Origin of the sequence: Prevotella sp. P5-108 (genome assembly GCF_002251385.1) — a bacterium.
GTDB lineage: Bacteria > Bacteroidota > Bacteroidia > Bacteroidales > Bacteroidaceae > Prevotella.
In genome coordinates this window covers 1-46,563 of the sequence record NZ_NPJJ01000044.1, presented here as the reverse complement: position 1 = coordinate 46,563, position 46,563 = coordinate 1, and the positions used below count along the sequence as shown (strand labels likewise).

Below are 46,563 nucleotides of genomic sequence, written 5' to 3'. Positions count from 1 at the left end.
CCTAACCCTCCCTGGGCGGCTCCAGATGGTAAAAAGAGCCCCCCCCACCCCCCCCCAAGGGGGGGCGCCCCACCAAACCGCCTCAAACACAGCAAGAATGGGCTCCCGCCCCTTGGGGAGGGCCGGGGAGGGGCTTCTACAAGCAGTTGTTTTTGTACCGGCGCCAGCCGGACTTTTTTTACCGCCAACGGCGGCTTTTTTTACCGTGGTCATTGCTGGCGTCATGCACCGCATGACGGTGGTGATGGCGGTGACGACACGGAGGAAAACTTGTTTTCCGACGGTCGGCACCACCGGCACCACCAAGGCGAAGCCGCCAGCAGTGCCCACGGCTTTTTGTGTTTATTTCAGCCCCATGTGGAGGCAAGCAGATAAAAAACCACGGTGGAAAGGCCACAAGCCTTGGCAACTCCTACAGAGTTGCCAAGGCAGAAAAGCCTCTCATCCCCCTACTTCTTCGCAAAGAACTTCTGGAAGAAGAGGAGCTGATAGTCTATGCTGTTGTGCCAATACTGCGCATTGTGGGCACCGGGACGCAGGATGAAATCGTGGTCGATGCCACGGCCGAGCAGACGCTCGTGGAGCGACTTGTTGCACTCGAGGAAGAAGTCGCCCTCGCCACAGTCGATGATGATGTCGAGGTCATGGTTCTGGATGCGGCCAATCTGATTGACCACCACATGGGCATCCCAGCGCTTGCGGTTGTGAGCCATCTCGCCGAGCGACCGCTTGATTTCCCAGTTCTGCGGGAAGCCACGGAAGTCTACACCACCACTCATGCTGCCACAGGCGCCATAGACATCCTTGTGGCGGAACGCCAGATAGAGCGCGCCATGACCACCCATGCTCAGCCCCGTCACTGCGCGACCCTTGCGGTCGGCGATGGTGCGATAGTGGCTGTCGATATACTCGACCAGTTCCTTGGAGGTGAAGGTTTCGTACTGCAGGTTCTTGTTGATGGGGCTGTCTATATACCACGAGTTGAGCGCGTCGGGGGTGACGAATATCATACCCTTCTCGTCGGCTATCTCGGGGAGCGTGGCCTTGACCTTCTCGAGATAATACTTGCAGTTGCCCGTGGCGCCGTGGAGCAGATAGAGCACCGGATAGCGCTGGTCGCGGTTTTTCTTGGTCTCGGTGGGTGTGATGACCACCGTCTTGACATCCTTGTTCATCACCGTGCTGTGTACCAGCACCGTATCTACCTTGCCTGCCTTGACGCTTAGCGCCAGGAGCATGCACAAACTGATAATAGCGAGTTTCTTCATTGTCGTTGATGATATTAGTATGGTGCAAAGGTAGTCCAAGTCGGAGAAAGCACCAAACAAAACGCCGACTTTTTGCCCCGGCAGAGGCAATTATGTCGCTCACGAAGAGGCCAGGGGCACACAAGAAAAGGAGCGGAGCCAGATGCTGGCGCCGCCACCACGTGCTGCCACGTGGAGACCAACGCTGCCGGCTCGTAACGGAAGACACGAGCGCACGTATCGTATGACACGAGGGCACGTAACAATAGGCACGAGCCCACGTATCGTATGATACGAGCCAGCCAATGCGGCTCCGGCGGCGACAAGGGCGGCAGCAGAGTCCCCCGGCGACGCCACGGGTGAGCCACTGGCGACGGGCCCTACCCCACCGGCAGCGGCGATGGAGGCGGCGGCAGTGGCAGAGAGCAGGGAAATCATTGGAAGAAGTGTATGAGAAAAACCGCTAAAAACGAAGAGTATGCTGTTTTTTTTTACTAACTTTGCAAAATATATAACCACGCCCCATCTAACTGCAAGAAATCATCATGAAAGTTGTAGAACTCATCAACATCCATAAAGACAAGAAGAACTTCTCGTTCGAGGTTCTGCCCCCACTCAAGGGCACGGGAACGGGCAAGCTCTTTGCCACTATCGACAAGCTGAAAGAGTTTGACCCTCTCTATATCAACATCACCACCCACCACAGCGAGTATGTGTATCGCGAGCTGGACAATGGCCAGTTTGAGCGCATGCGCATACGCCGCCGCCCCGGTACCGTGGCGATAGCCGCCGCCATCCAGCAGAAGTATGGCATCCCCGTCATCCCCCACGTGATATGCAGCGGCGCCACCATCGAGCACATCGAGTATGAGCTGCTGGACCTCCAGTTTCTGGGCATCGAAAACCTGCTGTTGCTGCGTGGCGACAAGGCCAAGGACGACCGCGTGTTTACCCCCGTGGCTGGCGGCCACGCCCACACCACCGACCTGATAGAGCAGGTAAACCGCTTCAACAGCGGCTACTTTGCCGACGGCAGCGCCATCAAGGTGCCGGGCACGCCCTTCGGCTATGGCGTGGCGTGCTACCCCGAGAAGCACGAAGAGGCACCCAATATAGAGATGGACATGGGCTATCTGAAGATGAAGCAGGACATGGGTGCCGAGTATGCCGTGACCCAGCTCTTCTACGGCAACAGCAAGTACTTCGACTACGTAGACAAGGCGCGCGCCATGGGAATCACCATCCCCATCATCCCCGGCATCAAGCCCCTCGCCAAGCTCTCGCAGCTCACCGTGGTGCCCAAGACCTTCCACTGCGACCTGCCCCAGGAGCTGGCAGCCGAAGTGAAGCGCTGCAAGACCGACGACGACGCCAAGCAGCTGGGCATAGAGTGGGCCACACACCAGTGCCAGGAGCTCTACGCCCATGGTATCAACAATATACACTTCTACACGGTGTCGGCAGTGGACAGCGTGGCTGAGGTAACGAGACGACTGATATGACATTTGACGAGGTAATAGGACAGAAGGAGACCAAGAAGCGTCTCATGCAGATGGCAGAGGAGCACAGGCTGCCCCACGCGCTCATGTTCTGCGGCCCCGACGGCTGCGGCAAGATGGCTATGGCGCTGGCGCTGGCCTCCTATCTGCTGGGCGAAAGCGCCATGCTCAAGAAGTGGGAGCACCCCGACCTGCACTTCAGCTTCCCCATCGTCAAGCCCGCCGGCGCCACCAGCGAGACCAAGGTGGTGTGCGACGACTTTGTGAGGGAATGGCGCGACATGCTCCTGGCGAGCCCCTACTTCACCATGGACCGCTGGCTGAAGCGCATCAAGGTGGCCAACCAGCAGGCGGTGATATTTGAGGCAGAGAGCGAGGCGCTGATACGCAAGCTGAGCCTCAAGTCGAGCCAAGGCGGCTACAAGGTGGTCATCATCTGGCTGCCCGAACGCATGAACGTGGTCTGCGCCAACAAGATACTCAAGCTGCTCGAGGAACCGCCCATGCAGACGGTGTTCCTGCTCGTGAGCGACGAGCCCGACAAGCTGCTCGAGACCATTCGCAGCCGCGTGCAGCGCATAGACATGAAGCGCATCGAAGACCACGACATCGAGCAGGCGCTCACCGAGAAGAGGGGCATAGCCGACGACGACGCCAAGCGCATAGCCCACTTGGCCAGTGGCAGCTGGCTCAGAGCCCTCGAGGCGCTGGACGCCGACAACGAAAACGCCGAGATGCTGGAACTCTTCAAGACGCTCATGCGACTGGCCTATATGCGCAACATCAAGGACCTGAAGACCTGGAGCGAGGATGTGGCGCAGCTGGGACGCGAAAAGCAGCGCCGCATGCTGGCATACTTCAGCCGCATGACGAGAGAGAACTTCATGTACAACTTCCACAACGCCGACCTCTGCTATATGACGGCGCAGGAAGAGGCGTTCGCCCGCAACTTCGCGCCCTTCGTCAACGAGCACAACGTGATAGGGATAGCCGAAGAGCTGGAGAAATCGATGAAAGAGATAGGCCAGAACGTCACGCCCAAAATCGTGATGTTTGACCTGGCCCTCAACATGATTATGCTGTTGAAACAGAAATAAGTCGTAAGTGACACCATATATAAACCCATAAAAAGCAAAAACGAGACAATGAGTAACAAATATAAACTCTGCTGCGACACCGATAGAGGTCTGAGTTGCTGTGGCTGCGGCCGCCAGGACAACCAGCTCAATACCTATGACTGGCTGGCAGACATCCCCGGCAACGACGAGGAGACTGACCTGGTGGAAGTACAGTTCAAGAACACCCGCAAGGGCTACTACCACAACGTGAACAACCTGGAACTGAAGAAGGGCGACACCGTGGCGGTAGAGGCAAACCCCGGCCACGACATCGGAGTGGTGACCCTCACCGGCAGACTGGTAAAGCTGCAGCTGAAGAAGGCCAACCTGAAGTCGGCAGATGACATACGCCGCATCTACCGCATCGCCAAGCCCATCGACATGGACAAGTATCGCGAGGCAAAGAGCCGCGAGCACGGCACCATGATACAGAGCCGACAGATAGCCAAAGACCTGGGGCTCCAGATGAAGATAGGCGACGTGGAATATCAAGGCGACGGCAACAAGGCCATATTCTACTACATCGCCGACGAGCGCGTAGACTTCCGCCAGCTCATCAAGGTGCTGGCAGAGACCTTCCACGTGCGCATCGAGATGAAGCAGATAGGTGCGCGTCAGGAGGCTGGACGCATCGGCGGAACGGGTCCCTGCGGAAGGGAGCTCTGCTGCGCCACATGGATGAAGAACTTCGTAAGCGTGAGCACCAACGCTGCCCGATACCAAGGCATCTCGCTCAACCCGCAGAAGCTGGCGGGTATGTGTGCCAAGCTCAAGTGCTGCATGAACTACGAGATAGACGACTATGTAGAGGCCAACCGCAAGATGCCCGCCAAGGACGCTGTGCTGCAGACCAAGGACAACGACTACTATCAGTTCAAGACCGACGTGCTGGCGGGGCTCATCACCTACTCGACCGACAAGAACCTGGCAGCCAATCTGGAGGCCATCAGCGCCGAGAGGGCTCACGCTATCATCGAGATGAACAAGCAGGGCGAAAAGCCGCTGAGTCTGCTCGAAGACGGCACCGCAAAGGTGGAAAAGAAGTCGCTCGACCTGCTCGAAGACGCCGACATCAGCCGATTTGACCGCAGCAAGCGCAAGCGCAAAGGCGGCAACAAGCCCAAGGGCAACGGCAACCAGAAACAGCAGCAGGGCGGAAAGCAACAGCAGGGTCAGGAACCCAAACAGGGGGACGCCCAGAACCAGAACCGCGACGAGCACAACAAGGGGCGCGAGGGCCAGAACCAGAACCGCGACGGCCAGAAGCAAGGTCGCGACGGCCAGAAGCGCAACCGCCAGGACAATCGCCGCCAACAGGGTCAGCGTCGTCAAGGCAACAGGGACAGACAGCAGAACGCGCCTAAGAACAATAAGGAGGAATGAGAAATCTGGGGCTTCTGACAGGCATCGTGATGATGATACTCACGGCATGCGACGGCAAGGTGTATGACACCTACCGCCACACGTCGCTGGAGGGATGGGAGCGCAACGACACCCTGTGCTACGACGTGGCAAAGATGGCTCAGGCGGGCGACTACCTCGTAGAACTGGGGCTGCGCACCGACTACGACTTCCCCTTCGTCGCCATCACGCTCATCGTAGACCAGACCATTCTGCCCGAAGGCACCACGCTGAGAGATACGCTCGACTGCCGACTGGTGAAGACCAACAGCACGCAGAAGACGGGCGGCATAAGTTGCTTTGAATACAACACCGAGGTGCGCAGACTGAGGCTCAACGCCAACGACAGCATGCACATCACCGTGCGCCACGACATGAAGCGCGACATTCTGCCGGGTGTGAGCGACGTGGGTATCTCCGTCAGACGGATGGAGTAAATCCTCTGGCGGCGGAAGCAGTTCTGTCAGGCGGATAAGCAGTTCCGTCAGGACGGTTGGGCAATTCTGCCGAATGGATAAGCAATTCCATCGGATGGACAAGCAATTCCATCGGATGGACAAGCAATCGGGGCTACACCTTATTATATATAGGGGACGGGAGTGAGTGCCGGCTGGCAGGGGCACAAGTCCCCGGCTCGGGAAGACCAAAGCGGCGGAAAGAAAGCCGACAACAGATAAGACAAAACCAACGGTAACCGGAGAGGGGGACCGTTGGTTTTTATTTTGTAAGCCTAAACACGCTGGTTGCGGGCGGCATCGATGCGGAGGAAGATAAACAGGAGGATGGTAAAGCCCCACAACGACGAACCGCCGTAACTGAAGAAGGGCAAGGGGATGCCGATGACGGGGGTAAGGCCAAGCACCATGCCCACATTGATAAACACATGGAAGAGGAAGACACTCAGCACACAGTAGCCATAGATGCGTCCGAACTTGAAGGTCTGCCGCTCGGCCAAGTGGATAAGCCGCAGGATGAGCGCGAGAAAGAGCAGCAGCACACCTGCCGACCCTACAAAGCCCTCTTCCTCGCCCACGGTGCAGAAGATGAAGTCGGTGTCTTGCTCGGGCACGTACTTGAGCTTGGTCTGGGTTCCGTTGAGGAAGCCTTTGCCCTTGAGTCCGCCTGAACCTATCGCTATCTCACTCTGATGGACATTGTAACCGGCTCCGGAGAGGTCTTCCTCGAGTCCCAAGAGCACATTGATGCGCACACGCTGGTGGGGCTTCATCACATCGTTGAGCATATAGTCGGCAGAGTAGAAGAAAAGCACCGAGCCGATACAGAACAGCGAGATGTAGAAGAAGCTGCGGATGCGGGTGGAAAGCCCCTGATAGATGAGGAAAATCGCCATGGCGACGATGGTGGCAAGCTGTATCCACACGATGTCGAAGGCTACGATGAAGCGGGCTGCGAGGGTGGCTATGAGGGTGGTGGAAGCCACGGCTATGGCCATGATGCGCACGGTCTTGGGCGACTTGCAGTAGGAGGCGACCATGCCGGTAGTGAAAATCTGCGCCAACAGCAGGACGACATACTTGCCCACCGAGGTGGGGGTGTCCATGAGCATCACGTTCTCGTACTTGATGCCGACGACAAAATAGATGACCATCGCCACACCCGAAAAGAGGATGCTGCCCTGCATGCCTTCGCGGTAGAACATCAGGAAAAACGAGAGGTAAACCAGCGCCGAGCCAGTCTCCTTCTGCCCGACGATGAAGAGCATCGGTAGCACCACCACGCCAATCGCCATCGCGAAGTGGCGCCATCGGTGGATGTCAAAGCCATAACTGCTCATGAGCTTGGACACCGCGAGCGCCGTGGCGAACTTGGCAAACTCGGCCGGCTGCAATCGCAGCGGTCCAAGGACAAGCCACGAGCGCGAGCCCTTGATTTCGTGAGGGTTGAAGATAGTCACAAACAGCAGCAAGAGCAGCACACCATAGATGACGTAGGCAAAGGTGTCGTACATGCGCGAGTCGGTCATCAGGATGACAAATCCCAACGCTAAGGAGGTACCTATCCACACGATCTGCATACCCGAGCGCGAGCCCATGCTGAATATATCGGTCGAGCCATAGGTATAGCTGGCTCCGCAGACACTTATCCATCCGAAGACGAGCAGCGCCACGTAGATGAACACCGTCCACTTGTCCAGAGAGCGAAACACGCCCTGATTGTTATCTATTGCTTGAACCATAAGCTATACGTTTCTTCTGGAATACTGCGGCCTTGGCTTCCGACGCAGGCGACAGTTTTCCCTTAATATATTGTTCCATCATCAGGTCGCCAATGGGCACACCATAGTCGGCACCCCATCCACCGTTCTCGACATACACGGCAATGGCTATACGCGGGTCGTTCATCGGCGCGAAGCCCATGAAAACGGAGTGGTCATGACCTCTGTTCTGCGCAGTACCCGTCTTACCGCAGGCTTCATAGTCGGCACGGTTCATCGAACGGCTCGTACCTCGGAGGACCGAAGCTCGCATGCCGGCAACGACATATTCGTAAGCGCGGCGACTTGCTTTGGTGTAATGGCGACGAGTGAAGGCGGTGTCGAGGGGCTCTCCAGCCACCTTGCGCACCACGTGGGGGGTATAGTAATAACCTCTGTTGGCGATAGTGGCACCGAGGTTGGCGATTTGGAGCGGTGTAAGGTTGACTTCACCCTGCCCAATGGAAATACTGATAACTGTAAGGCCGTTCCATGCACCATGGTAAGCCTTGTCATAGAACATACCGTTGGGGATGAACCCTCGCTTCTCGCCGGGCAAGTCAATACCGAGCCGATAACCAAATCCCATACTCTTCATGTAATCGCGCCACACGTCAAGGGCAGCAGCACTGTTGGCGTACTTACGCCGGTTGCCCACCATGTGGTAGAGGCCCCAGCAGAAGTAAGCATTGCAGGAGGTACCGATAGCATTAATCATGGCGATGGGCGACGCATGGGAGTGGCAGCCAACGTGGAGACCTCGGTAATAGAAGCCGCGATGGCAGGGGAAAGAGGTGGCGGGAGTGATGATACCCTCAGACATATAGGTAAGAGCCTGGGATGTCTTGAAGGTAGAGCCGGGAGGATACTGGCCCATCGTAGAACGGTTGAGCAGAGGTTTCCACGGGTTGCGGGCCAGCGCGAGATGATTCTTGCCACGCTGGCGACCCACCATGATGCGCGGGTCGTAAGTGGGGGAAGAGACCATGCACAGCACCTCGCCTGTGGAAGGCTCGATGGCCACGATAGAGCCTATCTTGCCCTCGAGCAACCGCTCGCCCAAGGCTTGGAGCTTGATATCGATACTGAGCGTAAGGTCTTTACCAGCCACAGGCCGGCGGTCGAGCTGGCCATGCTGATAGCTACCCTGGATGCGGCCGTGGGCATCGCGCAGGAGAATCTGTATACCCTTCTCGCCACGCAGCTGTTTCTCATACGATTTCTCCACACCCTGCTTGCCGATGTAGTCGCCAGCCTGATAGTAGTCATCGTCCTCAATATTGGCCTCAGAGACCTCTGCCACATCGCCCAGGACGTGGGCTGCATTGGGATACTGGTACTGACGGATGCTGCGCTTCTGCACATAGAAACCGGGGAAGCGGAACATCTTCTCCCGGAACATACTGAACTCCTGGTCAGAGAGCTGCGACAAGAACAGTTGCTGGGTAAACCGCGAATAGCCGGGGTTCTTGCTGCGGTCCTTGATGTCGTTCATACGACGGATGAAAAACTCCTTGGTGATACCCAGCGCCTGACAGAACTCGAGGGTATCGATATGGCCCTTCTCTTCGTTCATCACCACCATGATGTCATAGGCAGGCTGGTTGTAGACCAGCAGATTGCCGTTGCGGTCGTAGATGACACCACGCGAGGGATAGTCTATCTTCTTGAGGAAAGCGTTACTGTCGGCATTGCGCTTGTAGTCATCGCTCATCAGCTGCAGCGTGAATAGGCGGATGATGTAAACCACGACAATGACGACGGCCACGCCTCCGATGACGAAGCGCCGGTTCTCCAGGTTGAAGTCTTTCATTTACAGCTTCCTTGCGTTTTCGATTACCAGTATCAGCATTGTGGTGAGGATGGTGCTCGACAACGCGCAGGCCAGCCATTGGGGCCAGTTGTAGAAGCAGAACGCCTCCAGAGTAAAGAATACGAGGCAGTAGATGGTCACCACTATCAGAGTGTAATAGAAGAAGCGCGCCGTGCCCAGGTTTTCCATCGTCGGAGCCATATCCTCCTCAGCCTCACGGCTCAACAGCGGCATGAGGATGTAGGGGCGGACAAAGCCAATCAGCGTCATGCTGACGGTGGCTATTCCCGACGTGTCGGAGAATATGTCTACGATGACGCCCATGACAAAAGCAATGAGCAGCAGTGCCCATCGGGGGCAGTTACGCTTAAGGAGCATGATAAGATAGACATAGAGCAAGGGCGTGGCGACACCGAAGAGATGGATATGATTAAGTATCAATATCTGCACCAGCAGTATCACCGCGTATAAGATTATGTCTTTGACTATCCCGTATTTCATTTTAATCTTTCTGTTTGAGCAAGATGGAGTCTTTGGCTGCGTTGAGCAGCTGCATGCGCTCACTAAGCTCAGTGTTGTCGACCACACACACGTCGCGCAGCTTGCCAAAGTCGGTGGCGAGCTTTACCTTCAAGCGGAAGGAAAGTCCGTCGGCCGAGTTGAACACGTACTTGACCTGCCCCACCATGATACCGGCAGGGAATACCTCTGAGTAACCGCTGGTTACCACGTAGTCGCCCTTGCGGAAACGGGCGTGGCGAGGCACGTCGTCGACATACGCCATATCGGTATAGCCGCCATCCCAGTGGAGGTAGCCGAAGTAGCCGCGGTCCTTGATGGTACAACTGATGTTTGACTGGCGGTTGAGCACGGGGATGATGACGGCGTAGTGGGCCGATGCGAGATAGACGATGCCTACCACGCCGTGGCCGCTTACCACGCCCATATCCTTCTTCACCCCGTCGGCCTCACCCTTGTCGATGGTGATGAGATTGTCTTTCTCTGAGATGGTGTTCGAGATTACCTTGGCCGGAATGAGTCTGTAGCCCTCCAGCGACTGAGCCTTGACCTGAGCCAACAGCGTACTGTCGGCCGAAGTCTGTTCCAGCCGGTCGGAGAGCACCTTGACCTGGCTCTCCAGATATACGTTGCGGGCAGTGAGCTGCTCATTGATATCCCCCAGGGAGAAATAAGCCGTCACCTTAGAGTCCCATTCATAGAGCTTTCCCGCCACCACATTGGCCGAGGAGAACCACACGCTCCCCTGGTAAGTGTGACCGCGGAAAAGCCATACCAGTCCGATAATCTCGAATAGGACGAAGAGAAACCAATGGTTATGCTTGCCGAGAAACTCTAACAGGTTTCGCATTGGCACTATCTCATCAGGAACGAGAACTTGTCAACATTCTTCAGCGCGATGCCAGCTCCGCGTGCCACACTGTGCAACGGGTCTTCGGCGATATGGAAAGGAATGTTGATTTTCTCCTGAAGACGACGGTCGAGACCACGCAGCAGGGCGCCGCCACCGCTCAGATAGATACCGTTCTTCACGATATCGGCATAGAGCTCGGGGGGAGTGTTCTCAAGAGCCGAGAGCACGGCGTTCTCAATCTTTGCCACGGTCTTGTCGAGACAGTGGGCAATCTCCTGATAGCATACAGGCACCTCCATAGGCAGTGCGGTGATGCGGTTAGGACCATGTACCACATAGTCTTCCGGAGCCTCGTCGCCCAGGTCGGTCAATGCCGAGCCCACATGTATCTTGATGCGCTCTGCCATACGTTCCGACACCTTCACATTGTGCTGACGGCTCATGTACTCCTGAATGTCGGAAGTAAGGTCATCGCCAGCCACGCGGATAGAGTTGTTGGAGACGATGCCACCGAGAGAGATAACGGCAATCTCGGTGCTACCACCGCCGATGTCGACAATCATGTTGCCCTCGGGAGCCTCAACGTCGATACCGATACCGATGGCGGCTGCCATAGGCTCAAAGATAAGATAGACATCGCGGCCATCGGCATGCTCGGCACTGTCGCGGACAGCACGGAGTTCAACCTCGGTAGAGCCCGAAGGCACACCGATTACCATACGCAGTGAGGGCGAGAAGAGGCGGCTGCCAGAGTGTACCATCTTGATAAGACCACGCATCATCTGCTCACAGGCAGAGAAGTCGGCAATCACACCGTCGCGCAGGGGGCGCACCGTACGGATGTTGTCGTGAGTCTTCTCGTACATCATCTTGGCCTTCTGGCCCACGGCAATCATCTTGCCGTCAATGCGGTTGAGAGCGACTACCGATGGTTCGTCCACCACAATCTTATCATCACTGATAATGATGGTGTTGGCCGTTCCCAGGTCCATCGCAATCTCCTGAATGAATGAAAAAAATCCCATTTATAAAAATCGTTTATAGCTATAAATAATCGTTGTTGTTACTTGACAAACCACTCATGGATGGCGGTGTCGTAGTGGCTGCTTACGCCGAAGGCGCGGGCTGCCAGCATCTTGCGGTCTTCGATGTCGGTCTGGGCACCCTTCTTGTTGAGGATATCGAGCAGCACGCTATACTCGGCCTTGCTGGGCACGATGACCACGTCATTGAAGTTCTTGGCTCCGGCACGGATGAGCGAGATGCCGCCGATGTCTATCTTCTCGATGATGTCGGCATCCGATGCGCCGCTTGCCACGGTCTGCTCAAAGGGATAGAGGTCTACTACAACCAGGTCTATGGCGGGGATGTCATATTCCTTCATCTGTGCCTGGTCGCCCTCATTGGCGCGACGGGCCAGTATACCTCCGAACACCTTGGGATGGAGGGTCTTCACACGGCCACCGAGGATAGAGGGATAGGAGGTCACGTTCTCTACCTTCTCACACTCGTAACCCAGCGATTCGATGAACTGCTGAGTGCCGCCAGTCGACAAGAATTTCACACCTTCTTCATTGAGTTTCTTCAACAGTTCATCCAGGCCGTCTTTGTGGAACACTGAGATGAGGGCTGTCTTGATTTGTCTTGTTTCTGCCATAATTGTTTGTTGCTTTAGATACTACGTGCAAAATTACGAAAATATCCTCTATTACTTAAATAAACAAGGTGGAAATTGTAGTTTCCACCTTGAAAATTATGATAAATCAAACGCTCACTCCTAATAAGTGGCGCGAAGATAGATTTCACGTTGTTTCTCAGTCACACCATTGGCGTCGAGCAGCTGGGGCAGCCGCTGATAGTTGGCACGGAAGGCAGCCACGAGTTCTTTCATCCTGTCGGGATAGTAACTGATGGCTCGACCGGTCGACTCCATCGTGCCGAGTCCCTCGCCGAAGACGATGCCGGCCTTCTGGCGCTTCAGCCTGTAGTTGTTCTGCCCTATACGGCGCATCTGGCCCATCAGTCCGTCGGCCACATCGATGGCGTCGGGGGCATAGGTCACCTCTACTGTCTTCTCGATGTTGGGGTCGCTGTCGGCTATGGCTATGGTGGCGGTAAGCGTGTTGCCGTCATAGTCGAACGCCGCGGGCTTGCCGTTGACCACAACCAGCTCTGGCACAGCCCGTGCCACTATCTTCACACTGTACTTGCGTGCCTCGGGCATGCCCTCATAGCTGCCCTCGCGACGACCTATCTTCACGGTGAGCTTGTTGCCCTCGACCTCCTGGGTCATGCGGGTGCGGGCAAAGGCGGTGGCATAAGCCTTGTCGTTGCCGTTGTCCTCATACATCGAGAACTCGCCGTTGCCGCCGGGGTAGACGGTCACCACGATGGGCTCGTCGTTGGATTTCAGGTTCTTCACCTTGTCATACATGGGGATGACGGCGCCCGCCTTGACATACATGGGGTACTCGTCGAGGTGGAAGTTGCGCTCCACGCGCTGTCCGCCCTTGAGCAGCGTGCCCGTAGCCACCTCATACCAGTCGTTGCCGCCGGGGAGCCACACCTTGTGGCGGGACACACCGTCTGCCATAGGCTGGGTGATGGGGCTGACCAGGATTTGGTCGCCAAACATATAGCTGTTGCGCTCCTGGTAGGCTTCCTCGTTCTCGGGCCACTCATAGTAGAGCGGACGGCAGAGCGAGAGACCCTCGTCGTAGGCACGGCGTGCCATGGTGTAGATGTAGGGAGCCATGCGGTAGCGCTCGAGGATGGTGTTGCGGATGATGCTGAAGTGCTGGTGGTCAAAGGCCCACGGTTCCTTGTCGAGCGCGGAGCTCTTGGTCGAGTGGGTACGCAGGATGGGACTCAGCGCACCAAACTGGAGCCAGCGTATATAGAGTTCGGGGTCTATGCGGTTGGCGTTCATGTGGCCGCCGATGTCGTGGCTCCAGTAGCCATAGAGCACGTTGGAGGCGGTGGCGTTGAAGTAGGGCTGGAAGTCGAGCGATTTCCAGCTGATGACGGCGTCGCCCGAGAAGCCTATCTGGTAGCGGTGGTTACCCAGCCCGCCCCAGCGGTGGTAGAGCATCGGGCGCTCCTGGCGATGGCGCTCCATGTCGGTGAAGGTGGTATAGTTTATCCACCAGGTGTTGCCGAGCCGTGGGAACTCCTTGTCGTTGAGTCCCTGCTGCCAGTCTAACCACCAGAAGCTCACTCCGTCGCGCTCCATAGGGCGCAACACGGTGTTGTACCATCCCTCCATAAACCGTTTATCCGACGCTGCCCAGTCTATGTCCTTCTTCTCGTCGGGGTTCATGCCCATCCAGCGCGCCATAGCGGGATATTGTTCCTCGTAGGGTTTGATGCCGTCGGCGGGATGCAGGTTGAGGGTCACGTTGAGCTGCTTCGAGCCAGCCCACTGCAGGAAGCCCTTGGGGTCGGGGAAGAGGCGGCGGTTCCAGGTATAGCCTGTCCATGCGCCCTTGCCCTTCTCGGTGTAGTGCCAGTCCATGTCGACCACCAGCACATCGAGGGGGATGCTGTAGGTATCAAAGTTGTCTACCAGCTGGCGCAGTTCGTTGTCGGTGTAGCACCAGTAGCGCGACCACCAGTAACCGAAGGCATAGCGCGGAGGCAGCGCCATCTTGCCCGAGACCACGGTAAAGTCGCGCAGAGCCTTGCGATAGTCGTGGCCGTAGGCCATGAAGTACCAGTCCTGGGCTTTGCCTTCCTCGCGGCGGTGGCTTACCCACTGCCAGTCGCTATGGTCGAAGAGATAGTTCTGCGAGTCGTCGATGAAGGTCCATCCGCTGCGCGAGAGCAGACCGTCCTCGATGGGCATGGGCTGGTCGCCGCGCATATTGCCGTCATATCCGTCGAGGGTGCGATAGGTACCCTTGAGATTGAGGGTGTCTTTCTGCCCGGGGCGCCAGGCAAAGGGCTTGACTCCCTTGCGTTTGGGCGAGGTTATGAGCAGGTTGCCGTCGCCGAGCGGGCCCTGGCTCTTGGTATACTTGATGACCATGCAGCGGGTGGTTATCTCGACGGTCTTGCCACGGTCACGGGTGGTATAGTCTACGGCGGGGTAGTCGCGGTTGATGGCCATGAGCGACTGTCCGTCCTCAAATCGGCCGTCGGGCGAGTACTCCATACGTGCCATGCCGTCGGTGACGAGCGATATGCGTACATGGCTGTCCTGGTAAGCCACGTTCTTCTGGGCGGTGGCGGGCAAGGCGATGAGGGCGGCTATCACTGCCGCTGCCGCCTTAGCAGTTTTGCTTATGTTCATAATAGTGTTGCAGATTGTTTATTGTACTATATATAATAAGGTATAGGTTGCGGCAGCCTATGACGACTGCCGCACCCCAGAGAGGGCGTGCGCCGCGGCTCAGGAGGGGCACCCCATGTCGCAGTCGTCTTCCATATAGGGCGCGAGCACCTTGGCCATACGCGTGAGACCGTCTATCATGCGGCTGCGCGGACAGGCAATGTTGATACGCATATAGCCCTGACCGGCGCGACGGCCGTACATGGTGCCGCTGTTGAGATAGACCTTGCCCTCGTCGCGGAGTTTGGCTTCGAGTTCATCTGAAGTAAACTCGAGGGCAGAGATATCTACCCACACGAGGTAGGTGCCTTCGAGCTTGAGCACTTCTATCTTGGGCATATACTCGGCAAAGAAGCGCTTCAGCTCCAGGTAGTTGTCGTAGAGGTAGCGGTTGAGCTCGTCGAGCCACTCCTCGCTCTCGTTGTAGGCTGCCACGAGCGCGTCGGGACCGAAGGGGTTGACCTCGCACACCTCGAAGATGTTGATGACGCGGTCTACGCGACGGCGCATCTCTATGTCGCTGCAGATGACGTTGGACTGCATCAGTCCGGCGGTGTTGAACGACTTGGAGGGCGAGTTGAGGGTCACGGTGATGGCCGATGTCTCGTCAGAGAGCGACGCAAAGGGCGTATACTCATAGCCGGGCATCACGAGCTCGCAGTGTATCTCGTCGGCGATGACGCGCACATGATGGCGGCGACAGATGTCGCTCACGCGCTCAAGCTCGTCGCGGCGCCACACGCGGCCGGCGGGGTTGTGGGGGTTGCAGAAGAGCAGCACGGCGGCGCGCTCGTCGGCACAGCGACGCTCCAGGTCGTCGTAGTCGATGACATAGCTGTCGCCCTCGCGCTTGAGCTCACACTCTGAAGCCTCGCAGCCGCAGTTGCGTATCGACGAGAAGAAGCAGTTGTAGACGGGGGTGAGGATAACCACCTGCTGACCGGGCAGGGTGAGCGCCTTGATAGCACAGCTCATGGCTGCCACCACACCGGGGGTGTGGAGTATCCAGCTACGGTCGATGTGCCACTGGTGGCGGCGGTCAAACCAGTTGATGACGGCGTCGTAGTAGCTGTCGTCGGTGAAGGTGTAGCCATAGACGGGATGGGCGGCGCGGCGCTCCACAGCCTGGCGTATGGCGGGAGCCACCTCGAAGTCCATATCGGCCACCCACATGGGCAGCTCGCCCTCGCCTATGCTGTCCCACTTCACACAGCGGGTACCGAGACGCTCGGGGGCATGGTCAAAATCAAATGTTGCCATTGTATCTTTATTGTTTGGTTGTTTCTATACGGCAGTCGTGGCCACGGGCATAGTCGTCGTAGGTGATGCGGTCTATGCGGTCGGCGACGATGTGTCCGCTCACGGGGTTCTTGACCTCGGTGATGGCGCCGCTGATGCGGGCGTCGATGTGGGAGCTGTCTTCAAAGGCACGGTCGCAGGCGGCGTCGAAAGTACAGTCTTCGAGGGTCACGTGGTCCATGTAGCAGAGGGGCTGCTCGCCACTGATGTGGCAGCGCACCAGACGCACATTGCTGCTGTGCCAACCCAGATACTCGCCGTCGAGCTCGGAGTCGTAGACGGTCACATTGTCGCATTCCCAGAAACTGTCCTTGGTCGTAATGCGGGCATGGTGTATCTCCACGTTGTGGCAGTACTGGAAGACATACTTGGAGTCGCTCTTCAGGCCGTCGACGTAGATGTCTTCGGAGAACATGAAGGGATAGGTACCATCGTGGAGCTCGACATTGTAGAGCTTCAGACCGCGCACGCGCCAAAAGGTCTCGTCGGCATCGGTGAGGATGACGTTGCGCAGGGTGAGGTTGCTCATCTCGCGGAAGAACTTGGGCGCGTCGATGACCGTGTCTTCCATCACCATGTTGTCGGAGTACCAGATGGCACTGCGGCTCTCGGGCGCGAAATAGCAGTTGGTGATATGGCTGCCGTCGACGTGCCACCAGGGGTATTTGCCATAGAAGCGGGAGTCATCGCACTCGATATTGCGACAGAACTTGATGCCCGACTCGCCATCGGTGATGGTGATATGCTCGAGCCGCGTGTCGCTCAGACCAAACAGCGGACGCTCGCCGCCAAATTCTTTATCCTTAATCAGATTCATAGTGGATATTATTATTTACCTACAAAAATACTAACTTTCGTACACTTATGCCACGATTGTCGGGAGTTTCTTCATCGGTTTTAATAAATATTAGAGAAGACACCCCGGCGGCACCGCCTTCAGCGGCGGAGCCACGCCCGCCACTCTCGCGCGGACAGGCATCGGCCAGACGCTGGCACCGACCTGTCGGACAGCGACAAAGGTACGCACAATCATCGTCCTGTGCCCTACCCCGAATACGGAACTTGTTACCGCTACTCCCGAAATAGCTGCCGCGGTGCCCCTGACCACCTCTGCCGGCTCGTATCAACAGGCACGTGGGCTCGTGACTTACGAAACGAGCCTTCGTATCAATAGGCACGAGGGCTCGTAACTATTGATACGAGCCAGCAAGGGCGTTCTCTACCGCCACAGACACCTGATACACAACAGCTATCGATACGCTCCACACCACCAGCGCGCGCAGCCTCGGCACAGGAGGTCATCGCCATACTCTTCACAGCGCTCACGCCGATGCCGATTAGCCTCTGGCGGGCGCTCGGGCAGACAGCCACCGTGGCGACCGCACGCAGGGGCAAAATAAAGGCTCCAGCCTCGGGAACAAACCCGGACTGGAGCCATGTATTAATAACTATAAAACCGTATTAAAGGTTGGGGTTGATCTCAGACCACTTCTCTACTGGAGGCAGAGCACCGAGAGCAATCACCTGGTCGCGCATACCGGCGAGGTGGTTGTAAGAAGCGTCGAGAGCAGCAATCTCGTCGGCTGTACCCATAACTGGCTTGGTGTAGACACCGTCGCTGGTGATGCGGGTAGGCATAGCCATCATCACGTGGTTGTAACGGGCTGTGTCGGCATAAGTACCGGCGGGATAAGTGAACTCTTCGCCACCCATAGCAGCCTCGATCATCTTGACAGCGAGGTAAGAGGGGCTCTGGAATGAGCTGCGGCGACGGAGCTCGATAATCTTGGCACCACCCTGGGTAACTTCCTTCTGCATGGTAGCCCACTCCTCAGCGGTAAGACCCTTACCGTTGACAGTAGCCTTGCCAGCAATCACGTCGAGCAGCTTGACGCCGTCGACAGTGGTAGGAGAAGCGAAGACAGCCATCTTCTCGCCGTGGCCACCATAGGTGTAGGCGTTCTCGATGACAGCCTGGCTTACGCCGAAGTGCTTGGCCAGCGCACCCTTGAGACGAGTAGAGTCGAGGGCAGCAAGTGTAGCAACCTGGTTGGGCTTCAGACCAGAGTGAACGAGAGTTACGAGGCCGGTGATGTCGGCGGGGTTGAAGATAACCACGCAGAACTTGGCGTCGGGGCAGAACTTCTTGATGTTCTGGCCAAGCTCCTCGGCAGCCTTAGAGTTGCCTACGAGCAGGTCTTCACGTGTCATGCCCTCCTTACGGGGTGCGCCACCTGAAGAGATGATATACTTAGCGCCAGTGAAGGCTTCCTTGGGGTCAGTGGTAGATACGATGTTGGCATCGTCAAATCCGCACTGACGCATTTCCTCGGCTACGCCTTCAGCTGAGAATACGTCGTAAAGACAAATGTTGGGAGTAAGTCTGAGCATGAGTGCTGTCTGCACCATGTTGGAGCCAATCATGCCGGCTGCGCCGACGATGACGAGTTTGTCATTAGTTAAAAATTCCATAACTATAATATTAATTATAAGTGATTCGTTCTGTCTTTTATCCTGCAGCTTGACGGAGCCAATCGTCACTCCCGGCTACCCAAATGCAATCTGGAGATGCATCGGAGTAAGGGCAGCGGTCGCCTCGAGCTGCTATCATCTGCAAAATTACGAAAAAAAGAATGACAAATGTCATTTAATCGCAATTTCTTTTGTGATTAATTCTTAAAACTTTTACCTTTGTCATGTCCAATTAGCAAAATAGAGATGAAAGAGATGATAGAAAACAGAATAGAGCGGCTGCGCGAGCTGATGGAGCGAGAAAAGATAGACGCATTCATCATCCCGAGCAGCGACGCGCACAACGGAGAATATATAGCAGACCACTGGAAAAGCCGCGAGTGGATAAGCGGGTTTACGGGGTCGGCAGGCACCGCCGTGGTCACCATGAAGAGTGCCGCGCTATGGACCGACTCGCGCTACTTCCTGCAAGCCGAAGAGCAGCTCGATGGCACCGAGTACCAGCTGATGCGGCTGCGCATGGAGGGAACTCCGTCGATAACCGAGTGGCTGGGCGCCGAACTGGCTGAGAAGAGCGGTGCCACGGTGGCCATAGACGGCTCGACAAGCACATACAACACGGTGCAGGCGATGACGATGGCGCTGCGCAAGCAGGGTGGCATCACACTGCGCACCAACCTCGACCCGATGAGCCGGATATGGACAGACCGACCCGCGCTGCCACAGAAACCGATAAGGAAGCACCCGATGGAATGGGCAGGGACAACGGCTGCTGACAAGTTGACGGCGATAAGGCGCAGGCTGGCAGCGGTACACGCCGACGGCATGTTGGTATCGGCGCTCGACGACATAGCCTGGACGCTCAATCTGCGCGGGGCCGATATAGAGTGCAACCCAGTGTTCATAGCCTATCTGCTCATCGCATCGAGGGGCGCCACCCTGTTTACGGAGTGCAGCCGCGTGAGCGACGAGGTCAAGGAGTATCTCAACGACAATGGCGTGGAGCTGCGCCCATATAATAAGATAGGTGAAGGACTGGCACAATATTTCGAATACTCGATACTGATGGACGGCAACGAGACGACTGCGCTCATGCCGCGCTACGTGCCCAGCCGCACACAGGTAATCTATGCGCCATCGCCCATTCCGCTGATGAAGGCGGTGAAGAACGAGGCTGAGACAGCGGGCTTCCGCCAGGCTATGGTGAGCGACGGCGTGGCGATGGTGAGGCTGCTCAAGTGGATAAAGCCGGCAGTGGCAAAGGGCGGAGTGACCGAAATGGGCGTGGACGACAAGCTCACGGCGCTGCGCAGCGAAGACCCTGCGTATGTGGAGAAGAGCTTTGAGACCATAGCTGCCTATGAGAGTCACGGCGCCATCGTACACTATGAGCCGACAGCCGACAGCGACGTCGAACTGCGTCCCGAGGGGCTGCTGCTACTCGACTGTGGCGCCCAATACGACTGCGGTACCACCGACATTACCCGCACCATACCGCTGGGACCCGTGAGCGAGGAGCAGAGACTGGTGTACACGCTGGTACTCAAGGCTCACATACGACTGGAGATGGCTCAGTTTCCGGCAGGTGCCAACGGCACGCAGATAGACGCCATAGCGCGCAGCGTGCTGTGGAGCCGCGGCTACAACTACCTGCATGGTACGGGCCACGGCGTGGGTGCGCATCTCTGTGTGCATGAAGGCCCGCAGCAGATACGTATGGAGTATGTGCCCACGGCGCTCAAGGCGGGCATGACCATCACCGACGAACCGGGCGTCTATCTCGCCGGCCGCTTTGGAGTGCGCATCGAGAACGTGCTGCTCATCGTCGGTGGCGACAGCACCGAGTGTGGCAATTTCCTACGTATGGAATCGCTCACGCTCTGCCCCATCGACACCACGGTGATAGACCGCTGGCTGCTCGACGACAATGAGGTGGAATGGCTCAACGACTACCACCGCCGCGTGTATGAAGAGCTGGCACCGCATCTGGCCGACGACGAGCGCCAGTGGCTCGCAGAGGCTACGGCAGCGATAGACTAATCGCGCAGAAATAGAAACAGAAAGCCCGAAGACCGTAGATGACGGACTTCGGGCTATATCATTTGTCGTAACCGACAGCGCGGACGCCCCGAGGCAAACCTCGGCAGGAGCAGAGGACAAAGGGGCTGTCGTGCGGGCGTGGACTTAGAAGTAATAAGTCATGCCCAGCTGCCAGGCGCTGCTCTTGGCGTTGAAGGCGCTGCGCACCACATCGCCGGCACCGGTCTCACCCGACTTGCCGCAACCGAAGTTGTAGTTGAGGTTGAACGCGAGATGGCTCATCAGCGACACGCCGGCTCCGATGTTGAAGCTCATGTACGTATTCTTCCACTTCCAGTCGATACTCTGGATGTCGTCGGCCATATTGAAGGCAAACTGTGGACCTGCAAAGGCATAGATGCTGGCCAGACTGCCCAAGCCTATTCCATAACGCAGGTTGATAGGGATGGCAATCTGCTTGACAGTGAGCGTAGCCTGGTCGCGGACAATCTGCTCGTTGCCACGTTCTACGGTAACATCGGCAGAATACTGGTTGTAGAGGGCTGAGACGTCGATGCCGAGGCCCGTGAGGGGCAGAGAGACCTTAGCGGTGGGGCCAAGATAGAAGCCGATATTGTTGGACTTGTCGAGTACATTGCCCTTGACGGAGAACTCGGACATATTGATACCGCCCTTGACACCGAACTTAATCTGTGCATTGGCGCTGCCTATAGCCACAAAGGCCAAGAGCATCAGGGTTGCAAATAGTTTCTTTTTCATTGTCGTTTGTATTTAATTGGTTATTGTATCTCTTATTAAACTGCATTACGGATAACTCAAGTGTACAACCACGCAAGCAATAAACTTTTAATCCTCAAATCTATCATATCATAGATTTGGCTTTACACATAGCAGAGTCTTACTCTCTATTGATTTTTTCTACCAATTCATCTGGTGTAAGTATCTCCATTTTAGAGAAACCAAACCACTTTTTGCCCAAGTCCTTGATAGAGGCTCCTATATGATATACATCATCGTCTATACAAAGGAAGCAGTCGTGCGATAAACGGAACACTTCAACATCAATCGGTACATATTGAGCATTATGACGGTCTATGTCAAGCTGGAACTGACGACTAATCTGCTGGGTATAGATGACCGCAGATACACCTTCATCTCTTTTATCGAGCAATGTAAGTACAGTCTCGTCAACATAGTTGTCGACAAGGACTATACGCTTCTTCGCACTCTTAATCAAGTCGGACACGAATGTATAGGCATCATAAATCTGTCCGTTGTAGAACACTCCTTGCTTCGGCTTCGCATTGCCCTCATCCAATCGGCGAAATACCTCGTCTATGCGTTTGTCCGCTTCTTGCTGATGTTGCTGCATTTCCAATTGATGGTACTCAATCGTTTCCAAGCGACTGAACACAGAAGCGTTGGTTGTCATGAAATGGCGCATGGAGACAAAGGCCCGCATGATTTGGATATTGACCTCAATGGCTGTTTTGGAACGGAGAACACTGCTAAGCATCGCCACGCCCTGCTCTGTAAAGGCAAAAGGTAATTTCTTTATATTCTGTCCTCGTCCAGCGTTCAAAGTCACAATTTGTGATTTTGAACATTCCTCCATTGACAACTGAAACCTAAAATCAGAAGGGAACCTCTGAATATTACGTTTGACTGCTTGGTTCAAAGTTCTTGTCTCCACACCATATAGCATTGCTATATCTTTGTCAAGCATAACCTGTTGTCCTCTAATCACCTTTATTAGAGACTCTATATTATCCACGACAACCATCTGGTCACAATTTGTGACCAGTTCGCCGTCCTCTATCTTTTCTTTTATATCTGTCATATCTTCAAAATCACAATTTGTGATCTCAAACGTAGTGCTTAATAGTGCAAGCATAGCTTTTACCCCTTAAACGACTATCACAAAACCTTTACTTTGAAAAGAACGTAAAGTCAAGTCTATTGCGGTAATTGCCCGTGTAGTAATCGCTTCGCTCGCTGCACTGTATGTACAACCCTGTTTCGCCACATCACGAAAGGAATATCCCTTGCGGCGCGAACCTATCACTTCCCTATCTTCGGCAGTCATCTGTTCTGCCGTTTTATGCGCCTGGGGCTTACAACTTATTATATATACCGTTTCCGTAGTGACTGCAATCGGGATGATATTTAATCACGTTCCAATTGCGCACAAATAGATGGCGTGGCTATCATTATCGGAGCAGAGAGGGACGAATGTCCTTCTTCGTCCAATAACAAGTGCTGGCTACAATCAGTGACGCTGACGACGCACGGTGACACGCGCTGCCGAGGATGACGAACGCGAAGAGGTGGAGCGGGTCTTGGACTTTACGGTCTTGTTGCGCACGGAAGTCGAAGACGATGCGCGGCGGCCCTTCTTGACGGGCTTGACATCCTTGTTGGCCTTGGCGATGCTGTCGAGCGAGTCTTTGCGGGCCTTGTCGCCCCAGAGGTTCTGCTCGAAGTCCACGATCTCCTTCTCTATACGCTTCTGCTCCTTGGAGAGGGCTGAGTCGGTGGGACAGTACTGAGCCAGAGTCTTGCCGAGCATATTGTTGGTCTTGTAAATCTTGCCGCGGTACATGTTTTTGGCAAAGTAATCGTCCATGCTCATCACGGCGGCGTTGTTGAGATTGCTCGTCATCACGGTCTGCTTGACCAGGAAAGGTGCCAGGTCGTCGTACTTGACCCAGAAGAGGGGATAGGACGTGGCATTGTCGCCGAAATCGTCTTCACGCTTCATGATGGGGCACAGCGCCAGCACTTGGGTGTGGAAGGAGGCTGTGGTCTGGTCGTAGTAGACGCACTCCTTGAGATAGTAAGCGGTGACCTCGCGCGAGGGGATATCGCTGTTGTCGATATAGATGCCCCGGTTGGTCTTCTCGTAGAATATATGGTAATTGTCGAGGAATGCCTTGAGCTTGACCTGGGCAGCCTCGTTGAAGACCTCGTTTCCGTCAAGCCGGTACTCGTAGGCCTTGATGTTGCCGGTCATCATGAGCTTGAAGATGTAGGTGAAGAGGTTGACCTGGTTGCCCATAGGCTCTACAGGGTAGTAGAGGCTGGCGTTGGCGTCGTCGTGGAGGTCGAGCTCGCGATAGATATCGCGGCGCCACACGACATCTTCTGCCATGCGAGTCTGCACAGGGAAGGAAATCTGGGCTCGGGTAGAGATGGCGCCGCTGGTGGTGGCAGCAGCCTTCTGCTCGGCTTTGCGTTTGGCGGGCTGGGCGGTCGCATGGACAGCCATCATTCCGACGAGAAGGATAAATAATATTTTCTTCATTGTTGCATTGTTTTCTTATTTGACGATGACCTCCATGGGGTAAGACAGCGTGCGCGTGATGCCATCGGGGCCCACGGCCTTGACGCCTCGGATGTAGAAGCGGCGGTTGCGGGAGAGGCGGCGGAAGGTTTCGCGCTGACGCTCGGAGAACCGGGCTCCGTTGGAGGCTATTGGCACGGCGTTGCCCATATTGTCGAAGAAGACGGTCTCGAAACTTACCACGCGGAAGGGGATGTCGAGCAGTCCGTCGTCGATGGCGGCATGGATGCGGTCGATGCCCATCAGCGCAGACTTGGACAGGCCGCCACCCTTGTAGCGGTCGGTGCCGATGACGAGGTAGGCCATCGGGTCGGGGAGCTTGCGCACGTGGAAGGTGAACTTGCCCATCTGGCGGATGGCATTGCCCTTGCGCGCACTGACGGTGATGGTCACATCGCTGCCCACGGCTGAGGGTTTGGCGATATATCGACCCATGCCCACGGAATGGAAGGCACCGCCAGTCATGGATGCCTGGACCTCGTTGAGGGCTACGCCGGGGATGCTGATACTGATGGGGTTTTCATAGCCGGCATAGAGCACGTTCATGAGGTCGGCAGAGACGGTGGCACTGGGCGCCACCACGTTGTACTTCTGCGTAAAGTCGCGGCGGATAAGGCCGCCGTTGCCATTGCGCATGGTGATGTATCCGGCGAAGGAGTGCTCACCCACGCCGCTGGCTGTGAAGCGGTAGTTGTTGCCAGTAATGCGGCGGCCGCCCACATATATCTCGGGTGTCATGGTGGTATCTACCGCCGCCATCACGATGCGGGCATCGAAGGCGTCGCCGCTGATGACGGTCTTGGACTCGGGGATGACAAAAGCCTCAAGCCTGTTGACGCGGATATCCTTGAGGTCGATGTTGGAAACGAGCGTATGAAGCACCTCTCCCTCGGCGTAGCGCACGTCGCTCTGCAACTTGGAGAGCATGGTGACGGCTGCCGCCACAGGCATATTCTCAAACATATACTGCTGCCAGTTCTTGCCCATAGCGTGGGCGCCACGGGGGAGCTGGGTAGTAAGGTTGCTGCTGATAATCTTGCGCTGGCGCTCGTCGGTCACCATCGTAAGGATGCGCTCCCGGTAATGGTTGATGGCAGCAAACAGGGCACCGCCCTTACCGGTGATGGGCGCAAGCATCACATGGCTTGCAGCCTCGAGATTGTCCTTGTTCTTGATGTTAGCCAGGTCGGCGTCCTTGCCGTCGGCCTCGGCCACAATCTGCTCCTTGAGCTGCTGGGAGAAAGCATAGAGAGAGTCGCTCATCTGCTTGACCGCCATGGCTTTGGCAAACCACTGGCTCACCTTCTCCGGGTTGGTCTTCATCTGCTGTTCAAAGCGCGCATAGAGGGCACTGTTTTCCTCGGCCGAATTGGCGGTGGTGCGGTTGATGCTCTCCTCGACGATAGAGAAACCGTTGAGCACCTCGGTGGAGATATTGAGTGCCAGCATGGCCATGAGGATGACATACATCAGATTGATCATCTTCTGGCGCGGGGTTATCTGTTTCTTCTTGATTGCCATCAGTGGTGTATCGTTAGATTACTGACCGGGGTTGCGGGTCTGCATATTTAGGGTCATGGCCTCTATCATGCGGCTGTAAATCTGGTTGAGCTGCTCTATCTGCTGGGCCATCTTCTTGCTTTGCTCATTAATCTGGTCGATGGTGCTAATCTGCTGGCTGGCGCTCTTGAGCTGCATCTCATAGACTCGGCTGATGCCAGTGAGGGTGCGGTTGAGGTTCTCCATCTCCAGGCTGTCGGTGGCAAGGCGGGAACTCTGCTCATTGACCTTGCCCAGGGTCTCAACGAGGCGCTTGAGCTCGGCTACATAGTCGCTCTGGGCCTGAACCATCTCTTCGTTTTCGGCGGTGCCGGTGACTACCGGTGTCACCACGCTCTGCCCTACTACGCCTGCAGCCGAGCCGCCCACTATCTGTACGCTGCCCGAGGGTTGCAGACCGTCAGCAGCTGCGGCGGGTTGGCAGGCAGCGCCACCGGGTTGACCCACAGCCACGCCTCCGCCCGCATGAATCACTCCCGAGCCACCGATAATCACGGCCTGGGGAGCCTGCATCGTCACATGGTCGGTCGCCTCGGCGCCATCCTCATCCTCCTCGGCGTCTTCGACATGGGTGGGGAGGTCGCGGCCATCGGCGGTCTTGTCAAAGGGACGGTCAAAAGCAGAGATGAAGAACACGAACACCTCGGTACCCATACCCAAGAACAGCCAGAAGTTGGCTCCAGGAAGGTGGGTGAGCTTACAGAGGGTACCAAAGATAACGATAGACGCTCCCCAGCTATAGGCATAGTTGAGGAAGGTCTGTCCGGGAACGCTATCCATCCACTTCTGCAGACGGTAGACGATATTGTATTTGCTATATTCAGCCATAATGAATGTGTGTTATTTCTTGTTCTTTTTCTGTTTGGTGCTGGTCGAGTTGGCGAGGCTTCTCACGCATCGGAAACCGATATAGGAGCGTGGCTGGTTTTGATATTCCCATGTACGCCACGCCGAACGGACAAAGGATTCGGGGTCTTTCCACGAACCGCCACGCACACTCTTCTTCTTAAGACGGTAGGGGTCTTCCTTGGCAGCCTTGTACTCGAGCTGGGGGTTAAGGTCGTTCATGGCCTCAACACCTGCTTCGGTATAGATGGTACTGGTCCACTCGGCTACATTACCAGCCATGTCGTAGAGGCCATTGCTGTTGGCGGTATAGATACCCACACGGCTGGTGATGAGGTTGCCATCCTTGGTATAGTTGCCACGGTCGGGCTTGAAGTTGGCATAGAAGCAGCCATCGCCGTTCTTGACATCCTTGTTCTCCCAGGGGAATTCGTTGCCGGCCTTGCCGCGTGCGGCATACTCCCACTCGGCTTCGGTGGGCAGGCGGTAACGCTGGATGAAGCGGGCTTCACCGCCCAGGCCCTTGAGCAGATAGTCAGTGCGCCAGGCACAGAAGGCGTTGGCCTGCTCCCAGGTGACGCCAACGACGGGGTAATCGTTGTAGGCGGGATTGCTGAAGTAGTTGCGGAGATACATCTCGTTGTCAGAGTTCTGGAAGTCGTTGACCCAGACGGTGGTGTCGGGATAGACGTTGACGATGTAGGTGTTGAGGAAATCCCAAGGACCGCTGAGTGGGCGGTTGATGGTCTCGCGCACGATATTGCCGTTGTCATCGATATACGCCGTGTCCTTGGAAATCATCACCACCTCGTCGGGATTGACGGTGACATCGGTGTTCAGGTTGCGCTCGTTGGGCATGAGGCGGTTACGGCGCAGGGCGGCAGTGGTATAGTCGTAAATCTCATACTTATAGTTGAGCTGGCGGTAGTCGAGCAGCTTCTCGCCGGTCACGGGGTTGGTGACGTACATGCTCTCGATGGCGCGCTGCTCGTCCTCATTGGGCTTGCGCGGCAGAGGCTTGCGCCAGTTGATATGGGGAGTGACAGGCTCGCCATACTTGTCCTCGGTAATCATGTAGGTCTCGTCGCCGGCATAGGCGGGGTCGGCAAGACGCGTACGGAGGATAGAGTCCTTGACATACTGCACAAACTGCTTGTACTTGGAGTTGGTAACCTCGGTTTCGTCCATCCAGAACCCGTCGACAGAGATATCCTTGACGGGAGTCTTCATACCCCAGAGCGAGTCCTGACGGTCGAGGCCCATGTGCAGCGAGCCACGCTCTACCTTGGTCATACCGTAAGGCGTGGGCTCGGCAAAGGAGCGGCCACCAACGCCAACCACCTCGCCGCCGCGGCCGCCCGAGATGGCACTCTTGCTACCGAAACAGCCTGTCAGCGCCACAGAGAGCACCACAAGGCCGAGGGTTATAATGCTTTTATTCTTCATCTTTATATTATAATATTCTCACGCTTTTATGCAGGTTTCTACCTTTCTTGGTCAGGTTGATATCGTGCTGGTATCCCACAAAGAGACCATGACTGCCGTTGCCTGGGATGGAGGCCGAGGTATACAGCTCGTAACTATAGCCCAGCACGACGCCATGGAAACTGCCGCCGACGAGGACGGTCACCGAGTTGGACGGACTGTAGGTCACGCCGCCATAGAGCATGCGCTTGTCGTGGGTATAGACCACGCGCGACGTGATGTCGGCCCTGAACGCCGAGCCATCCGAGCGCAGCAACACCGTGGGCTTTATTGTAATAAACGGATTTCTTAGTTTAATATTGTATCCACCGGTCAAATAATATGTACGGTCGATGTCGAGCAGGTAACTGTCGCCCAGCGTAACTTGGGGTGCGGTGGCGTGGGCTACCGACGCGCCGGCATACCAGTCGCCGTGGACGTAGTAGAGACCGACGCCCACATCGAGACCCGAGCCGCTCACATCGGTCGTGGGGATGGCGGGGTCGTTGCCTTCCTCGGTATCGGTCTGCGAGCCATTGAACTTCTCACTCAGCATACCCACTTGGACGCCGATGCCGAGCATACCTCCCAGCAGCTTGGTTTTGAGTGCATACTGCACGGCAAAACGCTGGTGGTCAAAGAGACCCAGTTTGTCGCTCGTCATTTGCACGCCCACACCATGGTAATGCTTGAGCATGAACAGGGGCATATCGGCAGCGACAATCATGGTACGGGGGTTGTGCTCGAAACCGGCAAAGTCGAGGGCGTAACTGCCTGTGACATTCAGCTTGGACTCTTTGCCCACGGCGGCGGGGTTGAACACCGGCTCCTGGGCAAAGTAGTGGCTGAGCGACATATCATATTGCGCAGAGGCGGCCAGCGCCCCGACGACAGAGATGACGAGGGTAAATAAATATCTTTTCAACACACTTACATAACGGATAAGCGTAGCTTTTATTGTCTTTCTACAGGTTTTTTATCCACGACGTTATGGTTTCCATCACCGTCGGGTCGATGGTCTCCTCTATCTGCTGATACTCCACGACCAGTCCTGTGTGGCAAGTCTGGAAGAGATGGTTCAGTCCGTCGAAGGTTTTGAGGGTATGGCGACTGTTGACGAGCCCCTTCTCCAGCGCTCCGAGATTGGCGACACAGTCCACCTGGGTGTCGCGGTTGCCGTTGAGTGCCAGCACGGGACAGACGATTTCGCCGAGCACGCCTCTCACATCGACATTGAGCAGATGGCGGATATAGGGACTGTCGCCCTGCTTCAGGGCTTTGTCGAAGACGCTGCGGAAGAGCACGGGGACGCCCGTGGGCTTGATGTCAGCGGTCTTCTTGCCCTGAGCCAACTGGTCCAGAGCGCATCCGATGGCCATACAGTAGGCTTCGGTCATCTCGGGAGTCGTTCCGGCGGCGGTAAGTACCGAGCGGTTTTGCGCTATCATCGTCTCCTTGCCCGACACAGCCATGGCAGCCAGCGTCACGATGAAGTCTGTCTTGCCCTCGGCAGCCGCCATCAGGGCTATGGTGCCACCCTCGCTGTGGCCGAGCATACCCACGCGGTCAAACTGCTTGCGCAGGAGGGCAAGGCCGCTGAGTGCGTCGGCGTAGAAGTCGGCGGTGGTAAATTCATAGAACCTCACAGAGGCGTCGCCCCATCCTCGGTCGTCGTAGCGCAACGAGGCGATGCCCTGGCGTGCCAAGGCGTCGGCAAGAACGGCAAAGGGCTTGTGTCCGAATAGCTCTTCATCGCGGTTCTGCTGTCCGCTGCCACTCACCATCAGCACCACAGGAGTCTGGCGGCTACAGCCACGGGGCTTGGTGAGGGTGCCGCGCAGGGTGAAGCTGCCGTTGGTAAACGACACCTCCTCGGTGAGATAATCGAAGGGGGGCTTGGGCGTCTGCGGACGGTTAAGGGTGACCTCGCCCGGCGTGAGCGTGAGCGGGAAGGCCATGCCCTGCTGGGTGAAGGTGCCTACTATCTCCGTGCCCTTGTTCACGCCCTCAAAGCGGGCGCCAATCATGGCGATTTCCACCGTCACGCTGTCGCCTTTGACCACAGTCTGCGTAGGTATTCCCCTGACGTTCTGCGCCGGAGAGTCCATGGTGCATCCCTTGTCGGTGAAGTGAAACACAAGGGGCAGCTTGATGCCCTGCACGTCGAGCTCGCCCTTCCACGAGCCGCGCTGTGCCTGCGCCGTAGTCACCATGAGCAGCAGCGCCAGCACTAAGATAGTCCGTATAGCTTTCATCATATCAAGTGTTAGAGGTAAGACATTCATCATCCTTCATCTTCATAAAATTCCAAGATACTTCTGCGGCAAACAGTTGCGGCAGACATTGAGTTTATCCTACTCTATCTGAGCATGCAGTTTATCTTGCATCTCATTTACAGTATCTCCTTGATGCAAAGATATAGATTTGGGACGAAGCACACAACTTATAAGTTGCATTTTTCTCATCAATAGCTCTTTTTTCGTTATCTCCTGCTCATAAACGACGGTCATGGGATGCTTTTCAATGCCATAAACCCCAAAAATGGTCATTAGCCCGTTTGGGATTTATAAGTAAGAATGGTGGGCGGCAAAGGAAAAGGGTGGATATTACGACAAACGTGCGTAATATCCACCCTCCGGTATAGGGTTATTCCATCTTTATTTGGCCATTGGCGTAAAGCGCAAGGTAAACTCATGGATTCCCGTTGGCGCCATGTATTGTGGCAGACACGAGTCGCCTCCGCAACTATGGTTTCCGATGCCTCGCTGCCAGAAGTCGAAGTGGGCGAAAATCTGGGGGGAGCGCACCAGGTCGTAGGGGTGCTTGCCGCCATAGAACACATCGTAGTTGAACTGGGCGTCGTCGAAATGCGACAGCGAGAAGGCCACCATGCCCTCAGTGGTGATTTGCAACTGGGTGGCGTTGTTGTCGAGCGTGAGCTGGCGCAGGCCCTGGCGGTCACCCATGGTTTGTGGCGCGCTCTGCTCTTCAAACATGCCATCCACGGTGGTGGTGTAGCGGCCGAGGAGCGAACCGCGCTGGCGGTCGATGTAGTTGCTCCACGGGCCCTTGGCATAATATTCTACGTTCTCGAAGCCGGGCGCAAACTGCATGGTGATGCCGATGCGTCGGGTTTCTGCCGACGAGTTGTTGGTGATGACCTTCATGTCCAAAGTTCCGTTGGGATAGATGGTGTAAACTATCTGGTGGGTGTCGGTACCATTGGTTACGGCCGTTTCCACCATCACGTTCTTACCCTGCTTCTTGGGCGCACTCACCATTGTCTTCTTGCCAGTGAGGACACCTTCCTCCTTGTTCTCGTTCTCGGCCACGCCACCTGGGGCGCCGAGGTTGATGTTATCGTTGGCTATGCGGCGGAAGCCGTTGAAGTCAGGTCCGGCGTTGGGCTGCACGAGCTGCGTGTCGCCATAGGTCCACTGGGCGATGGTTCCATCCTCTGCGAAAGCAATACTGAAATTGTTGCCGGTGACGGTGTTGCCCTTCACCTTGAGCTTACCCTTCTCCTGGATGGCGGGCAGCTGACCGTGGCTTTGCTGCACGAAGGTGGGGTCGGCAACCGATACACCAGCGGCGTTGTCGGCGGAGAGCTTAAACTGCTGCTGGGCCATGGCGTAGCCCTGCTTACCCCAAGAGGTGGCTTTCTTCAGTACGAGGTTGAAGGTAATGACATACTCGGCCTTGGCGTCCACTACGGTGGTGTAAGGAATGTTGATTTGGCAGGTGTTTCCGGGCTGCACCGATGGGACGGCCACCTGGTTCTTCTCCACCGAAACGCCATTGCGGAGCACCTCATAGCCGAGGTCGTAGCTGTCGGCCAGGTCGGTGAACGCGCGCTTGTTCTTCAGGGTGAGCACGTGGTTGGCGAACGACTCGAAGTCGACGTCTCTATAAACATACTTCACCTCGGTGAGCTTGGCGGTCCACTCACGGCCCGGGGTGATGATGCCGTTGCTCATGAAGTCGCCCTGGAAGCCTCTGTCGCCACGGTTCATCTTGGTGTAGTCGTAACCCGATGTGTAATAGTGGAGCCCGGTCTTGGCATCCTTCAGCGGAAGACCCTCGCGTATGCGGCGCGTGTCGTAGATGCCCTGGTCCACCCAGTCCCAGATGCAGCCGCCAATAATGCCAGTGCTTGTTTCGATGAGATTCCAGTATTCTTGCAGATTTCCCACAGCCTGACCCATGGCGTGAGCATACTCGCAGATGAAGTAGGGCTTGTTGTTGAGACCGTCCATATGCGTCTTCATCACCTCGATTTTAGGATACATGTCGGAGCCGAAGTCGGAGTATTTGGCGCCGTTCTTATAGCCCTCATAGTGCACCCATGCGTCGCGGCCGGGGAGCAGTTCCTTCACCTTGTCGTAGGTAGCCTGGAAGTTGTCGCCACCGCCCGACTCGTTACCGAGCGACCAGAACACCACGCTGGGATGGTTGCGGTCTCTCAGCACCATGCGCTCCGTGCGGTCTACGTAAGCGTCGCGCCAGGTGGGGTTATTGGAGAGCGAATGGTTGTTGTGGCACTCCACATCGGCCTCGTTCATGCAGTAGAGTCCGTAATAGTCGAACATGGCATACATCTTGGCCTGACGGGGATAGTGGCTGGTGCGGACGGTGTTTACATTGGCCTGCTTCATCAGCACCACATCGTGGAGCATGGTCTCCACATCGATGGCGTGGCCATAGAGCGGGTGGATATCCTGTGTGTTGACACCCTTGAAGAACACGCGCTTGCCGTTTACATACACCAGGTGGCCCTTGATGGCCACATCTCTGAAACCGTATTTGGTAGAGAACACCATCTCCTCCTTGCCACCTACCTTCTGGCGCACGATGACGGTATAGAGATTGGGCTGCTCGGCCGACCAGGCCTTCAGGCCGGTGAGGTTGTCGAGAGTGAGGCGAATGTGCTTCTGCGCGTCGTTGGCGGTCATAGCCACCTGCGTCTCCTGCTTGCCCACCAGTTTGCCCTGGGGGTCGAGGAGCTCTATTTCGAGCGTCTTCTCCGAGCGCTCCTTGGCGGCGTTGTCGAGGGTGAGGTCTACATTGAGGTTACCCGAAGCATAGTCGTCCTTGAGGGCCGATGTGATGTAATGGTCGGCCACGAAGGTCTTGGGCGTGGCCACGAGATAGACATCGCGGTGGATGCCTCCGAGGTGCCACATGTCCTGACCCTCAAGGTAAGAACCGTCGCACCAGCGGTAGACGCGCACCGACACGTTATTGTCGCCCTTGCGCACAAGGTGGGTCACATCAAATTCGGCGTCGGTATTGGCGCCCTGCGAATAGCCAGCATACTTGCCGTTTACCCACACCACAATGGCGCTGCAGGCTCCGTCGAAGTGGAGAAAGACGCGCTTGTCCTGGTCCCAACCGTCAGGCAGATTGAAATTGCGGCGATAGGAACCTACGGGGTTCTTGTCGAAATTGTCGTTGAACGCCGTGATGAAAGGGGGCTTGTTCTCGAAGGGATAGCCCACATTATTATATACGGGCACATCATATCCGGCCATCTCCCAGTTGAGGGGGACCTGGAGCTCTTTCCAAGAAGAAACATCGGCATTATCGGCCCAGAAATCGTCCTTCTCGGGCTTGCCCTGCTTCCAGTCGGCGGTGTAGCGGAACTTCCATTTGCCGTTGAGCAGCTGGTAGTTGGCACGCTTAGGCGTGAGCCATGGATACTTGTAGCAGTCGTCCTGCTGCATCGAGGCTGTAGAGGCATAGGGCACAAACGTGGCGTGGGCCTTCTCCTTGCGGTCCTCAAACTTGGTCTCGTCTTCTACCCATTTATCCATAAAGGGGCATACGTCGGCCTTCGTCTCCACCACCTTTTTCTTCTTGGCGGGACGGGGGTGAGCCAGAGCCGATGCGCTGAAAAGGAAGATCAACGCTGCCGCAGCTCCCCAAATTAGATGTTTTTGTTTCATTGTCATGTTGTATGGTTAATAATTGTTTTGTCTATGCCTGTCTGCTACTTGCCCTATCCGAAAAGAGCGCGGCATACCATCGCTATAGGACATTTACTTGTCCAGCCATTTCATAGCCCATTCAGTCAGAGGCGAAGGGCACGCGAGCATACCACTGTTACGCTGCAAGTTGAGGAAAGAGAAACGTATGCGGTTCTTGGGGTGGTAACGTTCGTTGTACACAACGATACTTCTGCCACTGATGCAGTTCTCTGCCTTTACCTCTACAGGTATTATCTCGTCCTCCCGCTGCAACAGGAACTCTATTTCTGCTTTCCCCTCCGAAGACCAATAGTAAGGCACAGAGCCATAGGATGGCAACAGACTTTGCAACACCGCATTCTCTGCCATGGCGCCTTTGAATTCGGTGTAGTTGGCTGTCGGGTCAATGACTATGCTTCCCGGCAGGTCGGCCAAGCGCCTCAACAGGCCACAGTCACTGGCATATACCTTGAATATGTCTGGTTCTTCGTAGGCGCTCAATGGCATTCCAGGTTTCGAGACGGCGTTCACACGATATATCATGCCTACATCTTCAAGCCAGAGCAAAGCATCCTCGTAGTCACGGCTCCTTGCGCCCTTTTTTACAACCTTATAGATGAACTTCCTGTTCTCCTTGGCAAGCTGGGACGGAAGTGAGCGCCAAAGGGCATGTATGCGAGGTATCTCGCGAGGGTCTGCATACTTGGCGAAGTCAAGTTCATACAAGTCCAATATGCCTTGCAGTATGTCGTCGACTGCCTGCATTCCCTGGTTTTCAAGCATGCTGACAGCGGCTTCAGGCATACCGCCAGAGACCATATATCTGCGATACTCCGACTTCAACTTGTCAAGAATAATAAGCGGTAGCTTCTCCGGTTCCTCTATCTGCTCAACATAATTGAAGATCTGGATGTCGCTGGCCCGCAGATACTCCTTGAACGTAATAGGATACATGCGCATAACCTGTACCTTACCAACAGGTACGGTCATCCTCCGCCTCTTAACAGCCACACCCAACAGCGAGCCAGCCGCTATGATGTGCCATTCGGGGGCTTCCTCACAAAAATACTTTAACGAGTTGAGCGCTTCCTCGCACTCCTGTATCTCATCAAATATGAGCAGCGTCTTGCCCGGCACAAGGGGAACTGGGCTATAAAGAGACAGTTCCTTTATGATGCGGGCGGGTTCCTTTGACACCGTGAAGGCTGACAATAACTCCTTCTGGCGGTCAAAGTCAAATTTCGCCGTGTAGTCAAAGCATTCCTTTCCAAACTCTTCCATGGCCCACGTCTTGCCAATCTGGCGGGCGCCTTTCAATAGGATTGGCTTGTGCTTTGCCGCATCTTTCCACTCCTTGAATTTGTTGACTATGTCTCTTTTTATCTTCATAATTACACTAACAACTTCCGATTTGTGTCATTTTTGACATTTTTCCGAACTTGTCGTGTGCAAATATACGATATAAAGAGGAAAGGAACAAGTTTTCGGAGGGTTATTTTGGCCCACTGGCGGGAAAAGACAGAAAAAAGCGGCATAGGAACCCTGTTGTGGAATTCCTATACCGCTTATATTCTACGCCTACGGCTGAGAAAGTCAGCCCGTCAGCGATTAGTATTCATCATCGTTCCAGAGGAAATCTTCCTTGGAGGGATAGTCGGGCCAAATGTCTTCAATGCTTTCATACACTTCACCTTCATCCTCTATTTCCTGCAAGTTCTCGAGCACCTCGAGAGGAGCACCTGAACGGGTGGCATAGTCTATAAGTTCGTCCTTGGTTGCGGGCCAAGGTGCATCTTCCAATTTTGAAGCTAATTCAAGAGTCCAATACATAGTCTTTAGTTTTGGTCGTTAATTTTATTGAATGCAAAAGTAGCACTTTATATTCAATTATACGACTGTTTACGACCATTTTTGCTGTTAAATTATCATTAATAATAAAAAAAAGCAAAAATATAGGGACGATTGGATTAAAAATTGATTGTGTAGCAACGCTTGTGCTTGCTCTGGTCCAGCATCACGATGCCGGTGTAGTATAAATCATAACAGACGGCGGCATGGTTGTTGCCGACGATGCGTTGCCAAGTCTCGCGCGAGCGGGCGTCGCGGTGTATGCCGTCGACCATGACCAAGCTGGCGCTGTCTATGCGCGGCAACAGGCTGAGCAGAGCATCGGCATGCTGCACATCGGTGCGTATCACCACGCGCTCGCCGTCAATGACAGCGGGCACCTCGTCGCCCTCAGCCACCGAGAGGATGCGGGCACGGCGCGCGCCGGCAGAGAAATACTCCTGGCGCTCAGCGCTCAAGCCGTCTATGAAGTCGAGGATATAGCGGGGCTGAACCTCGTTGGCCACGCGCAGACAGAGACGCAGCAGGCGCAGCGCCACACGGCTCTCCACGGGCACCCGCTTCTGCAGGTCGGCGTAGGCATAATAGGGGTAATGCTCGTTGATGACATAGCGCACAAAGCGGTAAGCCGATGGCGACTGGATGCCAAATCCCCTGCAATAGGCGATGCGGCTAAGCCATACTCCCACGGTCTGCAACCATTCTGTCACGTTGTTCATCTTACACCTTGTTATATTTATAGCCTCGTATATTATATTTATAGCCTCGTATGCTCGCACATATAGCCACGAAGGCCACTGCAAAGGTAAACTTTTTCTGCCAATTTATCCCCCTATCGCGTCACTTTTATCCTTTTTTCAAGCACCCTGACCCACGAGCGAGCCACCGTGACCATCTCCACAACTCTGCTGACCAACTCTGCGAAGCTGCTGACCAACTCTGCGAAGCTGCTGACCAACTCTGCGAAGCTGCTGACCGACTCTGCGAAGCTGCTGACCAACTCTGCGAAGCTGCTGACCAACCTGGCTGGCTCGTATCGTAAGGCACGAGGCCACGTAACATATGATACGAAAGCTCGTGACTTACGATACGTAGGCTCGTGACTTACGACACGAGCTGCCCAAGGTCATCAGCCGTCCCATCATACGTGGCCAGCCGCCTCATAATCAGCAACAGCCCGGCCGTCGCTGCCCCCACAGCCATGCCCACGCTCCCCCAGCCCGCCGCCAAACAAAACTCCCCTGCCTCCACGATGACGGGAAACAGGGGAATATACTGATTTTCTATTACTATGGTCATGGTTGTCGGCCTATGGCGCCCGACGGTGGAGCCTTGAAGGTCTGGTAGCGGGCCACAAGAGTCGGGCAGCGAGCCAAGCGGGATGGAAAGCGCTGCTCAGAACTTCACCTTGCCGAGTATCTTGGTGGTGGCGCCAGTCATCTGGGCCACAAAAGCGCCAGCCCTATCGCCGCAGCACTTGCGGTATTCGGCGTCGTCGGTAAAGCGGGTTATCAGCTCTTCAAAGTCTTCCGGGGTGTGTATCTCAAAGCCTCCCTCGGCACGCTTCAAGCCCTGCGCCTCACTGAAACGCTGGTTGTTGGGACCGAAGATGACGGGCATATCCCACACGGCTGCCTCGAGCACATTGTGGATGCCCACGCCGAAGCCGCCACCGACATAGGCCACGTCGCCGTAGTGGTAGGCGCTCGACAGCAGACCGAAACAGTCGATGATGAGACAGTCGGCCTCTGCGGCTTCCTGCTCGTTGGTCTGGGTGTAGCGCACGGTCTTCATCTGGAGCATGTCGGTAATCTGGCGCAGATGGTCCTCGCCTATCACGTGGGGCGCGATGATGAGTTTCCACTGTCTATGCTCGTTGAAATAGGGAATGAAAATCTCCTCGTCGGGCTGCCAGGAAGAGCCAGCCACAAAGACGGGCGCCTTGACATCGGCATCGCCACCCACAAAGGCGTCGATAATGGGCAGACGACGGGCTGCCTCCTTAATCTGGAGCACGCGGTCGAAGCGGGTGTCGCCCACCACGTCGACATCGGTGATGCCGATAGAGGCAAGCAGGCGCTGCGACTCCTCGTTCTGCACGAAGAAGCGGGTGAAGCAAGTAAGCACACGGCTGTAGCGCCATCCGTACCACTTGAAGAAGATTTGCTCGGGACGGAAGATGCTCGACACGCTGTAAGTGGGTATGCCGCGGTGCTTGAGCACATGCAGGAAGTTGTACCAGAACTCGTACTTGATGAAGAATGCCATCACGGGGCGCACGATGCGCAGAAACTTGCGCGCATTGCCTATGGTGTCGATGGGCAGATAGCAGATGACGTCGGCTCCCTTGTAGTCCTTGCGCACCTCATAGCCCGAGGGCGAGAAGAAGGTAAGCAGTATCTTGTACTTGGGGTGCTGGCGGCGCACCTCTTCCATCAGCGGGCGGCCCTGTTCAAACTCGCCCAACGACGCAGCATGAAACCAGATGTAGCGGTCGGCTGGGTTAATCTTCTCACGCAATATACGGAACGACTCCTGCTCTCCGCGCCACATCTTGCGCACCTTGTCTGAAAACAGGCTGGCTATGGCTACGCCCACCTGTATCAGGTAGATAATGACATTGTACATAATCTAACGAAAAAAGGGTGCCGCCCCCGTGGGCACGACACCTTATTATATATATAGTTATTTCAGAACCTCAACGGCACGGCGCAGACGGCGCAGAGTCTCCTCCTTGCCCAGGAAGGCAGAGATGTCGAACATGCCGGGACCCTTGCCTATGCCCACGAGGGCCAGACGGAAGGCGTTCATGATGTCGCCCAGCTTGTAGCCCTTGTCCTCGACCCACTTCATGACCACAGGCTCCTGGCCCTCGATGCTGAAGTCGTCGATGCCCTCGAGCACCTCGGCCAACTCGGTCATCTGCTGGGCTGAATATTCCTTCCAGCGCTTGCGCACTGTCTTCTCGTCGTACTCCGTGGGTGGCAGGAAGAAGAAAGAGCACAAATCCCAGAGCTCGCGTACAAAGCTGACGCGGTCTTTCATCAGGCTGACTACCGTGCGGATACGCTCCATCGACTCATCCACGCCATTGTTGGCCACGATGGGTGCAAAGAGGTCGGCTATCTCTTCGTTGCTCTTGCGCAGAATGTACTCATGGTTGAACCAGATGCCCTTCTGGTAGTCGAACTTGGCACCGCTCTTCGAGCATTTGCTGATGTCGAAGGCCTCAACCAGCTCTTCGAGACTGAAGAGCTCCTGCTCGGTGCCTGGGTTCCAGCCCAGCAGCGCCAGGAAGTTGACCACTGCCTCGGGGAAATAGCCGCTCTCGCGGTATCCGCTTGACACTTCGCCGGTCTTGGGGTCATGCCATTCGAGCGGGAATACGGGGAAGCCCAGACGGTCGCCATCGCGCTTGGACAGTTTGCCCTTGCCCTCGGGCTTGAGGAGCAATGGCAGGTGGGCAAAGCGGGGCATGGTGTCTTCCCAACCGAACGCGCGGTAGAGCAACACGTGCAGCGGTGCCGATGGCAACCACTCCTCGCCACGGATAACGTGGCTTATCTCCATCAGATGATCGTCTACAATGTTGGCAAGATGGTAAGTGGGCAGCTCGTCAGCACTCTTATAGAGCACCTTGTCGTCGAGGATGTCGCTCTTGATGACCACGTCGCCGCGTATCATATCGTTGACATGCACCTCGATACCGGGGGTGATGAGGAAGCGCACCACATACTGCTCGCCGTCGGCTATCATCTGGCGCCACTCTGCCTCGGGGAGAGACAGCGAGTTGCGCATCTGCATGCGGGTGCGTGCATCATACTGGAAATTCTGTATCTCGGCGCGCTTGGCGTCAAGCTCCTCGGGCGTGTCGAAGGCATAATAAGCCTTGCCGTCGGCCAAGAGCTGGTCTACATACTTCTTGTAGATGTCGCGACGCTCACTCTGGCGGTAGGGACCATGGTCGCCACCGAAGCTGACGCCCTCGTCAAACTTGATGCCGAGCCACTTGAATGACTCTATAATGTATTCCTCTGCTCCTGGAACAAAACGATGGGAGTCTGTATCTTCGATACGGAACACGAAATCGCCACCATGCTGGCGGGCAAAGAGGTAATTGAAAAGGGCGGTACGTACACCACCGATGTGCAAAGGTCCTGTAGGACTCGGCGCAAAGCGCACTCTGACTCTTCTTTCGGTCATTATTATTATAGAAATTATTATTTTTTTGCAAAATTACGGTATTTTTCTGAGTATTGACCATTATTTTTCGTATTTTCGCAAAATAAAAGCATTACAGATACAATAAACATGAAAATAGGGTTTACCAACAACCGAATCAACAGAGCGCTCACGCGTCTGACACTTATCATTGCCAGCACGGCCATCATCGTGTGGTTTCTGCCCCACAACGAGAGCCAGCGCATAAGATACGATATCGGCAAGCCATGGATGTACGGCTCGTTCATCGCCAAGTTTGACTTCCCCATCTATAAGACCGACGAAGCCATCAAGTTGGAGCAGGACTCGCTGATGGAGTCCTTTCAGCCCTACTACCGCTACGACACTCAGGTGGAGCAGCAGCAGATAGAGCACTTGCGCCAGGACCTCGCCGCCAATAGCCACCCTATCTCCCACGACCTGGAGGCGGCCGTCATAAAGCGCCTGCACCGCCTCTATGCCACAGGTATCATGGGCATGGCAGAATATCAGGACATGGCAAGAGACTCTGCCACGACCATACGCATAGTCAACGAGAAAGAGGCTGTGCCTCTGGAGGTGGGGCAGGTCTACTCGACCATGAGTGCCTACGAACAGCTGCTCGCCGATGAGCGTCTGGCCGACCAGAAGTCGACCCTGCAGAAGCTCAACCTCAATGAATACATCGAGCCCAACCTCATCTACGACAAGGACCGCAGCCAGGCTGAGCTCAACGACCTGCTCAGCGGCATCTCGCCAGCCAGCGGCATGGTGCTTACGGGTCAGAAGATTATAGACCGTGGCGAGATAGTCGACGACTACGACTACCGCGTGCTCTCTTCGTTTGAGCGGGAGATGCAGCGACGCAGCTCAGACTCTACCGAGATTACCTCGACCATCATGGGCCAGCTGCTGTTTGTGATCATCCTCATCTCGCTCTTCTCGACCTACCTGGCGCTCTTCCGCAAGGACTACTTTGCCAAGCCCCGCAACATACTGATGCTCTACGTGATGGTGACGCTCTTCCCCGTGCTGGTGTCGTTCATGATGACCCACAACGTGTTCAGCGTCTACATCCTGCCGCTGGTGATGGCGCCCATCTTCGTGCGCGTCTTCCTTGACTCGCGCACCGCCTTTGCCACCCACGTCACGATGGTCATCATCTGTGCCGCCGCCGTAAAATACCAGTACGAGTTCATCATCGTCCAGATAGTGGGCGGCATGGTGGCCATCTACTCGCTGCGCGAACTGTCGCGCCGTGCCCAGGTGTTCCGCACCGCTCTGCTGGTGACGCTGTCGAGTTGCGTGGTCTACTTCGCCCTGCAACTCATGCAGGACAGCGACTTCACCGACCTCGACCACAGCATGTACTCCTACTTCATCGTCAACGGCGTATTTCTGCTGCTTGCCTACCCGCTCATGTATCTCATCGAGAAGACCTTCGGATTCATCTCCGATGTGACGCTCATCGAACTTTCTGACACCAACAAGGGACTGCTGCGCGAGCTGAGCGAGGTGGCTCCCGGTACCTTCCAGCACTCCATTACCGTGGCCAACCTGGCAGCCGAGATAGCCAACAAGATAGGCGCCAAGAGTCTGCTTGTGCGTACCGGAGCGCTCTATCATGACATCGGAAAGAAGGACGACCCCGTCTTCTTCACCGAGAACCAGTCGGGCGTGAACCCTCACAGCGAGATTTCCTGCCGCGAGAGCGCGCGCATCATCATCAGCCATGTCACCAAGGGCGTCAAAGAGGCCGAGCGCGCCAATCTGCCCGCCTTCATCAAGGACTTCATCCTCACCCACCACGGCAAGGGCATCACCAAGTACTTCTATATTAAATATAAGAATGAGCATCCCGACGAGGATGTCGACATCCAGGAATTTGCCTATCCCGGCCCCAATCCTTTCACCCGCGAACAGGCCATCCTCATGATGGCCGATACCGTCGAGGCGGCTTCTCGCTCGCTGCCCGAATATACCGAAGACAGCATCTGCGACCTCGTCAACCGCCTCATCGACCAGCAGGTGGCCGACGGCTTCTTCAAGGAGTGCCCCATCACCTTCCGCGACATCGCCCAGGCCAAACTGGTGCTCATCGAGCGCCTCAAGGCCATTTACCATACACGTATACAATATCCGGAACTGAAGAAATAGGAAACCGAGAACAACCTGGGTACCCTCGAGACCAATCTGGGCGCCCACAGAGTCCAACTTAAGGCCCAAAAACCGCACAAAAAGCCCGATTTGTGCGGTTTTTGGGCTTCTAAATGTTAACAAGAGATAAAATAACGATGAACGTAGTGGATATATAGAACAATATTAATACCTTTGCATCCAATATTTTTAGTTTTTTTAAGATGAATAAGACAAAACTGATTTGCACAGCGTTAGCAATCGTTATTTTTTCGACCACCGCACAGGCCGGTGGATTACTCACCAACACCAACCAGAACATTAATTTCCTCCGCAATCCCGCGCGCGATGCTGCCATTGCCATCGATGGCGTCTACAGCAACCCCGCCGGTGTAGTCTTCCTGGGCGAGGGCATGCACCTGTCTATAGGTTTGCAGAATGTACACCAGACCCGTACTATCAAGACGGGCTTCCCACTCTTCCCCAACAACGTGAACATGAGTGGCAGCGTACACGAGTTTGAGGGCAAGGCCGACGCGCCCGTTCTCCCCACCCTGCAAGCTGCCTACAACAAGGGCAACTGGAGCTTCCAGTTCGGATTTGCCCTTACCGGCGGCGGTGGCAAATGTGAATTCCCCAACGGCCTCGGCTCTTTCGAGCAGGTAGTTGCCGGCGTTACAACTAAAGCCGGTAATATAAACGAACTTTACCAGAAACTCGGCCAGCTGGGCATCCCCGGCATGGACAAGCACAAAATGGGCACCAAGTATAGCTACGACTCATTTATGCGTGGCCGCCAGTATTATTATGGCTTCACCTTCGGTACCGCTTACCGCATCAACGACCACCTCTCTGTCTATGGCGGTCTGAAGATGCTCTACGGTTCGGCCAACTACTATGGTTATGTCAAGAACATCTCCATCGAGCATCTCGACAACGGCCAGTCATCTATGGTAGGTGCCGCCGCCCACTTCAGCGAGTTGGGAGACCAGCTCAACCGATATGCCGGTGCTATGGAGCAGGCTGGCAACATGCAGGCAGCACAGGCTCTGGAGGCAGCAGCAGCCAAAGCCAACATGCTGAGCCAGTCCACCCAGGACATCGAGCTCAACTGCGACCAGACTGGATGGGGCGTGGCTCCCATCATCGGTATCGACTACAAGACAGGACGCCTGAACCTCGCCGCCAAGTATGAGTTCAAGACCCGTATGCGTCTGAAGAACAAGTCGGCCAACAGCCTCAGCGCCGAGGGCATCCCCATGCTCAGCAAATTCAAGGACGGTAACGAGGTGGCAGAAGACACTCCCGGCTTGCTCACCGTAGGCGCACAGTACTCGCTGCTCCCCTCGCTCCGCATTTCAGCCGGTTGGCACCACTACTTCGATGTCGACACCAAGCAGTACACCAAGGATATGTTGAGCGACACCAATGAGTATCTCGTCGGTGCCGAATACGACATCAACAAGTGCTGGCAGGTAAGCGCCGGAGCGCAGAAGACCCAGTACGGATTCAAGGATGCGGGTATGAATGACATCAGTTTCAATGTCAACTCCTACTCTATCGGCTTCGGAGTCGGTGTCCAGGTAAGCGAGAAGGTAAAGATCAATGCCGCTTACTTCCAGACCATCTACAGCGACTACGACAAGAAAGAGGCCGTCGGTCAGGCCACCGTTACCAACTCGTTCACACGTACCAACCGTGTCTTCGGCCTCGGTGTAGACCTCACTCTCTAAGAGAGACTTTAATTATAAGTAAATATATCAATAATCTGTGTGTGATGTGGGCTTGCTGTCATAGCGGGTCCACATCATAGTATATCTGCAGGGTAGCATATTGCTTGTCCTGCATTATTTTTTGCTGCACCTGACGCAGGTATTGTCTCACCTGACGCCCGTCGAGACTGTTCTCGAGCTTGAGCACAATCTTGCGGATGCTCATCGTCTTGACGCGGGCTATCGACGGTTTGTCGGGGCCCAGCACCCGCTCGCCCAAGCCTTGCCTGAGCCACCCCGCCATGAGCAGGGCGGCACTCTCAGCCACATGCTCCTGCCTGTGCTTGATGTACACGTATATCAGACGGGCAAACGGCGGATAGCGGAACAGTCGCCGCTCGTCCATCAGGTCGCCGAAGAAGCCCTTGAAGTCATGCCCCACGATCTGGTGTATCACCGGCAGCTCGGGAGCTTTAGTCTGGAGTATCACCAGACCGCGTTCGCCCTTGCGGCCAGCCCTTCCGCTCACCTGGCCCATCATCATGAAGGCGTGTTCGTAGGCGCGGAAGTCGGGATAGTTGAGCATCGAGTCGGCATCGAGTATGCCCACCACGCCCACATTGTCGAAGTCGAGTCCCTTGGTCACCATCTGCGTACCGATGAGCACATTGGTCTTGCCCTGAGAGAAGTCGGCGATAAGGCGCTCATAGGCGTTGCGCGTGCGGGTGGTGTCGAGGTCCATGCGAGCCACCCTGGCATCGGGAAACTCGGTGCGCACGGCGTCCTCTATCTTCTCTGTGCCATAGCCTTGCCCTCTCAGGTCGCGCCCACCACAGTTGGGGCACTCTGTGGGCACGGTATAGGTGTAGCCGCAGTAGTGGCAGGTGAGCCTGTTGGTCACCTTGTGGAGCGTGAGCGACACGTCGCAGTTCTCGCAGCGCGGCACCCATCCGCAGTCGTGACACTCTATCATCGGCGCAAAGCCGCGACGGTTCTGGAAGAGTATGGCCTGCTTGCCGCGACTGAGCTGGTCGCGCACGGCAGCCAGCAGGTCGGGCGAGAAGAGACCTTTCATCATCTTGCGACGACGCAGGTCCTTGACATCGACCACCCGTATCTCGGGGAGCTGGATGTCCTGATAGCGGGTGGTGAGGGTTACCAGCCCATACTTGCCGCTCTGCGCGTTGTGATACGACTCTGCCGACGGCGTGGCGGTGCCCAGCACCACACGGGCTCCAGTGGCACGGGCGAGCATAATCGCCACCGACCGCGCATGGTATCGCGGCGACGGGTCCTGCTGCTTGAAGCTGGTCTCGTGTTCCTCGTCGATGATGACCATGCCCAGCCGGGTGAAGGGCAGGAAGACGGCACTGCGCGCGCCGAGGATTACATCGTAGGGATGGTCGGAGAGCTGCTTGCGCCATATCTCCACGCGCTCGGCGTCGCTGTACTTGGAGTGGTAGATGCCCAACCGCGAACCGAAGACGCGGCGCAGACGCTCCATCATCTGCACCGTGAGCGCAATCTCGGGCACCAGGTAGAGCACCTGCTTCTTCTCTTCCAGCGCGCGGGCTATCAGATGGATATACACTTCGGTCTTGCCGCTCGAGGTCACTCCGTGCAGCAGCGTCACCTCGCGCTCCTTCATGCTCGCCACCACGGCGTCATAGGCATGGGCTTGCGCGGGGCTCAGTGTCTTGGGCTGGGCCAGGGGCTCGCCCACTCCGTCGTTGAGCCTGCCCACTTCCACCTTATATATATATAATAGGTGGCGGTCTACGAGCGCCTTGATGATGGCTTCGGTAGCGTTGGACTCGTTGCGCAGCTCTTCACGGGTAATCTCGCGCACGTCTACCTTCTCGCCATCGGCCCTCATGTCCCAGTGGCTCATCTGCAGATAGGTGGCAAACACCTGCTGCTGCTTGCGGGCCCGGGCGAGCGACTCCATAGCCACGTGCAGCGCGCGCTGGTCGTGCAACTGAGGGCTGAGGGCTATATAGTCCTCTGTCTTGGGTCTGAACCCGTCCTCGGCCTTCAGCCCCGACGGCATCGCGGCGGTATATACATCACCGATAGGCGCCAGATAGTAGTAGGATATCCACTGCCACAGCGAGAGCTGATGTGGCAGCAGCATGGGATGGTCGTCGAGCACGTCGACGATGTCCTTTACCTCAAAGTCGGGTTGGATGTCATGGATGTTGAGCGCCACCGCCGTGTAGGTCTTGCTCCGTCCGAGCGGCACCAGTATACGTACGCCTGGCACTACCCTTGACTCCAGAGCAGCGGGCACGCTGTAAGTGAAAAGGCCGTCTAACGGCAGCGGAAGTATAGCCTCAACATATTTCATGCAGGCAAAGTTATATAAAAATACGAAGAAACCCACGCTTCCTCCCATTTCTTTTCGCGCGCACGCCACAAAACTTCCTCCACCCCCATTTTCCCTTACAGCGAATGGCATCATCTGCCGAGGCTGCCTATCCACCCTGCTGAGTGGTGGGCCTACGGTGGCGGCGCGGACTATGGCCATGCCGCCCAAGGGCCATATCGCAGCGGTGTGACTTACCCTAAAAAAACTTGACACTTTTGGATGCCTAAAACAAAAGTGTATGAGAACAAAAGTAAAACGTGAAAGAGATCGTGTCCTAAATGAAGCGACAGGTCAGTATGAATGGGTATGGGTAG

General features: G+C 55.8%; 35 protein-coding genes. 7 read left to right on the top strand and 28 right to left on the bottom strand.

Annotation, left to right across the window (positions count from 1 at the left end; all coding sequences use genetic code 11):
- Positions 1-449 precede the first annotated feature (449 nt).
- On the bottom strand, positions 450-1,268 hold the full coding sequence (locus CIK95_RS09675; RefSeq protein WP_094385575.1) for an alpha/beta hydrolase family protein: 819 nt from the start codon (positions 1,266-1,268) through the stop codon (positions 450-452).
- 99 nt (positions 1,269-1,367) lie between these two features.
- Complete coding sequence (locus CIK95_RS12895) at positions 1,368-1,685, bottom strand: hypothetical protein (RefSeq protein WP_144007798.1); 318 nt, start codon at positions 1,683-1,685, stop codon at positions 1,368-1,370.
- 107 nt (positions 1,686-1,792) lie between these two features.
- On the opposite strand from CIK95_RS12895, the gene CIK95_RS09670 reads away from it, so the two are divergent.
- The 4 genes from CIK95_RS09670 to CIK95_RS09655 are packed head-to-tail and all read left to right on the top strand — an operon-like array spanning position 1,793 to position 5,702.
- On the top strand, positions 1,793-2,749 hold the full coding sequence (locus CIK95_RS09670) for a methylenetetrahydrofolate reductase (protein ID WP_094466891.1): 957 nt from the start codon (positions 1,793-1,795) through the stop codon (positions 2,747-2,749).
- A complete protein-coding gene (locus tag CIK95_RS09665) occupies positions 2,746-3,843 on the top strand; it encodes a DNA polymerase III subunit delta (protein WP_094466890.1) in 1,098 nt (365 codons plus the stop codon). Before CIK95_RS09670 ends, CIK95_RS09665 begins: the two co-directional genes overlap by 4 nt.
- Positions 3,844-3,891: 48 nt before the next feature.
- A complete protein-coding gene (locus CIK95_RS09660; RefSeq protein ID WP_094466889.1) occupies positions 3,892-5,247 on the top strand; it encodes a regulatory iron-sulfur-containing complex subunit RicT in 1,356 nt (451 codons plus the stop codon).
- Complete coding sequence (locus CIK95_RS09655) at positions 5,244-5,702, top strand: gliding motility lipoprotein GldH (RefSeq protein ID WP_094466888.1); 459 nt, start codon at positions 5,244-5,246, stop codon at positions 5,700-5,702. Before CIK95_RS09660 ends, CIK95_RS09655 begins: the two co-directional genes overlap by 4 nt.
- Before the next feature lie 293 nt (positions 5,703-5,995).
- Here CIK95_RS09655 and rodA read toward each other — a convergent pair whose 3' ends face one another.
- The 10 genes from rodA to CIK95_RS09605 all read right to left on the bottom strand — a co-directional run bounded on the left by rodA (position 5,996) and on the right by CIK95_RS09605 (position 18,766).
- On the bottom strand, positions 5,996-7,462 hold the full coding sequence (gene rodA / locus CIK95_RS09650; protein WP_094388086.1) for a rod shape-determining protein RodA: 1,467 nt from the start codon (positions 7,460-7,462) through the stop codon (positions 5,996-5,998).
- Positions 7,443-9,293, bottom strand: coding sequence for a penicillin-binding protein 2 (mrdA, locus tag CIK95_RS09645; protein WP_094388085.1), 1,851 nt, complete (start codon positions 9,291-9,293; stop codon positions 7,443-7,445). Before mrdA ends, rodA begins: the two co-directional genes overlap by 20 nt.
- Positions 9,294-9,794, bottom strand: coding sequence for a rod shape-determining protein MreD (gene mreD / locus CIK95_RS09640; RefSeq protein WP_094385590.1), 501 nt, complete (start codon positions 9,792-9,794; stop codon positions 9,294-9,296). It lies immediately after the preceding gene.
- 1 nt (position 9,795) lies between these two features.
- Complete coding sequence (gene mreC, locus CIK95_RS09635) at positions 9,796-10,662, bottom strand: rod shape-determining protein MreC (RefSeq protein WP_022310402.1); 867 nt, start codon at positions 10,660-10,662, stop codon at positions 9,796-9,798.
- A gap of 5 nt (positions 10,663-10,667) precedes the next feature.
- Complete coding sequence (locus tag CIK95_RS09630) at positions 10,668-11,690, bottom strand: rod shape-determining protein (protein ID WP_022310401.1); 1,023 nt, start codon at positions 11,688-11,690, stop codon at positions 10,668-10,670.
- Between the two features lie 38 nt (positions 11,691-11,728).
- Positions 11,729-12,322 (bottom strand): IMP cyclohydrolase, encoded by a 594-nt coding sequence (locus CIK95_RS09625; protein ID WP_094385592.1) that lies wholly within the window; start codon positions 12,320-12,322, stop codon positions 11,729-11,731.
- A gap of 120 nt (positions 12,323-12,442) precedes the next feature.
- A complete protein-coding gene (locus CIK95_RS09620) occupies positions 12,443-14,956 on the bottom strand; it encodes a glycoside hydrolase family 31 protein (protein WP_094466887.1) in 2,514 nt (837 codons plus the stop codon).
- A 99-nt stretch (positions 14,957-15,055) separates the two neighbouring features.
- Positions 15,056-16,255 carry a MalY/PatB family protein gene (locus CIK95_RS09615; RefSeq protein WP_094466886.1) on the bottom strand — a complete coding sequence of 400 codons (1,200 nt, stop codon included), beginning with the start codon at positions 16,253-16,255 and terminating at the stop codon, positions 15,056-15,058.
- A 7-nt stretch (positions 16,256-16,262) separates the two neighbouring features.
- Positions 16,263-17,111 carry a DUF3737 family protein gene (locus CIK95_RS09610; RefSeq protein ID WP_094466885.1) on the bottom strand — a complete coding sequence of 283 codons (849 nt, stop codon included), beginning with the start codon at positions 17,109-17,111 and terminating at the stop codon, positions 16,263-16,265.
- 644 nt (positions 17,112-17,755) lie between these two features.
- Positions 17,756-18,766 carry a malate dehydrogenase gene (locus CIK95_RS09605; RefSeq protein ID WP_094385601.1) on the bottom strand — a complete coding sequence of 337 codons (1,011 nt, stop codon included), beginning with the start codon at positions 18,764-18,766 and terminating at the stop codon, positions 17,756-17,758.
- Positions 18,767-19,012: 246 nt separating this feature from the next.
- Between CIK95_RS09605 and CIK95_RS09600 the strand changes: the two genes are divergently transcribed.
- Positions 19,013-20,806 (top strand): aminopeptidase P family protein, encoded by a 1,794-nt coding sequence (locus tag CIK95_RS09600; RefSeq protein ID WP_094466884.1) that lies wholly within the window; start codon positions 19,013-19,015, stop codon positions 20,804-20,806.
- A gap of 144 nt (positions 20,807-20,950) precedes the next feature.
- Here the strand turns inward: CIK95_RS09600 and CIK95_RS09595 are convergent, their stop codons facing one another.
- The 15 genes from CIK95_RS09595 to gltX form a co-directional block, all read right to left on the bottom strand.
- Positions 20,951-21,565 (bottom strand): porin family protein, encoded by a 615-nt coding sequence (locus tag CIK95_RS09595; protein ID WP_022310393.1) that lies wholly within the window; start codon positions 21,563-21,565, stop codon positions 20,951-20,953.
- 139 nt (positions 21,566-21,704) lie between these two features.
- Positions 21,705-22,646, bottom strand: coding sequence for an ORF6N domain-containing protein (locus CIK95_RS09590; protein ID WP_094466892.1), 942 nt, complete (start codon positions 22,644-22,646; stop codon positions 21,705-21,707).
- Between the two features lie 429 nt (positions 22,647-23,075).
- Complete coding sequence (gene gldN, locus CIK95_RS09585; protein ID WP_094385605.1) at positions 23,076-24,110, bottom strand: gliding motility protein GldN; 1,035 nt, start codon at positions 24,108-24,110, stop codon at positions 23,076-23,078.
- Between the two features lie 15 nt (positions 24,111-24,125).
- Complete coding sequence (gene gldM / locus CIK95_RS09580; RefSeq protein ID WP_094466883.1) at positions 24,126-25,670, bottom strand: gliding motility protein GldM; 1,545 nt, start codon at positions 25,668-25,670, stop codon at positions 24,126-24,128.
- 18 nt (positions 25,671-25,688) lie between these two features.
- Positions 25,689-26,537 (bottom strand): gliding motility protein GldL, encoded by an 849-nt coding sequence (gldL, locus tag CIK95_RS09575; protein ID WP_094385610.1) that lies wholly within the window; start codon positions 26,535-26,537, stop codon positions 25,689-25,691.
- A 12-nt stretch (positions 26,538-26,549) separates the two neighbouring features.
- Positions 26,550-28,001 carry an SUMF1/EgtB/PvdO family nonheme iron enzyme gene (locus tag CIK95_RS09570; RefSeq protein ID WP_173849870.1) on the bottom strand — a complete coding sequence of 484 codons (1,452 nt, stop codon included), beginning with the start codon at positions 27,999-28,001 and terminating at the stop codon, positions 26,550-26,552.
- 7 nt (positions 28,002-28,008) lie between these two features.
- Positions 28,009-28,947, bottom strand: coding sequence for a type IX secretion system membrane protein PorP/SprF (locus CIK95_RS09565; protein ID WP_094466881.1), 939 nt, complete (start codon positions 28,945-28,947; stop codon positions 28,009-28,011).
- 37 nt (positions 28,948-28,984) lie between these two features.
- Positions 28,985-30,277 (bottom strand): S9 family peptidase, encoded by a 1,293-nt coding sequence (locus tag CIK95_RS09560; RefSeq protein WP_254046452.1) that lies wholly within the window; start codon positions 30,275-30,277, stop codon positions 28,985-28,987.
- 399 nt (positions 30,278-30,676) lie between these two features.
- Complete coding sequence (locus tag CIK95_RS09550; RefSeq protein WP_158215118.1) at positions 30,677-33,964, bottom strand: glycoside hydrolase family 2 TIM barrel-domain containing protein; 3,288 nt, start codon at positions 33,962-33,964, stop codon at positions 30,677-30,679.
- Positions 33,965-34,057: 93 nt separating this feature from the next.
- Positions 34,058-35,374, bottom strand: coding sequence for an ATP-binding protein (locus CIK95_RS09545; protein ID WP_094466878.1), 1,317 nt, complete (start codon positions 35,372-35,374; stop codon positions 34,058-34,060).
- A 219-nt stretch (positions 35,375-35,593) separates the two neighbouring features.
- Positions 35,594-35,815 carry a DUF2795 domain-containing protein gene (locus CIK95_RS09540; RefSeq protein WP_022310382.1) on the bottom strand — a complete coding sequence of 74 codons (222 nt, stop codon included), beginning with the start codon at positions 35,813-35,815 and terminating at the stop codon, positions 35,594-35,596.
- Positions 35,816-35,952: 137 nt separating this feature from the next.
- A complete protein-coding gene (locus tag CIK95_RS09535; protein WP_094466877.1) occupies positions 35,953-36,552 on the bottom strand; it encodes a hypothetical protein in 600 nt (199 codons plus the stop codon).
- Between the two features lie 385 nt (positions 36,553-36,937).
- A complete protein-coding gene (locus CIK95_RS09525) occupies positions 36,938-37,132 on the bottom strand; it encodes a hypothetical protein (protein ID WP_094466875.1) in 195 nt (64 codons plus the stop codon).
- A 96-nt stretch (positions 37,133-37,228) separates the two neighbouring features.
- A complete protein-coding gene (locus CIK95_RS09520; RefSeq protein ID WP_094421904.1) occupies positions 37,229-38,461 on the bottom strand; it encodes a 3-deoxy-D-manno-octulosonic acid transferase in 1,233 nt (410 codons plus the stop codon).
- Positions 38,462-38,518: 57 nt separating this feature from the next.
- A complete protein-coding gene (gltX, locus tag CIK95_RS09515; protein WP_094421902.1) occupies positions 38,519-40,036 on the bottom strand; it encodes a glutamate--tRNA ligase in 1,518 nt (505 codons plus the stop codon).
- 108 nt (positions 40,037-40,144) lie between these two features.
- Here gltX and CIK95_RS09510 point away from each other — a divergent pair, with 108 nt between their 5' ends.
- Entirely contained in the window at positions 40,145-42,190 is a 2,046-nt protein-coding gene (locus CIK95_RS09510) for an HD family phosphohydrolase (RefSeq protein ID WP_094421900.1), read from the top strand.
- A gap of 203 nt (positions 42,191-42,393) precedes the next feature.
- A complete protein-coding gene (locus tag CIK95_RS09505; protein ID WP_094466874.1) occupies positions 42,394-43,902 on the top strand; it encodes an OmpP1/FadL family transporter in 1,509 nt (502 codons plus the stop codon).
- Between the two features lie 58 nt (positions 43,903-43,960).
- On the opposite strand, the gene priA is transcribed toward CIK95_RS09505, so the two are convergent.
- Complete coding sequence (priA, locus tag CIK95_RS09500) at positions 43,961-46,228, bottom strand: primosomal protein N' (RefSeq protein WP_094466873.1); 2,268 nt, start codon at positions 46,226-46,228, stop codon at positions 43,961-43,963.
- Between the last annotated feature and the right edge of the window lie 335 nt (positions 46,229-46,563).

Excerpts from the sequence above, each read along its gene's own strand:
- CIK95_RS09675 (WP_094385575.1), bottom strand. The coding sequence starts at position 1,268 with ATGAAGAAACTCGCTATTATCAGTTTGTGCATGCTCCTGGCGCTAAGC.
- CIK95_RS12895 (WP_144007798.1), bottom strand. The coding sequence starts at position 1,685 with ATGATTTCCCTGCTCTCTGCCACTGCCGCCGCCTCCATCGCCGCTGCC.
- CIK95_RS09670 (WP_094466891.1), top strand. The coding sequence starts at position 1,793 with ATGAAAGTTGTAGAACTCATCAACATCCATAAAGACAAGAAGAACTTC.
- CIK95_RS09665 (WP_094466890.1), top strand. The coding sequence starts at position 2,746 with ATGACATTTGACGAGGTAATAGGACAGAAGGAGACCAAGAAGCGTCTC.
- CIK95_RS09660 (WP_094466889.1), top strand. The coding sequence starts at position 3,892 with ATGAGTAACAAATATAAACTCTGCTGCGACACCGATAGAGGTCTGAGT.
- CIK95_RS09655 (WP_094466888.1), top strand. The coding sequence starts at position 5,244 with ATGAGAAATCTGGGGCTTCTGACAGGCATCGTGATGATGATACTCACG.
- rodA (WP_094388086.1), bottom strand. The coding sequence starts at position 7,462 with ATGGTTCAAGCAATAGATAACAATCAGGGCGTGTTTCGCTCTCTGGAC.
- mrdA (WP_094388085.1), bottom strand. The coding sequence starts at position 9,293 with ATGAAAGACTTCAACCTGGAGAACCGGCGCTTCGTCATCGGAGGCGTG.
- mreD (WP_094385590.1), bottom strand. The coding sequence starts at position 9,794 with ATGAAATACGGGATAGTCAAAGACATAATCTTATACGCGGTGATACTG.
- mreC (WP_022310402.1), bottom strand. The coding sequence starts at position 10,662 with ATGCGAAACCTGTTAGAGTTTCTCGGCAAGCATAACCATTGGTTTCTC.
- CIK95_RS09630 (WP_022310401.1), bottom strand. The coding sequence starts at position 11,690 with ATGGGATTTTTTTCATTCATTCAGGAGATTGCGATGGACCTGGGAACG.
- CIK95_RS09625 (WP_094385592.1), bottom strand. The coding sequence starts at position 12,322 with ATGGCAGAAACAAGACAAATCAAGACAGCCCTCATCTCAGTGTTCCAC.
- CIK95_RS09620 (WP_094466887.1), bottom strand. The coding sequence starts at position 14,956 with ATGAACATAAGCAAAACTGCTAAGGCGGCAGCGGCAGTGATAGCCGCC.
- CIK95_RS09615 (WP_094466886.1), bottom strand. The coding sequence starts at position 16,255 with ATGGCAACATTTGATTTTGACCATGCCCCCGAGCGTCTCGGTACCCGC.
- CIK95_RS09610 (WP_094466885.1), bottom strand. The coding sequence starts at position 17,111 with ATGAATCTGATTAAGGATAAAGAATTTGGCGGCGAGCGTCCGCTGTTT.
- CIK95_RS09605 (WP_094385601.1), bottom strand. The coding sequence starts at position 18,766 with ATGGAATTTTTAACTAATGACAAACTCGTCATCGTCGGCGCAGCCGGC.
- CIK95_RS09600 (WP_094466884.1), top strand. The coding sequence starts at position 19,013 with ATGAAAGAGATGATAGAAAACAGAATAGAGCGGCTGCGCGAGCTGATG.
- CIK95_RS09595 (WP_022310393.1), bottom strand. The coding sequence starts at position 21,565 with ATGAAAAAGAAACTATTTGCAACCCTGATGCTCTTGGCCTTTGTGGCT.
- CIK95_RS09590 (WP_094466892.1), bottom strand. The coding sequence starts at position 22,646 with ATGACAGATATAAAAGAAAAGATAGAGGACGGCGAACTGGTCACAAAT.
- gldN (WP_094385605.1), bottom strand. The coding sequence starts at position 24,110 with ATGAAGAAAATATTATTTATCCTTCTCGTCGGAATGATGGCTGTCCAT.
- gldM (WP_094466883.1), bottom strand. The coding sequence starts at position 25,670 with ATGGCAATCAAGAAGAAACAGATAACCCCGCGCCAGAAGATGATCAAT.
- gldL (WP_094385610.1), bottom strand. The coding sequence starts at position 26,537 with ATGGCTGAATATAGCAAATACAATATCGTCTACCGTCTGCAGAAGTGG.
- CIK95_RS09570 (WP_173849870.1), bottom strand. The coding sequence starts at position 28,001 with ATGAAGAATAAAAGCATTATAACCCTCGGCCTTGTGGTGCTCTCTGTG.
- CIK95_RS09560 (WP_254046452.1), bottom strand. The coding sequence starts at position 30,277 with ATGATGAAAGCTATACGGACTATCTTAGTGCTGGCGCTGCTGCTCATG.
- CIK95_RS09550 (WP_158215118.1), bottom strand. The coding sequence starts at position 33,964 with ATGAAACAAAAACATCTAATTTGGGGAGCTGCGGCAGCGTTGATCTTC.
- CIK95_RS09545 (WP_094466878.1), bottom strand. The coding sequence starts at position 35,374 with ATGAAGATAAAAAGAGACATAGTCAACAAATTCAAGGAGTGGAAAGAT.
- CIK95_RS09540 (WP_022310382.1), bottom strand. The coding sequence starts at position 35,815 with ATGTATTGGACTCTTGAATTAGCTTCAAAATTGGAAGATGCACCTTGG.
- CIK95_RS09535 (WP_094466877.1), bottom strand. The coding sequence starts at position 36,552 with ATGAACAACGTGACAGAATGGTTGCAGACCGTGGGAGTATGGCTTAGC.
- CIK95_RS09525 (WP_094466875.1), bottom strand. The coding sequence starts at position 37,132 with ATGACCATAGTAATAGAAAATCAGTATATTCCCCTGTTTCCCGTCATC.
- CIK95_RS09520 (WP_094421904.1), bottom strand. The coding sequence starts at position 38,461 with ATGTACAATGTCATTATCTACCTGATACAGGTGGGCGTAGCCATAGCC.
- gltX (WP_094421902.1), bottom strand. The coding sequence starts at position 40,036 with ATGACCGAAAGAAGAGTCAGAGTGCGCTTTGCGCCGAGTCCTACAGGA.
- CIK95_RS09510 (WP_094421900.1), top strand. The coding sequence starts at position 40,145 with ATGAAAATAGGGTTTACCAACAACCGAATCAACAGAGCGCTCACGCGT.
- CIK95_RS09505 (WP_094466874.1), top strand. The coding sequence starts at position 42,394 with ATGAATAAGACAAAACTGATTTGCACAGCGTTAGCAATCGTTATTTTT.
- priA (WP_094466873.1), bottom strand. The coding sequence starts at position 46,228 with ATGAAATATGTTGAGGCTATACTTCCGCTGCCGTTAGACGGCCTTTTC.